General features: G+C 42.2%; 57 protein-coding genes and 1 pseudogene (1 of these 58 running past the window's edge). 48 read left to right on the top strand and 10 right to left on the bottom strand.

Features of this window, described 5'->3' with window-relative positions:
- Both spoIIIAG and H540_RS0101800 read left to right on the top strand, forming a co-directional pair.
- Positions 1 to 13, top strand: partial view of a stage III sporulation protein AG gene (gene spoIIIAG, locus H540_RS0101805; RefSeq protein WP_034670150.1) — the final stretch only. Its footprint begins 632 nt before the window's first position; 13 of the gene's 645 nt are visible here — the last part of the coding sequence; the start codon falls outside the window, past its left edge; the stop codon is at positions 11 to 13.
- A gap of 12 nt (positions 14 to 25) precedes the next feature.
- The gene (locus H540_RS0101800; RefSeq protein ID WP_028399150.1) at positions 26 to 568 is read left to right on the top strand and encodes a SpoIIIAH-like family protein; all 543 of its coding nucleotides are present in this window, start codon (positions 26 to 28) and stop codon (positions 566 to 568) included.
- A 72-nt stretch (positions 569 to 640) separates the two neighbouring features.
- Here H540_RS0101800 and H540_RS0101795 read toward each other — a convergent pair whose 3' ends face one another.
- Entirely contained in the window at positions 641 to 1,729 is a 1,089-nt protein-coding gene (locus tag H540_RS0101795) for a citrate synthase/methylcitrate synthase (RefSeq protein WP_028399149.1), read from the bottom strand.
- A gap of 117 nt (positions 1,730 to 1,846) precedes the next feature.
- Here H540_RS0101795 and H540_RS0101790 point away from each other — a divergent pair, with 117 nt between their 5' ends.
- From H540_RS0101790 to H540_RS0101775, 4 genes are all read left to right on the top strand, one after another.
- Positions 1,847 to 2,728 (top strand): LysR family transcriptional regulator, encoded by an 882-nt coding sequence (locus tag H540_RS0101790; RefSeq protein WP_028399148.1) that lies wholly within the window; start codon positions 1,847 to 1,849, stop codon positions 2,726 to 2,728.
- A gap of 443 nt (positions 2,729 to 3,171) precedes the next feature.
- Positions 3,172 to 3,657, top strand: a complete 486-nt coding sequence (gene accB, locus H540_RS0101785) for an acetyl-CoA carboxylase biotin carboxyl carrier protein (protein WP_028399147.1) — start codon at positions 3,172 to 3,174, stop codon at positions 3,655 to 3,657.
- Positions 3,658 to 3,700: 43 nt separating this feature from the next.
- Positions 3,701 to 5,053, top strand: coding sequence for an acetyl-CoA carboxylase biotin carboxylase subunit (gene accC / locus H540_RS0101780; RefSeq protein ID WP_028399146.1), 1,353 nt, complete (start codon positions 3,701 to 3,703; stop codon positions 5,051 to 5,053).
- A 22-nt stretch (positions 5,054 to 5,075) separates the two neighbouring features.
- Positions 5,076 to 5,468 carry an Asp23/Gls24 family envelope stress response protein gene (locus H540_RS0101775; RefSeq protein ID WP_028399145.1) on the top strand — a complete coding sequence of 131 codons (393 nt, stop codon included), beginning with the start codon at positions 5,076 to 5,078 and terminating at the stop codon, positions 5,466 to 5,468.
- Positions 5,469 to 5,690: 222 nt separating this feature from the next.
- Here H540_RS0101775 and H540_RS0101770 read toward each other — a convergent pair whose 3' ends face one another.
- The gene (locus H540_RS0101770) at positions 5,691 to 6,203 is read right to left on the bottom strand and encodes a GNAT family N-acetyltransferase (RefSeq protein WP_028399144.1); all 513 of its coding nucleotides are present in this window, start codon (positions 6,201 to 6,203) and stop codon (positions 5,691 to 5,693) included.
- A 287-nt stretch (positions 6,204 to 6,490) separates the two neighbouring features.
- Here H540_RS0101770 and nusB point away from each other — a divergent pair, with 287 nt between their 5' ends.
- The 13 genes from nusB to H540_RS0101705 all read left to right on the top strand — a co-directional run bounded on the left by nusB (position 6,491) and on the right by H540_RS0101705 (position 20,829).
- Positions 6,491 to 6,883, top strand: a complete 393-nt coding sequence (gene nusB / locus H540_RS0101765; protein ID WP_028399143.1) for a transcription antitermination factor NusB — start codon at positions 6,491 to 6,493, stop codon at positions 6,881 to 6,883.
- A gap of 21 nt (positions 6,884 to 6,904) precedes the next feature.
- The gene (gene folD / locus H540_RS0101760) at positions 6,905 to 7,753 is read left to right on the top strand and encodes a bifunctional methylenetetrahydrofolate dehydrogenase/methenyltetrahydrofolate cyclohydrolase FolD (RefSeq protein WP_028399142.1); all 849 of its coding nucleotides are present in this window, start codon (positions 6,905 to 6,907) and stop codon (positions 7,751 to 7,753) included.
- 25 nt (positions 7,754 to 7,778) lie between these two features.
- Complete coding sequence (gene xseA / locus H540_RS0101755) at positions 7,779 to 9,152, top strand: exodeoxyribonuclease VII large subunit (RefSeq protein ID WP_028399141.1); 1,374 nt, start codon at positions 7,779 to 7,781, stop codon at positions 9,150 to 9,152.
- The gene (locus H540_RS0101750) at positions 9,127 to 9,360 is read left to right on the top strand and encodes an exodeoxyribonuclease VII small subunit (RefSeq protein WP_028399140.1); all 234 of its coding nucleotides are present in this window, start codon (positions 9,127 to 9,129) and stop codon (positions 9,358 to 9,360) included. Before xseA ends, H540_RS0101750 begins: the two co-directional genes overlap by 26 nt.
- Positions 9,357 to 10,244, top strand: coding sequence for a polyprenyl synthetase family protein (locus H540_RS0101745; protein WP_028399139.1), 888 nt, complete (start codon positions 9,357 to 9,359; stop codon positions 10,242 to 10,244). Before H540_RS0101750 ends, H540_RS0101745 begins: the two co-directional genes overlap by 4 nt.
- Positions 10,245 to 10,531: 287 nt before the next feature.
- Positions 10,532 to 12,424 carry a 1-deoxy-D-xylulose-5-phosphate synthase gene (dxs, locus tag H540_RS0101740; protein WP_028399138.1) on the top strand — a complete coding sequence of 631 codons (1,893 nt, stop codon included), beginning with the start codon at positions 10,532 to 10,534 and terminating at the stop codon, positions 12,422 to 12,424.
- Between the two features lie 3 nt (positions 12,425 to 12,427).
- On the top strand, positions 12,428 to 13,267 hold the full coding sequence (locus tag H540_RS0101735) for a TlyA family RNA methyltransferase (RefSeq protein WP_028399137.1): 840 nt from the start codon (positions 12,428 to 12,430) through the stop codon (positions 13,265 to 13,267).
- 278 nt (positions 13,268 to 13,545) lie between these two features.
- A complete protein-coding gene (gene ahrC / locus H540_RS0101730; RefSeq protein ID WP_028399136.1) occupies positions 13,546 to 13,995 on the top strand; it encodes a transcriptional regulator AhrC/ArgR in 450 nt (149 codons plus the stop codon).
- 190 nt (positions 13,996 to 14,185) lie between these two features.
- Positions 14,186 to 15,925: a DNA repair protein RecN gene (gene recN, locus H540_RS0101725; protein WP_028399135.1), complete on the top strand. Its 1,740-nt coding sequence runs from the start codon at positions 14,186 to 14,188 to the stop codon at positions 15,923 to 15,925.
- A 100-nt stretch (positions 15,926 to 16,025) separates the two neighbouring features.
- Complete coding sequence (spoIVB, locus tag H540_RS0101720; protein WP_155890909.1) at positions 16,026 to 17,327, top strand: SpoIVB peptidase; 1,302 nt, start codon at positions 16,026 to 16,028, stop codon at positions 17,325 to 17,327.
- Between the two features lie 335 nt (positions 17,328 to 17,662).
- Positions 17,663 to 18,454, top strand: a complete 792-nt coding sequence (gene spo0A / locus H540_RS0101715; RefSeq protein WP_028399133.1) for a sporulation transcription factor Spo0A — start codon at positions 17,663 to 17,665, stop codon at positions 18,452 to 18,454.
- A gap of 562 nt (positions 18,455 to 19,016) precedes the next feature.
- On the top strand, positions 19,017 to 20,237 hold the full coding sequence (locus H540_RS31250) for a WXG100 family type VII secretion target (protein ID WP_081414980.1): 1,221 nt from the start codon (positions 19,017 to 19,019) through the stop codon (positions 20,235 to 20,237).
- On the top strand, positions 20,221 to 20,829 hold the full coding sequence (locus H540_RS0101705) for an immunity protein Imm33 domain-containing protein (protein WP_028399132.1): 609 nt from the start codon (positions 20,221 to 20,223) through the stop codon (positions 20,827 to 20,829). The genes H540_RS31250 and H540_RS0101705 overlap by 17 nt, the downstream gene beginning before the upstream one ends.
- Positions 20,830 to 21,194: 365 nt before the next feature.
- Here the strand turns inward: H540_RS0101705 and H540_RS31685 are convergent, their stop codons facing one another.
- The gene (locus H540_RS31685; RefSeq protein ID WP_081414965.1) at positions 21,195 to 21,341 is read right to left on the bottom strand and encodes a YycC family protein; all 147 of its coding nucleotides are present in this window, start codon (positions 21,339 to 21,341) and stop codon (positions 21,195 to 21,197) included.
- A gap of 50 nt (positions 21,342 to 21,391) precedes the next feature.
- Here H540_RS31685 and H540_RS0101695 point away from each other — a divergent pair, with 50 nt between their 5' ends.
- Positions 21,392 to 22,120 (top strand): glycerophosphodiester phosphodiesterase, encoded by a 729-nt coding sequence (locus tag H540_RS0101695; protein WP_028399131.1) that lies wholly within the window; start codon positions 21,392 to 21,394, stop codon positions 22,118 to 22,120.
- Positions 22,121 to 22,310: 190 nt separating this feature from the next.
- Here the strand turns inward: H540_RS0101695 and H540_RS0101690 are convergent, their stop codons facing one another.
- A complete protein-coding gene (locus tag H540_RS0101690; RefSeq protein WP_028399130.1) occupies positions 22,311 to 22,544 on the bottom strand; it encodes a DUF2627 domain-containing protein in 234 nt (77 codons plus the stop codon).
- A 135-nt stretch (positions 22,545 to 22,679) separates the two neighbouring features.
- Here H540_RS0101690 and H540_RS0101685 point away from each other — a divergent pair, with 135 nt between their 5' ends.
- From H540_RS0101685 to H540_RS0101650, 8 genes are all read left to right on the top strand, one after another.
- Positions 22,680 to 24,746, top strand: coding sequence for a sigma 54-interacting transcriptional regulator (locus H540_RS0101685; protein ID WP_028399129.1), 2,067 nt, complete (start codon positions 22,680 to 22,682; stop codon positions 24,744 to 24,746).
- 196 nt (positions 24,747 to 24,942) lie between these two features.
- Positions 24,943 to 25,836: a phosphate butyryltransferase gene (gene yqiS, locus H540_RS0101680; protein ID WP_028399128.1), complete on the top strand. Its 894-nt coding sequence runs from the start codon at positions 24,943 to 24,945 to the stop codon at positions 25,834 to 25,836.
- A gap of 27 nt (positions 25,837 to 25,863) precedes the next feature.
- Positions 25,864 to 26,958 (top strand): branched-chain amino acid dehydrogenase, encoded by a 1,095-nt coding sequence (gene bcd, locus H540_RS0101675; RefSeq protein ID WP_028399127.1) that lies wholly within the window; start codon positions 25,864 to 25,866, stop codon positions 26,956 to 26,958.
- A 62-nt stretch (positions 26,959 to 27,020) separates the two neighbouring features.
- Positions 27,021 to 28,121 (top strand): butyrate kinase, encoded by a 1,101-nt coding sequence (gene buk / locus H540_RS0101670; protein WP_028399126.1) that lies wholly within the window; start codon positions 27,021 to 27,023, stop codon positions 28,119 to 28,121.
- 5 nt (positions 28,122 to 28,126) lie between these two features.
- Positions 28,127 to 29,548, top strand: coding sequence for a dihydrolipoyl dehydrogenase (gene lpdA, locus H540_RS0101665; RefSeq protein WP_028399125.1), 1,422 nt, complete (start codon positions 28,127 to 28,129; stop codon positions 29,546 to 29,548).
- 18 nt (positions 29,549 to 29,566) lie between these two features.
- Positions 29,567 to 30,571 carry a thiamine pyrophosphate-dependent dehydrogenase E1 component subunit alpha gene (locus tag H540_RS0101660; protein WP_028399124.1) on the top strand — a complete coding sequence of 335 codons (1,005 nt, stop codon included), beginning with the start codon at positions 29,567 to 29,569 and terminating at the stop codon, positions 30,569 to 30,571.
- Positions 30,572 to 30,584: 13 nt separating this feature from the next.
- Positions 30,585 to 31,568 carry a 3-methyl-2-oxobutanoate dehydrogenase subunit beta gene (gene bfmBAB, locus H540_RS0101655; protein WP_028399123.1) on the top strand — a complete coding sequence of 328 codons (984 nt, stop codon included), beginning with the start codon at positions 30,585 to 30,587 and terminating at the stop codon, positions 31,566 to 31,568.
- Positions 31,569 to 31,584: 16 nt separating this feature from the next.
- Positions 31,585 to 32,880 carry a dihydrolipoamide acetyltransferase family protein gene (locus H540_RS0101650; protein ID WP_028399122.1) on the top strand — a complete coding sequence of 432 codons (1,296 nt, stop codon included), beginning with the start codon at positions 31,585 to 31,587 and terminating at the stop codon, positions 32,878 to 32,880.
- Positions 32,881 to 33,316: 436 nt separating this feature from the next.
- On the opposite strand, the gene H540_RS28760 is transcribed toward H540_RS0101650, so the two are convergent.
- Positions 33,317 to 33,469, bottom strand: coding sequence for a YflJ family protein (locus tag H540_RS28760; RefSeq protein WP_155890908.1), 153 nt, complete (start codon positions 33,467 to 33,469; stop codon positions 33,317 to 33,319).
- 144 nt (positions 33,470 to 33,613) lie between these two features.
- Here H540_RS28760 and H540_RS0101640 point away from each other — a divergent pair, with 144 nt between their 5' ends.
- From H540_RS0101640 to H540_RS0101575, 12 genes and pseudogenes are all read left to right on the top strand, one after another.
- The gene (locus H540_RS0101640; RefSeq protein WP_028399121.1) at positions 33,614 to 34,309 is read left to right on the top strand and encodes a DUF421 domain-containing protein; all 696 of its coding nucleotides are present in this window, start codon (positions 33,614 to 33,616) and stop codon (positions 34,307 to 34,309) included.
- 81 nt (positions 34,310 to 34,390) lie between these two features.
- Positions 34,391 to 34,852 (top strand): NUDIX hydrolase, encoded by a 462-nt coding sequence (locus H540_RS0101635; protein ID WP_028399120.1) that lies wholly within the window; start codon positions 34,391 to 34,393, stop codon positions 34,850 to 34,852.
- Positions 34,853 to 35,072: 220 nt separating this feature from the next.
- Positions 35,073 to 37,052: a methylmalonyl-CoA mutase subunit beta gene (locus tag H540_RS28755; protein ID WP_051316950.1), complete on the top strand. Its 1,980-nt coding sequence runs from the start codon at positions 35,073 to 35,075 to the stop codon at positions 37,050 to 37,052.
- Positions 37,049 to 39,202 carry a methylmalonyl-CoA mutase gene (gene scpA, locus H540_RS28750; RefSeq protein WP_034670143.1) on the top strand — a complete coding sequence of 718 codons (2,154 nt, stop codon included), beginning with the start codon at positions 37,049 to 37,051 and terminating at the stop codon, positions 39,200 to 39,202. Before H540_RS28755 ends, scpA begins: the two co-directional genes overlap by 4 nt.
- A gap of 3 nt (positions 39,203 to 39,205) precedes the next feature.
- Entirely contained in the window at positions 39,206 to 40,321 is a 1,116-nt protein-coding gene (gene meaB / locus H540_RS0101620) for a methylmalonyl Co-A mutase-associated GTPase MeaB (RefSeq protein WP_028399119.1), read from the top strand.
- 59 nt (positions 40,322 to 40,380) lie between these two features.
- Positions 40,381 to 40,815, top strand: a complete 435-nt coding sequence (locus tag H540_RS0101615) for a BrxA/BrxB family bacilliredoxin (protein WP_028399118.1) — start codon at positions 40,381 to 40,383, stop codon at positions 40,813 to 40,815.
- 121 nt (positions 40,816 to 40,936) lie between these two features.
- Positions 40,937 to 42,253 (top strand): hypothetical protein, encoded by a 1,317-nt coding sequence (locus tag H540_RS34180; RefSeq protein ID WP_051316949.1) that lies wholly within the window; start codon positions 40,937 to 40,939, stop codon positions 42,251 to 42,253.
- A gap of 99 nt (positions 42,254 to 42,352) precedes the next feature.
- Positions 42,353 to 43,075: an RNA polymerase sigma factor SigI gene (gene sigI, locus H540_RS0101595; RefSeq protein WP_028399117.1), complete on the top strand. Its 723-nt coding sequence runs from the start codon at positions 42,353 to 42,355 to the stop codon at positions 43,073 to 43,075.
- A pseudogene (locus tag H540_RS28730) lies at positions 43,068 to 43,952 on the top strand (anti-sigma factor domain-containing protein); the annotation flags it as partial. The gene sigI and the pseudogene H540_RS28730, both read left to right, overlap by 8 nt.
- 455 nt (positions 43,953 to 44,407) lie before the next feature.
- Entirely contained in the window at positions 44,408 to 45,175 is a 768-nt protein-coding gene (locus H540_RS0101585; protein ID WP_028399116.1) for a transporter substrate-binding domain-containing protein, read from the top strand.
- Positions 45,176 to 45,310: 135 nt separating this feature from the next.
- The gene (locus tag H540_RS0101580) at positions 45,311 to 45,970 is read left to right on the top strand and encodes an amino acid ABC transporter permease (RefSeq protein WP_028399115.1); all 660 of its coding nucleotides are present in this window, start codon (positions 45,311 to 45,313) and stop codon (positions 45,968 to 45,970) included.
- A complete protein-coding gene (locus tag H540_RS0101575; RefSeq protein WP_028399114.1) occupies positions 45,963 to 46,685 on the top strand; it encodes an amino acid ABC transporter ATP-binding protein in 723 nt (240 codons plus the stop codon). Before H540_RS0101580 ends, H540_RS0101575 begins: the two co-directional genes overlap by 8 nt.
- Before the next feature lie 54 nt (positions 46,686 to 46,739).
- Here H540_RS0101575 and H540_RS0101570 read toward each other — a convergent pair whose 3' ends face one another.
- On the bottom strand, positions 46,740 to 47,018 hold the full coding sequence (locus tag H540_RS0101570) for a hypothetical protein (protein ID WP_028399113.1): 279 nt from the start codon (positions 47,016 to 47,018) through the stop codon (positions 46,740 to 46,742).
- 216 nt (positions 47,019 to 47,234) lie between these two features.
- On the opposite strand from H540_RS0101570, the gene H540_RS0101565 reads away from it, so the two are divergent.
- From H540_RS0101565 to H540_RS0101550, 3 genes are all read left to right on the top strand, one after another.
- A complete protein-coding gene (locus H540_RS0101565; protein WP_028399112.1) occupies positions 47,235 to 48,203 on the top strand; it encodes an aromatic acid exporter family protein in 969 nt (322 codons plus the stop codon).
- Between the two features lie 14 nt (positions 48,204 to 48,217).
- Positions 48,218 to 48,853, top strand: coding sequence for a L,D-transpeptidase (locus H540_RS28725; RefSeq protein ID WP_081414964.1), 636 nt, complete (start codon positions 48,218 to 48,220; stop codon positions 48,851 to 48,853).
- Positions 48,854 to 49,362: 509 nt separating this feature from the next.
- On the top strand, positions 49,363 to 49,617 hold the full coding sequence (locus H540_RS0101550; protein ID WP_028399111.1) for a hypothetical protein: 255 nt from the start codon (positions 49,363 to 49,365) through the stop codon (positions 49,615 to 49,617).
- Positions 49,618 to 49,857: 240 nt separating this feature from the next.
- Here H540_RS0101550 and prli42 read toward each other — a convergent pair whose 3' ends face one another.
- Positions 49,858 to 49,950: a stressosome-associated protein Prli42 gene (gene prli42 / locus H540_RS32870; RefSeq protein WP_155890907.1), complete on the bottom strand. Its 93-nt coding sequence runs from the start codon at positions 49,948 to 49,950 to the stop codon at positions 49,858 to 49,860.
- 171 nt (positions 49,951 to 50,121) lie between these two features.
- Between prli42 and mce the strand changes: the two genes are divergently transcribed.
- The 3 genes from mce (at position 50,122) to H540_RS0101530 (ending at position 53,313) form a co-directional block, all read left to right on the top strand.
- Positions 50,122 to 50,538 carry a methylmalonyl-CoA epimerase gene (gene mce, locus H540_RS0101540; RefSeq protein ID WP_028399110.1) on the top strand — a complete coding sequence of 139 codons (417 nt, stop codon included), beginning with the start codon at positions 50,122 to 50,124 and terminating at the stop codon, positions 50,536 to 50,538.
- A 3-nt stretch (positions 50,539 to 50,541) separates the two neighbouring features.
- Positions 50,542 to 52,092 (top strand): acyl-CoA carboxylase subunit beta, encoded by a 1,551-nt coding sequence (locus H540_RS0101535; protein WP_028399109.1) that lies wholly within the window; start codon positions 50,542 to 50,544, stop codon positions 52,090 to 52,092.
- A gap of 105 nt (positions 52,093 to 52,197) precedes the next feature.
- The gene (locus H540_RS0101530) at positions 52,198 to 53,313 is read left to right on the top strand and encodes a M20/M25/M40 family metallo-hydrolase (protein ID WP_028399108.1); all 1,116 of its coding nucleotides are present in this window, start codon (positions 52,198 to 52,200) and stop codon (positions 53,311 to 53,313) included.
- Between the two features lie 255 nt (positions 53,314 to 53,568).
- Here the strand turns inward: H540_RS0101530 and ytaF are convergent, their stop codons facing one another.
- Positions 53,569 to 54,267, bottom strand: coding sequence for a sporulation membrane protein YtaF (ytaF, locus tag H540_RS0101520; RefSeq protein ID WP_081414963.1), 699 nt, complete (start codon positions 54,265 to 54,267; stop codon positions 53,569 to 53,571).
- Positions 54,268 to 54,930: 663 nt separating this feature from the next.
- Between ytaF and H540_RS0101515 the strand changes: the two genes are divergently transcribed.
- On the top strand, positions 54,931 to 56,169 hold the full coding sequence (locus H540_RS0101515) for a DNA polymerase IV (RefSeq protein ID WP_028399105.1): 1,239 nt from the start codon (positions 54,931 to 54,933) through the stop codon (positions 56,167 to 56,169).
- Positions 56,170 to 56,176: 7 nt separating this feature from the next.
- Here H540_RS0101515 and H540_RS0101510 read toward each other — a convergent pair whose 3' ends face one another.
- The gene (locus H540_RS0101510; protein WP_028399104.1) at positions 56,177 to 56,419 is read right to left on the bottom strand and encodes a DUF3932 family protein; all 243 of its coding nucleotides are present in this window, start codon (positions 56,417 to 56,419) and stop codon (positions 56,177 to 56,179) included.
- A gap of 145 nt (positions 56,420 to 56,564) precedes the next feature.
- On the opposite strand from H540_RS0101510, the gene rnz reads away from it, so the two are divergent.
- Positions 56,565 to 57,488, top strand: a complete 924-nt coding sequence (rnz, locus tag H540_RS0101505) for a ribonuclease Z (RefSeq protein ID WP_028399103.1) — start codon at positions 56,565 to 56,567, stop codon at positions 57,486 to 57,488.
- Between the two features lie 86 nt (positions 57,489 to 57,574).
- Here the strand turns inward: rnz and H540_RS35090 are convergent.
- Positions 57,575 to 57,671, bottom strand: a 97-nt coding sequence (locus H540_RS35090; RefSeq protein WP_034670141.1) for a transposase, incomplete at its 5' end; no start/stop codon positions are given.

Raw genomic sequence — 57,671 nt, 5'->3', positions numbered from 1 at the left:
TAAAAAGAATTAAGGAGGAACATTCGTGGTGAGAAAACAAACAGTTTGGTTATTAACAATGTTGAGTTTAGTGGTTGTATTATCTGTGTATTACGTAACAACGCCGGACGGACAAAAGTCCAATATGGTGAACAGTCCGATTGAGCAGCTGTCCAAAGAAAAGAGCGCTTCTGAAAAAGAGAGCAAAAAAGCTGGTGAAACAGCCGTTAAAACTTCCGGTGATGAACAATTTGCACAGCTTCGTCTAGAAATGGAAGATAAGCGCAGCCAAGCAAAAGAGCAGCTGCAAGAAGTACTGACATCTGTAAGCGCATCGGCTGAAGAAAAGAGCAAAGCGAAAGATGAGCTTCAGCAAATGGACGATTTATCGGCAAAAGAATCACTTGTTGAAACGCTTATTAAATCCGAAGGCTACAAGGATGCGCTCGTTCGTGCTGATGGAAGCGACGTACGCATCACAGTAAAGGCCGAGAAGCTTTCCACAAAAGAAGCAAATAAAATCATTCAGCTTGTAAAAGGGGAAATCGGGGCGAAGAATGTTGCTGTAAAATTTGACCCTGCAAAATAATAAAAGCCGCCGGAAAACCGGTGGCTTTTTATTATGTTCGAGATAAAGCGGGTTGCCGATTAAATGAGAGGTTCATTTTGTAATTTCGTTCATAAGAGTTCCTATATAACGGGATTCAGGACGAAAGATGGTGTTATCTGCCGCCTGCTCTAAAATATGTGCAGTCCAGCCGACAGTACGGCTCGCCGTAAAGGTCGGCGTAAATAAACTGGTCTCCATATCTAGAGCACGCATAACAGCTGCTGCATAAAACTCTACATTTGTATACAGCTTTCTGCCAGGCTTATATTGGGCAAGCAGCTTAATGGCTGTCGTTTCCACCTCTCCTGCCAATCGCAGCCAATCGTCATTTTTACCGGCGTGCGCTGTAATTTCTCTCAGCGCCTCTGCTCTTGGATCGCTTGTTTTATATACGCGATGACCGAAGCCCATAATGTGTTCGTTTCGTTCTAGCTTTTGACGCAGCCAAACTTCTGCACTGCCTTGCTCATTAATTTCGTTTAACATGTCGATTACGCCTGTCGGGGCTCCGCCGTGTAAGGGACCTTTCATAGCTCCGATCGCTCCTGAAACGGCTGCTGCCATGTCTGATTCCGTGGAAGAGATGACACGCGCTGCGAATGTAGATGCGTTCATACCGTGCTCCATCGTCAAAACCATGTAAGCTTCAAGCGCTCTTGCGTGGGATGCAGCCGGTACAGTGCCTGTTAACATATATAAATAGTTTTCTGCGTGGCGCAGTTCTGCACTTGGCTGCAGTGGAGAAAGCCCCCGTTCTTTTCGGTAGATAGCTGATATGATAACCGGTACAGCCGCTGTCAAGCGGATTGCTTGCTCAATGCTTGGCGTTTGTTCCGCCCCAAGTGCCGAAGCTGCAGTCAAAATTTGATTCATCATATCCATGCCTTTTGGCAGAGCTCTTATCACTTCATACACGTGAAAAGGAAGAATCCTGCCTTGACCGAGCGCTTGTGAAACCGTATGCAGCTCATGTGTACTTGGCAAATGTCCGTACCACAACAAATAAGCAACTTCTTCAAATGTATACTGCAAGGCTAAATCTTTTGCGCCATATCCCCGGTAAACTAAAATTCCGCGTTCTCCATCAATAAAGCTAATGGATGTTTCAGCTGCAATTACTCCCTTTAATCCTTTTTGCATTTTTTCATATTCTCCCTTTGATGAAATTACTTTCATTATATGTAATATAATTGATATAATATATTGAATATTTTTTATGATTTTGATCAATAATTTTAATCAGTTAGGAGGCGTGCAATGGAGCTGAAATGGCTTGAAACTTTCGTAAGCGCAGCCCGAACCGAAAACTTTCGGCAAACCTCGAACGAACTTTATATTTCTCAGCCGACTGTAACGGTTCATATTAAATTGCTAGAAGAGCACTTGGGATGCCGGTTGTTTGATCGAACAGGAAGAAAAGTGAAATTAACAGAAGAAGGAAGGCTGTTTTTATCACATGCAAAAGAGCTGATGCGCGTTCACGAAGCGGGAGTACAAGAGCTGCAGAGCTATATCCAAGGATATAGAAAACGCTTGGATATAGCGGTGTCTCCTCTAATTGCGGCATCTATCATACCATTTCTGTTAGCACGGTATGTCGAAGCCTTTCCTGAAGTGGAAGTGAATGTGCAGGTTTTAGAGTCAAAGGACATAGCTTCAGCAGTATTGAACGATGAGGTGCATATCGGTTTTTCCCGCATGCATGTGAATCATCAAGAATTGGCGTGCACCGTATTGGCTGAGGACAAAGTTATTCTGGTATCTCCCCATGACGGGCGAGACAGTGAATCTGCTCCTCCGCTTGAATTAGAGGATGTATTGCAGCAGTATATTATTTTAACTCATAATCATCCTGAATATTGGGATAATCTATTGGGGCAAGTAAAGCGTCAATACAAGAATGTCCGGACCATGGTTGTGTCTCAAGTGCATGTTACGAAACGTTTTATTGAAGAAGGGTTCGGCATTTCTTTTTTGCCTGAAACAACAGTGAGGCGAGAGCTTCTTGAGGGTAGATTATTAGAAGTGCACTGCAAAGATATCGTGCTGCCGACAGCGCGGACGTATGCTGTTGCAAAGCATCAGCGTTCAGCGGGGAATGCATTTTTGGAGTTTATTTCTCAGTTCAGATTATCGTGACTGTCTGGCATGAAAAAGGGTTTGTTCTTTAAATTGAACAAACCCTTTTGTTTATAATTAAGCTGAGAAATTCTTTCATACCAAACGGTTTTTTTATTCACTTGTATATTACTGCATGAAAACTATAATAATTGGATGTTGAGAGTCTATAAAGAGATTGTTAATAATTTAGGAATAATTTGTAAATAATATACAAATATGTCATCTGATACTGTATGAATGCGCAATATGATAAAATTTCCTATGAAGCGGTCTTGCCAATTTTGCATAACAGTTGATATTATTACTAGGTGATAAGGATAAGCCTAATAAAGGATTATTTGATTGCCAGCTGAATTGCTATTCGTTTATATGAATATAGTGAGGACGCGAAAATAATTGGAATTTTTAAAATTTTTATCGTAAGATGAATATGTAAACAAGTATATGGGAGTGGATCGTATATGTTTAAGATTCAAGAAGTGCGCGAATTGATTAAGCTAATAGACAACTCAAATATTGACGAATTCGAGTATGCAACCGAAGGCGCTACAATCAAGATGAAAAAACAGGCCAATACAGTGGTAACGTATGAAGCAGCGCAGCCGCGCGCAGCGGTACTGGAAGGAAAAGCAGCAGCTGTGGCAGAACCAGTGTCAGCTCCTGCTCCGGTAGAAGCTGTGAAGGAAGCGCCGAAGAAAGCAGAAGATGAAACACTACATAAAATCACATCTCCTATGGTCGGAACTTTCTATGCTTCCCCGTCCCCGGATGCAGCTCCTTATGTAAATGCAGGGGATCGTATCAATGAAAATACAGTCGTCTGTATTGTAGAAGCTATGAAGCTGTTTAATGAGATTGAAGCAGAAGTAAACGGTGAAATAGTAGAAGTATTAGTTAAGGATGGACAGCTTGTAGAGTACGGACAACCGTTATTTCTTGTGCGATAAAATGTTGCCGGATCTATAAAAGCGTAAGAAGGAGTTTTGTCGTATGATAAAAAAAGTATTGATTGCAAACCGTGGCGAAATTGCAGTGCGAATTATTCGGGCCTGCAAGGAAATGAATATTGAAACGGTTGCTATATATTCTGAAGCTGATAAAGAAGCGCTCCATGTGCAGCTTGCAGATGAAGCGTATTGTGTCGGACCCACTTCTTCAAAGGAAAGCTATTTGAACTTGACGAATATTATTAGTGTAGCGAAGCTTACGGGCTGTCACGCTATCCATCCCGGGTACGGGTTTTTAGCAGAGAACGCTGATTTTGCAGAGCTTTGCGAAGAGTGTAATTTAATTTTTATCGGTCCGAGTCCGCAAGCTATTTCCAAAATGGGTACAAAAGACGTGGCGCGTGATACAATGAAGCAAGCAGGGGTTCCTATCGTTCCGGGATCGAAGGGGATTATTAAGAGTACCGAGGAAGCGGTTGAACTCGCAGCGGAAATGGGCTATCCGGTTATTATTAAAGCAACGGCCGGGGGCGGCGGAAAAGGAATTCGTGTGGCCCGCAGCGAGCAGGAGCTTATTAAAGGCATCCAAATTACTCAGCAAGAAGCAAGTACAGCTTTCGGAAACCCGGGCGTATATATTGAAAAATATATCGAGGATTTCCGCCACGTAGAAATTCAAGTGATGGCAGATACACATGGGAATGTCATTCATTTGGGAGAACGTGATTGTACGATTCAGCGCCGTCTGCAAAAGCTGCTCGAAGAAACGCCTTCGCCGGTTCTTGATTCTGAAATTCGTCGGCAAATGGGGGACGCTGCTGTAAAGGCGGCACAAGCAGTAAATTATACAGGAGCAGGCACAGTTGAATTCATTTACGAGCATAAACAGAAAAAGTTCTATTTCATGGAAATGAATACAAGAATTCAAGTAGAGCACCCTGTTACTGAAATGGTAACGGGCGTTGACTTAATTAAAGAGCAAATCCGTGTAGCATCTGGAGAAAAGCTATCGCTTACCCAAGATGAAGTGCAATTTCAAGGCTGGGCAATTGAATGCCGTATCAACGCGGAAAACCCTGCCAAAAACTTTATGCCGTCTCCAGGAAAAGTACAGATGTACTTGCCGCCGGGAGGATACGGCGTGCGTGTAGACTCTGCTGTTTATCCTGGATACTCGATACCGCCGTATTATGATTCTATGGTGGCGAAGCTTATTACGTATGGAAAAACAAGAGACGAAGCTATTGCAAGAATGAAACGGGCATTAAGTGAGTTTGTAGTCGACGGTGTACATACAACAATTCCGTTCCATTTGCAGCTGCTCGATCATCCGGATTTTGTGAAAGGCGAATTCAATACGAAATTTCTTGAACAGCATGAGCTTATAACGCAATAATCAAGACAAGGAGGTTTTGCATATGGCTGAGAATATGCTGGATATGGGACAAGAAACAACACTTGGAAAAGTGGAGATTGCGCCAGAGGTTATTGAGGTTATTGCGGGGATCGCTTCTACAGAGGTAGAAGGTGTAGCTGCAATGCGCGGCAGCTTTGCAACAGGAGTAGTGGAAAAACTCGGTAAGAAAAACCATGGCAAAGGCGTAAAGGTAGAATTAACAAACGAGGGTATTCTTGTTGATGTGTACGTATTAATGTACTTTGGCGTATCAATTCCGACTGTTGCGCAAAAGATTCAAGATAACATTCGTCAGGCACTGCTGACAATGACTGGTCTTGAGCTGAAAGAAATCAATGTACATGTAGTGGGTGTGACGTTTGAGGCGCCAAAAACAGAATTAGAATCCATTTAATAAAAAGGTAAGAATTTATAAACTTCCGCAACAAGTTCCTTTGTTTACAAGCTATGCTGCTCGCAGTATACGACAAACGAATCAATCTGTATGTTTCGTTACAAACATAGGGAGGACAGCTAAAAGTTGCCTGTTACTACACGCAGCAGGCGCACTATGCCCATCTAAAAAAGGACTGAGCACGGGGTTTGCCGTGCTCGGTTTTTCTTATTCCGCGGCAGCTTATTTCTTAAATATGAGAACCATATGGTCTTCATCAATATATTGAGTCTCGTTAATCTTTAAAGATTGTTTTTCTGTGCCGTATGTTCGAAATCCGAATGATTCATACAGCTTTTTAGCTTTATCGTTGTGAGAGCCAACCATAAGATGAATTTGCTCCAACTCTGGAAGCTGCTGCTTAATGGTTTCCAGCAATGCGCTGATTAATTGCTTTCCGATCCCGCCGCCTTGACTGTCAGGATTAACGTACACGCCCCAAATTGTACCTTTATGCCTTATTTTCTCGCCTTTTTCTTGACGAAACCCGGCAATCCCAACGAGCTGCTCATTCATAAATGCACCTAATACAAAATGATTGTTTTCTTCAGGAAAGCTCTCCATTACCTCTCCGATCGGACGGCGGACGAATTCCTCGTAGCTGGCGCTAAACAGCTCGGGGTGCTCTCTAAGACCGTGCAAACGAAGCTCCCAAAAGTCATGTATTTCCTCTTTCGTAAGAATGCAAAACTCCATTTTTCTTCCTCCGCAGTAAGATTATAAACAGTTATAGTATCCAAAAACAAAAGAAGGTGTATGCGTAGTTCTAAAATATATGGAAAATCCGTACATTACCCGTACGGAGTAGATGGTAAGTTAACTTTTTGCGCGTTTTTCTGTAAGAAGAAGTGTATAAAACAAGGAAGTATGGTATTATCATGGTATTGTATAAACCACTATACTTCATACGATAAGCTGTACAACGCCTTATAAATTAGGGTACTATAACAAAACATAAGCATAAAAGTAAAAGGAGAGTTACGATGAAGCGTAGGACGGCTAGAGAAAGAGCGATGCAGGCCCTGTATCAAATGGATATTGCAAGCGAATTAGATCCGAAAACAGCAATAGAAAATACATTAGAGGAGACAGAAGAGAGCAGCGAATTTTTAGAGCTCCTTGTTACAGGCTGTACGGAGCATAAGGAAGAAATCGATCAGCTTATCGGCGCAAATCTCGAAAATTGGAAGCTTGACCGGGTGGGAACAGTGGACCGCAATATTTTGCGTGTGGCAGTATATGAAATGAAGTATATGAATGATATCCCTGACAGTGTGTCTATTAACGAGGCTATTGAAGTTGCAAAGGTATTTGGTGATGAAGAATCCCGTCGTTTTATTAATGGTGTATTATCAAAAGTAAAAGAAACGATATAACATTTATAGGAGGAATTGAACATGACAGCAGAACTTATTAAAGGATTGGAAATCGCAGAGAAAAAACGCAAGCAAATTAAAGAGAAAGTAGAAGAGCTGAAACAGCAAGGGATTACACCTGGGCTGGCTGTAATTTTAGTAGGGAATAATCCTGCATCTCGTTCTTATGTAACCGGAAAGGGAAAGGCAAGTGAGGAAGCTGGTATTTACTTTGAATTGATTGAAATGCCAGAAACTATTACAGAAGAAGAATTGCTCCAGGAAATTGACCGCGTAAATCATGATGAAAAGATTCACGGTCTTCTTGTACAGCTGCCTTTACCGAAGCATATTAATGAGGAAGCTGTAATTGAAAAAATTTCTCCTGAAAAAGATGTAGATGGATTTCATCCGATTAGCATCGGTCGTATGATGATAGGGCAGGATACATTCCTTCCATGTACACCTCATGGCATTATTGAGCTTGTAAAGGAAATGCAAATTGAGATGAGCGGCAAACACGTCGTTGTTATCGGGCGCAGCAACATCGTTGGAAAGCCGGTAGGTCAACTATTTTTAAATGAAAATGCAACGGTTACATATTGTCATTCTAAAACGAATAATCTGAAAGAAGTTGCCAAGCTTGCCGACATTTTAGTTGTAGCTGTGGGAAGACCAAAGTTTGTGACAGCAGACTACGTAAAAGAGGGTGCTGTTGTTATTGACGTTGGAGTAAATCGTTTGGAAACAGGCAAGCTTTGCGGAGATGTAGACTTTGATGACGTACAGCAAACAGCTGGCTATATTACACCTGTTCCAAAAGGGGTAGGTCCGATGACAATCACAATGCTTCTTCACAACACAGTGCTGTCTGCAGAATGTACAAAATAACTTGCATGAAGCAAAGGCGAGAGAGATGGAAAAACAATATTTAACTGTATCGGCACTGACTCGTTATATTAAAGTGAAAATGGACCGAGACCCTCATCTGCAAAATGTTTGGCTTAAGGGGGAAATCTCTAACTTTAAATATCATAGCCGCGGACATATGTATTTTACATTAAAGGACGAGCAAGCAAGAATTTCGGCAGTAATGTTTGCGGGAGCTAATCGGAATATTGCTTTCCGTCCTGAGGATGGAATGAAAGTGCTTGTGAGAGGACAGATCTCCGTATATGAAGCGGGAGGCAGTTATCAAATTTATGTCCAAGAAATGCAAGCGGATGGAGTGGGCAACCTTTATTTGGCGTATGAGCAATTAAAAGCCCGTCTTGAACAGGAAGGCCTTTTTTCACAAGCTTATAAAAAGACAATTCCGCCGTACCCAAGTACAATTGCAGTGATTACTTCTCCAACGGGAGCGGCTGTTCGTGACATCCTTACAACCATCAAGCGCCGCTATCCGACTGCGAATGTCATTGTGTTTCCAGCTCTTGTACAGGGAGAGTTTGCTGCTTCTTCCATTGTGCGTGCCATTCAACAAGCAAATGATATGAAAACGGCCGATGTTCTGATTGTCGGCCGGGGCGGCGGCTCTATTGAAGAATTGTGGGCGTTTAACGAAGAAAGTGTGGCGCGCGCCATCTTTGCGAGTAATGTTCCGGTTATTTCAGCAGTAGGTCATGAAACGGATTTTACTATTGCAGATTTTGTAGCGGACTTACGAGCGCCTACTCCTACTGCAGCTGCTGAATTGGCTGTTCCCAGTATTTTGGAGCTGGAAGAAAAAATAGCACAGCGAACTCTTCGTTTGCAGCGGGTTATGCGAGAAGCGATTCAGGGGAAAAAGGAGCGTTTGCAGGCACTGCAAACTGCATATGCGTTTCGTTATCCAAAACAGCTCTATGTGCAAAAGGAAGAGCAGTTAGATCGATTGCTCGAACAGCTTATGCAAGCAAAAGAGCGGTATATAGAGAGGAAATCGCATCGCGTGGAGCAGCTTGCTTTAAGTGTGCAAAAGCATCATCCTGCTCAAAAGATAGCAAGGGCTAAGGAGATTTCTGTTACACTTCGCAAGCAGCTTGAGAGGGAAATGAAAAATTCACTGCGCCAAAGTGAATATGCTTTTACAAGAGCGGTAGAAAAGCTGGAAGCGCTCAGCCCGCTCCGAATCATGATGCGAGGCTATAGCGTTGCTTATGATAATGAAAAACATATTGTCAAAAGCGTCAAGCAGCTGCAGCCGGGAGATGCAATTGCCGTTCAGTTGCAGGACGGTGTACTGGATTGTAATGTATGGGGAATTGAGGAGCGTGAAATAGGCGATGGAACCGAAAAAGCTAAGCTTTGAAGAGGCGATTGCAGAGCTTGAACAAATTGTGTTAAAGCTCGAGCAAGGAGATGTTCCGCTCGAAGAAGCAATTTCTTATTTTAAACAAGGAATGGAATTATCTAAGCTTTGCGATGATAAGCTCAAGAGCGTAGAAGAACAGATGACGGTCATTTTAAGCGATAATGGAGAACTTCGGCCGTTTCATGTCGGAGGAGAAGAAGCATGATAACATTCAATGCTTTTGCAAAAGAAAGCAAAGCTTTCATTGATGAACGAACAGTTGCGTACGTAAGTCGATTAGAAGCACCGTCTGTTTTAAAAGATGCCATGATATACTCGTTAGAAGCAGGCGGGAAACGGATTCGCCCTCTTTTGCTGTTCGCTACGCTTCATGCGTTCGGCAAAAAGAAGGAACTTGGCGCGCCGGCGGCATGTGCACTGGAAATGATTCATACATATTCCCTTATTCATGATGACTTGCCTTGCATGGATGACGATGACTTGCGAAGAGGGAAACCGACAAATCATAAAGTGTTTGGAGAAGCAATGGCGGTACTCGCTGGAGACGGATTGCTTACGTATGCGTTCCAAGTTATAGCATCAAACGATCACCCTGACGTCACTCCTGCGATGAATTTGCGGCTTATCGCGGAATTGGCTAAGGCTGCCGGTCCGGAGGGGATGGTGGCTGGACAAGTCGCAGACATGGAAGCGGAGGGGAAGATGCTGACGCTTGGGCAGCTTGAATATGTTCATAAAAACAAAACAGGCCGACTGTTAGAGTTTTCTGTACTAGCCGGAGCTATTTTGGCAAACGCTTCTCATGAACAGATTGAAAAGCTGTTGATATTTGCGCAAAACCTTGGTCTTGCTTTTCAAATTCGCGATGATATATTGGATGTGGAAGGAACGGAAGAGGAGATCGGGAAGCCGGTCGGAAGTGATGCAGAAAATAAAAAAAGTACGTATACTACTCTCTTCACGATGGAAGAGGCGAAGCAAATTTTACAAGAAACGGCTGCAAAAGCGAAGGATGCTGCAGCTTCTCTTGGATTGGCAGATGAATATTTGCTGGAAATTTGTGATGTAGTAGCAACTCGCAATAACTAATGGTTTACACTTCTTATACTGTGACGCTGCAATGGACTTTTGTTGAGCAATTTTTCATTTTATGATATAAATGAGACACAAAGGTTTTTCTTCTATAAGTAATCGGTAAAACTATATAGAAATGGTCGCCGTTATCACTTTGTGTTAGCGGCTATTTTTTCATATCGCACTAGATGAGAGCGCTGTATGCGAATCTCGCAAAAGAAGTGCTGTTTTCTTTCTAAAATCTTTTCTATAATAATACAAGTGATATGATCTTGATTATGAAATGAAAGTGAGTGGTCCTTGTGGATCTAACGCAAATTCAAAATCCGAACTTCTTGAAAGACATGTCTATCGAGGAGTTAGTTGAGCTAAGTTCGGATATTCGTCAATTTTTGATTAAAGAGCTCTCTACAACAGGAGGGCATATTGCTCCGAATCTCGGAGTTGTAGAATTAACAATTGCACTGCATAAAGTTTTTAATAGTCCGCAGGATAAATTTTTATGGGATGTAGGTCATCAGTCGTATGTACATAAAATTTTGACGGGGCGTGCAAAGGATTTTGGTACACTGCGCCAGTATAAAGGGTTATGCGGATTTCCGAAGCGCTGCGAAAGTGAGCATGATGTATGGGAAACAGGACATAGTTCTACATCGTTATCAGCAGCAATGGGGATGGCGCTTGCCCGTGACTTGAAGAAAACGAAAGAGTATATTGTTCCAGTTATTGGAGACGGGGCGCTAACAGGCGGTATGGCTTTGGAGGCCCTCAATCATATCGGCCATGAGAAAACAGATTTAACTGTTATTTTGAATGATAATGAAATGTCTATCGCGCCAAATGTCGGAGCGCTTCATAATGTTCTCGGCCGTTTGCGCACAGCTGGAAAGTACCATTGGGTCAAAGATGAGCTTGAGTATCTTCTGAAAAAAATTCCGGCTGTCGGCGGCAAGGTAGCTGCAACTGCAGAAAAACTGAAAGACAGTTTGAAGTATATGCTTGTTTCCGGTGTGTTTTTTGAAGAGCTTGGCTTTACTTATCTAGGACCGGTAGATGGTCATGACTTTAACAGCCTTTTCGAAAATCTTAATTATGCTAAGAAAACAAAAGGGCCTGTCATTGTTCATGTTATTACAAAAAAAGGAAAAGGTTATAAGCCTGCAGAAAGTGATGTAATCGGTACGTGGCACGGAACTGGACCGTATAAAATTGAGTCTGGTAATTTTGTAAAGCCGGCAAGTACACCGCCTGCCTGGAGTAAAGTAGTGAGCGAAACGGTACGTAAGCTTGCAAAAACAGATTCTCGTATTGTGGCCGTTACACCTGCTATGCCAGTCGGCTCCAAGCTTGAAAATTTTGCAAAAGAATTTCCAGATCGTATGTTTGACGTGGGGATTGCTGAGCAGCATGCCACCACAATGGCAGCCGGTCTTGCTACGCAAGGGATGAAGCCGTTTTTAGCGATTTATTCCACGTTCCTGCAGCGTGCATATGATCAAGTGGTGCATGACGTATGCCGCCAAAACCTAAATGTATTTTTCGGCATTGATCGTGCAGGCCTTGTTGGTGCGGATGGAGAAACGCATCAAGGTGTGTTCGATATTGCCTTCTTACGCCACTTGCCTAATCTTGTTATTATGATGCCTAAGGACGAAAATGAAGGACAGCACATGGTTTATACTGCGGTTAAGTATGATGATGGTCCGATTGCGCTTCGTTATCCGCGCGGCAATGGCTTTGGCGTTCCGATGGATCAAGAGCTTAAGAAAATTCCGATTGGAACATGGGAAACGTTACGTGAAGGAACAGATGCAGCAATTTTAACGTTTGGCACAACGATTCCAATGGCGATGGAAGCTGCAGGGATTCTTGAGGAATCGGGTGTTTCTATTAAAGTAGTGAACGCTCGTTTCATCAAACCGATGGATGAGACGTATTTGCATGACTTGCTTGGGAAAAATATGCCGATTATAACGATTGAAGAAGCATGTTTGGCAGGCGGCTTCGGAAGCGGTGTGCTGGAGTTTGCTCATGATAAGGGATATCATCACGCTACAATTGACCGTATGGGCATTCCTGATGTATTTATTGAGCATGGAAGTATAAATAAGCTCCTGGACGAAATCGGTTTAACAACGAAAGAGGTGGTGGAGCGTATACAAGCTTTGCTTCCAACCAAACAAAAAAGGGCGTAGTATATGAGTGTAAAGAAGGAACGAATAGATGTTTTATTAGTTGAGCAAGGGCTTGCAGAAACGAGAGAAAAAGCAAAGCGCGCCATTATGGCCGGGCTTGTGTATGCAAATGAGGAACGTGTTGATAAGCCGGGCGAAAAAATTTCAAGCGATACCCATCTGACAGTAAAAGGGCAAGTGATGCCTTACGTAAGCAGGGGTGGATATAAGCTTGAAAAGGCGCTGAAGGAGTTTCATATTGACCTGAAAGATAAAATCATGCTTGATATTGGTTCATCGACAGGCGGTTTTACAGATTGTGCGCTGCAAAATGGAGCGAAGCTCTCTTATGCGCTGGACGTAGGGTACAATCAATTGGCTTGGAAGCTTCGGCAAGATGAACGAGTTGTCGTAATGGAACGGACAAATTTCCGTTATGTTACACCAGCTGATTTGCAGCAAGGGTTGCCGCAATTTGCAAGTATTGATGTTTCATTCATTTCTTTAAAGCTCATTCTTCCTGTGCTAAAAACAATGCTGCTGCCGGGCAGTGATGTTGCTGCGCTCATTAAACCGCAGTTTGAAGCTGGAAGAGAGCAGGTCGGCAAAAAAGGGATTGTGCGTGATCGAAAGGTACATGCAGCTGTGATTGAAACGATTACAGCATTTGCTCTCCAAGAAGGATATGATGTGCAAAACTTTACGTATTCGCCTATTACAGGCGGAGACGGCAACATTGAGTTTTTGATTCACTTGAGATGGTACGGAGAACGAGAGATCGGGGAAAACCATTCCTTGACCACGCCTGATAGAGTGGTACAAGAAGCGCATGAAGCGCTAAAGCAAGCGGGAAAAGAGGAGTAACAATCGTTACTTCTTTTTTTATCTGCTTTTATATTTGTTACATGTAACAAATGGAAATAGGGAATAAATAGGATTTTTTTGCAAAAAAATACAGGTTTAAAGTTGGATAATTAGGAATTGAACATAAAAAATGAATAAATATAAACAATATAGAAATGAGTATGAAAAATTCAATTGTTCTTGAAAACAAATATGTACAATAAAGCATTTATCGGTTAACATGTAAGAGAGAAGTCAGCCTTGATAAAAATTTTCAAATGTGTGTGAGGTGCAATTGAATGAATAAGGGTCAGCGCCATATTAAGATTCGTGAAATTATTGCAAGCAAAGAAATTGAAACGCAAGATGAGCTAGTTGATATTTTGCGAAATGAAGGGTTTAATGTGACACAAGCAACTGTTTCGCGCGATATTAAAGAGCTTCACTTAGTAAAAGTGCCTCTGCAGGACGGAAGATATAAGTACAGTCTTCCTGCAGACCAACGATTTAATCCTTTGCAGAAGTTAAAGCGCAATTTAGTGGATGCGTTTGTAAAACTTGATATTGCCGGGCATATGATTGTTTTGAAAACGCTGCCAGGAAATGCTAATGCGCTTGGCGCACTAATAGATTATTTAGAATGGAATGAAATTCTTGGTACGATTTGCGGTGACGATACATGTCTTATTATCTGCCGTACACCTGAAGATACAACAGTTATATCTGACCGTTTCTTAAATATGCTGTAATTAGAAAGGTATTTTGTTCATTTTCTTAATTGAGAGGTCTGATGTCCTCTCAATTAAGAAAATAGAAAATGAACAAAGTGCTTTTCTTTTTGTATAAGGGGAAACATTAGAGAGTAAATAACATTTTCCTGTTGCAGATGCTTTCTCTTTTTTTTCAAATATGGTATTGTGTTAACGAGGTGAATGGGCATTGTTATCGGAATTGTCGATCAAAAACTTTGCTATTATAGAAGCATTAAATATTTCATTTGAAAAAGGTCTTACCGTTTTGAGCGGGGAAACAGGAGCTGGAAAGTCTATTATCATTGATGCTATCAGCCTTCTTGTCGGCGGCCGCGGTTCTTCGGAATTTGTGCGCTACGAAACGGATAAGGCTGAAATTGAAGGATTATTTTATTTGGACGATGAAAATCATCAATGCTTAGAAAAATTAAGGGAACTGGACATAGATGCTTCAGACGGCATGATGATTTTAAAGCGTGATATTTCTGCAACAGGCAAAAGTGTGTGCCGCATTAACGGGAAGTTAGTTACGCTAAGCATATTAAAGGAAATCGGAAAAACACTTGTTGATATTCACGGGCAACATGAAACGCAGGACTTGATGAATGAGGAACGTCATTTATTTTTACTTGATTATTTTGATGTGGACAATGTCGTCATGCAGCTTGAGCAATATCAGCAGTATTACTCACAGTATGAGCAGGTCAAGAAAAAGCTGAAATCGTTAACTGAAAATGAACAGCAAATGGCGCATCGCTTGGATTTAATTCAGTTTCAGCTTGAAGAGATTCGCAAAGCTGACTTACAGGCGGATGAAGATCAAGAGCTTATGGAAGAGCGCATTAAAATATCTAATTTTGAAAAGATTTACAAATCACTCAGTGATGCTTACCATTCTCTTGGAGGAGATAATCACGGTTTGGATCATGTACGCAATGCAATGAGCCAAGTGGAAGACATCTCGGATTTAGATGCTTCTTTGAAGGAAGTGCATGACACTATAGCAAATAGCTACTATTTGCTTGAGGAAGTAACATATCAGCTTCGTGAAAAGCTTGATATGATGGAGTATGATCCGAATCGTCTTGATTATATCGAAACAAGATTGAATGAAATTCGTATGCTGAAACGAAAATACGGCAATACTGTTGAAGATATTCTGGTCTATGCAGATAAAATAGAGCAAGAAATTTCCACAATTGAAAACAAAGACGTACATATTGAGCAGACAAAGAAACAGCTTAAGCAGCTTGAGGATAAAGTGCTGAAAGACGCAACTCGTTTAAGCGGCATGAGACAAGAACTGGCGCAGCGCTTAACGGACGCCATTCATCAAGAACTGCAGGAACTGTACATGGCCAAAACGAAGTTTGAGGTTATGATTACAAAAAATGAAGGTTCTATGGAAGACCCGCTTGTTGAGGGTGTCCCGGTGAAGCTTACATCCAGCGGCTATGATCAAGTGGAATTTTATATTTCCACAAATCCTGGAGAACCGTTAAAACCGTTATCAAAAGTAGCGTCGGGCGGTGAATTATCACGTATCATCTTAGCGCTAAAGAGTATTTTCAGCAAGCATCAGGGTGTAACATCTGTTATCTTTGATGAAGTGGATACAGGTGTAAGCGGCCGTGTGGCACAAGCGATTGCTGAAAAAATTCATCGCGTGTCCATCGGTTCACAGGTACTTTGTATTACGCATTTGCCTCAGGTAGCTTCTATGGCGGATACACACTTGTTTATACGGAAGCAAATTGTGAATGACCGTACAATCACATCTGTCGCAATATTAAATGAAGAAGAAAAAGTAACGGAAATTGCCCGCATGATTTCAGGTGTAGAAATTACAGACGTAACGACGCAACATGCACGGGAATTGCTTCAGCAAGCGCATCGAATTAAAGAGACAGCAGCGGCTATCCAATAAAAGGATAGCTTTTTTCTTTCTCCCAGTTATAAACGGCGTGAGACAAGGAGAAATTAAATGGTGAAGCCACTTTGGCTGAATGTGGGTAGGAGCGAGGAGAGTGAAAGGATTGAAGTTTGAGCAAATTCGAAAGCTGTTTGGTGCATTTCTCCTTGTTTCGCTTCTTGTAATAGGGTTTTGTAAACCTGTTCGAGAATTTATTGCAATTCCTGGGCATGTTGTTCTATTTGAAGGACAGCAGTCTCAATTATCATCTATTCCTGTATTTGAAGCAACATCTACAAATCCTTCCATTTTTACGGTGAAAGGTAAAAAAGAGCAAATGTCAGTTGATGCTCACGAAAGCGGTGAGGCAGACATGGTTCTTCAATTGGCTGGGTTTCCTGTTAAAAAAGTAAATGTAAAGGTACTGAAAGATTTCAAAGTGCTTCCTGGGGGACAATCCATTGGAGTAAAGCTCAATGCAAGAGGAGTGCTTGTTGTGGGACATCATCTTATCCAAACAGAAACAGGAAAAGTGTCTCCGGGTGAAATCGCAGGTATTAAAATAGGAGATATGATTACAGAAATTAACGGGAAAGAAATTGAGCGTATGAGCGATGTTGCTCCTTTTATCCAAAATAGCGGTAAAACGGGAGAACCATTGGACATTGTGGTTTTGCGTGATTCTAAATATATTCGTACGAAGCTTACTCCTGTAAAAGACAAAAGTGATCCTTCCTACCGCATCGGGTTGTATATTCGAGATTCAGCTGCCGGTATTGGAACAATGACGTTCGTTCATCCTGATTCGATGAAGTATGGGGCGCTTGGACATGTGATTTCGGATAATGATACGAAAAAGCCGATTCAAGTAGAGGATGGTCAAATTATGCGATCGACTGTTACGTCTATTCAAAGAGGGAGCAATGGCGATCCGGGGGAAAAGCTGGCAAGATTTTCTCCAGATCATGAGGTTATCGGGAATATAACATCGAACAGTCCGTTTGGTATTTTTGGCAAGCTCAATACAGATTTGAGAAACGGTATTATGGACGAAGCTCTTCCGGTTGCACTATCGAATCAAGTCAAAGAGGGGCCGGCAAAAATCTTGACAGTAATTGAAAAGGATAAAGTAGAAGCTTTTGACATTGAAATTATCAGCAGTGTTCCGCAGAAGTTTCCGGCGACAAAGGGAATTGTTGTAAAAATTACAGATAAACGTCTGCTCGAAAAAACAGGAGGTATTGTTCAGGGGATGAGCGGCAGTCCGATTATTCAGGACGGTAAGCTCATTGGAGCTGTCACGCATGTGTTTGTAAATGATCCGACTTCGGGGTACGGCGTTCACATTGAGTGGATGTTAAATGAGGCGGGAATTAATATTTATGAAAATTATGATCATGGAAAAAAGGCAAGCTGACAATCAGCTTGCTTTTTTACGCTGGAGGAAATTGCAGAAATATTTCTCACATGCCTGATTTTGTTGTAAAATAAAAGATAAGTGTTTATTTTGCTTCATTGCGTAAGATAAAATACAAGATGCTGTACCGCTGTTGCAGTAATAGCAAAAACATGACGAACAATTGAGAAAAAAGCCGAAAAAGAGAGAAAACGAAAGAAAATAAGAGGTTTTCATGATTTTTTAGTAAATTAAGTAAGTTTTAAAAGGATATTTCGAACGATTGTCGAAAACTTCATTCATGTAGCTTGTAGTTTCTGTAGGGAGAAACTCATTCGGGTAAGGGAGGAAAGGCTGTGGAGAAGATTAAAGTTTGTCTTGTTGATGACAACAAAGAATTAGTATCCATGCTAGAAGGGTATGTGTCTGCACAAGATGATATGGAAGTGATTGGAGTCGCTTATAACGGACAGGAATGTCTCGATTTGCTGAGGGACAAAAACCCTGATGTGCTTGTTCTCGATATAATCATGCCTCATCTTGATGGACTGGCAATATTGGAAAAGCTGCGCATGATGGATAAGCAAAAGCAACCGAATGTAATTATGCTGACGGCATTCGGCCAAGAAGATGTTACAAAAAAAGCTGTTGATTTAGGAGCGGCTTATTTCGTATTAAAGCCATTTGATATGGAAAATTTAACAAATCAAATCCGCCAAGTAAGCGGAAAATCAAGCGCAGTCGTAAAGCGCCCGCTTTCTGCGTTTCGTTCTGCAAGTACAGATGGAAAACCTAAGAATTTGGATGCAAGCATTACAAGCATTATTCACGAGATCGGCGTTCCTGCTCATATTAAGGGATATATGTACTTGCGTGAAGCAATTTCTATGGTATATAACGATATCGAGCTGCTCGGCTCTATTACAAAAGTGCTCTATCCGGATATTGCTAAAAAATATAACACAACAGCAAGCCGTGTAGAACGCGCAATCCGCCATGCGATTGAAGTGGCATGGAGCCGCGGAAATATTGAGTCTATTTCATCTTTGTTCGGATATACGGTCTCTATGTCTAAAGCGAAACCTACCAACAGCGAATTCATTGCGATGGTCGCCGACAAATTACGCTTAGAGCATAAGGCTTCTTGAAAGGGTTAGGATCAAGGGTTTTGAAACGTTGAGGGTTAACGTAAAGTTGCCGATAAACTTCTTTTCATACCGAAAAACATCGTGAATATTGTGCGATAAGCACCGTCTTTTATTGGTTTGTTAAAAACAAATCAATGAAAGGTGGTGCTTTTTGTTTTGACGGACTTTGAATTGCAGTTAGACAACTTCATGTTGTACTGTTCCAGTAAAAACCTTTCGGTCAAGACGTTAAAGAGTTACGAACAAACAAAGAAACGAAACAAGCAACTTTAGGGAATGAGGAAGGTTTAGAACTTACATGGGAATTACTGAGTCGTCTATTTAAAAGTGCTATGTTAATGACATTTATATATTAATTCATTTATAGTGCTTTCTTTTAAGGGGGCACGTTTTTTAGTTTGTAGAACGAGGGTGATATTCGTGAGGGGTCTATAAATTGTGTATATAGGATAGTTAAAGAAAGGGTGGAAAAGAAGTTGCGAAAACTGGTATAAACATCTCTTTTGACTTAAGTTGGTGTGGTATGATTTTTATATACGAAAATAAGAAAGAAAGGGATGTTATGGTACAAATAAAGGTGACTCCTGAAAGACTAGAACAGGTAGCCAAAACAGTCAGGGATGGAAAACACCAGTTAGAAATGATACATAAAGACCTGTATAGTAAGACTGAATACATAGCCTCTCAATGGACTGGGGTAACAAGTCAAAGGTTTTATCAGATGTTTAATAATTCTAAGCCAAAAATGTTTGCTGTTACTCAAGTATTAGATTCACTTGCAGATAGTCTAATGCACTCAGCTAATAAATTTAGAGAAGCTGATGAACTTGTAGAATCAAATGTAGGTGCAACATGTGGCAAATTACTCGAAAAACCAATGATAGAAAAAATATGGGATGGGCTTTATGATGGTACAGAAGATGGTGTAGGAGACCTAATAGATGGATTCAAATCGTTAGGAGATTGGGAAACTTGGGAAGGCATGGGCAATGCTGTAATGCACCCTATTGACACAATTAGTAGTATGTATAATGTATTATCAGATTCCTTTATTAGAGATGTATGGAATGGTGATGCTGAAAGCAGAACAAGATGGGGAACATATGCTGTAACGCAAATTGGATTGGGCTTGCTTGGAGATAAGGGTATTAGTAAAGTTTCAAAGGTAGCAACAAGTACAAACCTTGTAAAGGGAATGTCAGCAGTAACAGATTCTACTAGGTATAGACAAGCAATTGACGTGTTAAATAATTATGTAGGTGGAACGGGAGAACGATTTGCTTATGCAGGTGTTGGTGGAAATGTTTTAAAGTCTAGCTTTGACGATGTAACCTTCAAAGAAGCTAAGGACTTACTAAATAATTTTGCAGTTTCTAAGGCAGAATATAAAGATTTAAGAAAGAGGTCACCAAATGATAGGATAAGAAAAAGCGTAAATAAAGATGTACCAAAAGTTGACCCTGTATATGGTTATGAAGTTGAAAAACTTGAGGCTGATCACATTGTTCCGATGAAAGTAATAACAGAAATGGACGGCTTTGATATGTTACCAAGGGAACAACAAATAGAAGTGCTTAATCTAGATGTAAACTTTGTAGGGCTTGGAAAACCAACAAATGCCTCTAAGGGTGCAAAAGACTGGAGTACATGGTTGGGACACCCTGGATACGGAGAAGTTCCCGAAAATATAAGATTAGAAATGTTAGAACGTGAAAAAGTAGCTAAAGAAGCTATAAAAAAAGTTATAAAAGAGAGGTTGGAGTTACTTGAAAACGATAGTTAAAAATATAGGTGGTAAAAATATAATAGCTAAAGCAGAAGAACCTTTAAGTCCTCAAGTAGAAAAGTTATTTTATTTACTAACTACAGTAGAAAATAAACTGGTTGATGGATTTTCTATACAAGTTGGTTGGTCTATTTTTATTCTATCCGAACGTGAAGATGGGTATCACATTATTGTCCCAGATTATACAAAAAATCCTTTTAAAGATACTACAGAAGATTTAACAATTGCTTTATGGGTGCAACTGGAACAAGTACATTGTTTACGTCAGTTAAATATTGAAGGTGAAATGATAAAATTTAGCGATAAAATAGTGATTGCAAAAAACGTGTTGCAACTGGATGAGATTTATTTACAAAGGTCTAGTGATTGTGACAAAGACGATTCTGGTTGGTATATCGGTCCCGTTAATGAAGCAGAAGAAACAGGGGAATTGGAAGCAATTTATGCATATGAATTACTAAAAATTAGACCTTCAATTATTCAAGTTTTGGCCCTGCCTTATGAATATTTGGCAGTTTTTGAGAAAGATAACATCAAAGCAATTTTAAATGATAACGATGTTGACATTTGGAATGGAATTACAAACTAAAATTAGTTAAATCCAAACTCTCCGACGGCGGAGGTAACTAAACCATGTTTAACTTTTTGAAAAAACACATTGTATACAGGGCGATAGGTTTGTATGAAAAGCTGAAGGAGTTAAGTATATGAGGGTCTCGGAACGGCAGCTGGACGAACTGCTTATACATTTGAAGAGTACATTGCAAAATAAACCTTATCTAATGAAGCGGTGCGGAGTGTATTGGAAATGTGCGAGGAGGAGAAGCGGGAACAAATCGTTTATCATGTGAAGGACGTATTGCTTTCTGCCGGTTATGGATATGCCTTCTCTGATGACAGAAGATATGCTGCGAGAAGTAGGCATGTTATAAAAAGTCCTGATGTCAGGACTTTTTATTTTTCTTCTTCGCTTTGTTTTTCAAGCTCTACGAGTTTTTGAATGAGTATATGCTGAGGCATATGCATAAGTTGTTCGAGCGGCACGTTCAATGCCTTCGCAAGCTTAACAGCAGTATCAGGCGAAATTTGCAATGGGCGCATAATCAAACCTCCTTTTTCACTAGTATAACATAGAAAGGGAGTGATAAAAGATGACGATTATATTTGGGCATCGAGGAGCAGCCGGAACGTTTCCGGAAAATACAATGGTATCTTTTGCCGCAGCTGCCAGCCTGGGAGCGCAGGGAATTGAATTGGATGTGCAGCTTGCGAAGGACGGAACAATCGTCGTCATTCATGATGAAACAGTGAGTCGTACAACAAATGGAAAAGGTGCGGTGCGAACATATACATACGACGAATTAGCCAAACTTGACGCAAGCTATAAGTTTGGCAAGCAAGTAGGATTTTGTCCGATCCCGATGTTGGAACAAGTGCTCCGCTGGCTTTGTACAAACAGCTTGTTTATTAATATTGAGTTGAAAAATAATAAAGTCCCATATCATGGACTGGAAGAAGAAGTTGTCACGCTTATCCGGAAATATGAGATGGAACAGCGGACGATTCTCTCTTCCTTTAATCACTACAGCATGGCAAAGTGTCATCAAATGGCGCCTGATATTGAAACGGCTTTGTTATATAAAGAAGGGCTGCATAGTCCATGGGCCTATGCGAAAAAGATAGGAGCGAAATCCATCCATCCCAATTATAAATATATTTCGAATGCTATTATTGAACTTACTTTGGCAAATGAGGTAGAGGTTCGGCCCTATACAGTTAATAATGAGGATGTAATGCGTGAGCTCGTGTCTCTAGGTGTATCGGCTATTATTACAGATTATCCAGAAGTTGCGCGGCAGGTTCAAAATATGTACAAATAGAGTTTTAAACATTTCGTGTTTTTTTTAGAAATTGCTTGTATTCTTACCGAAAACATTGTATATATTATATTATAACCAGGTACTAATGTTAGGTTATAATTAATTGAGAAAATAGAAAAAACACCTTATCCTTTTTCAGAAGGGCTAAGGTGCGATTTTTTAACTTTGTGAAATACATAACATTTTATGGTCATTTTCGAAATCTTGCTTGTACTTTATTGCGTTTTCGATCACGGTAAAGAATAAAGCCCCCGAATATGTAGATACCGATCCCGAAGCAGATGACACCAATTCCGAACTGAAGCGGCAAAAACGGAATTGGAGAGATGAGAATTCCGAATACCGTGTCCCGCATGAGCTTGATTCCTACAACAGCCATCACGATGGGGATGAGCGCTAATAACAAAGCGGCATAACGATGCATAACAGTTCTCCCTTTCAAACAAATTCCTATATACAAGAGCATCTTACAATTCTTGTTTATTTGTCAAGCAGGAATTGAATGGGTAAGATAAGGGTATGAAAGATTTTGCACAACTTATGGAAGGGGATTAAGTTTGTGAAGCAAAAGGTATTGATTATAGGAGCGGGCAAAGGCGGGAGTGCGATTCTTCAACTGCTTCATAAATCTGATATAGCAGAAGTGATTGCTGTTGTAGATATTAAGGAAGATGCTCCGGGTATAAAGCTGGCTGCTGGATTTGGCGTTCCGGTTCAAAAGAGTTGGGAGGCAGTTGAGGAAGCGGATGTTATCTTTGATACAACGGATGATCAAAGTTTGTATCAAACTCTCGTGCAAGAACGAGGGAGAAAATCTTTGGTGGTGTCTGGATCGGTTGCAAACATTATTGCTCGGCTTATGCATGAAAAGGATGAGCTTATTGAACAATTAAGGGAGCAAACGTACCAGCGCGATTTAATTTTTAATTCTACGCACGACGGTATGATTGTAGTAGATCCTAGCGGATGCATTGTGCTTTTTAATAACAGTGCAGAAAAAATGATTGGCTATAAAAAAGCGGAAGTTATCGGAAAATATATATTAGAGGTTATTCCAAAAAGTAAGCTGCCTCGTGTACTGCAAACAAAAAGTGTTGAACTGCATCAAGAAGTAGAGCTTGAAAATGGGAAAAAAATTATTTCAACACGCATTCCTGTTATAAGTGATAAAGGGGAGCTGCGGGGGGCTTTTGCAGTTTTTACAGATATAACTGAAATTGTGAATTTGGCGGAAGAAGTTACGAATTTAAAGGAGATTCAGACGCTGTTGGAAGCGATTATTCAATCTTCAGAGGAAGCGATCTCTGTTGTAGATGAACAAGGGCGAGGTCTTCTTATTAATCCGGCCTATACAAAAATGACAGGTCTTTCCGAAGAGGCGGTTATTGGAAAACCGGCTACAGCTGATATTGCCGAGGGTGAAAGCATGCATATGAAGGTGCTGCAAACGCGCCGTCCTGTCCGGGGCATTCAAATGAAAGTCGGGTCGAAGAAAAGAGATGTAGTTGTAAACGTGGCGCCTGTTATTGTAGATGGCATCCTAAAAGGAAGTGTAGGTGTCATTCGTGACGTGTCTGAGATTCAAAAGCTGACTGATGAGTTAAGCCGTGCCCGTCAGATTATCAGAACGTTAGAGGCGAAGTACTCCTTTGAAGATATCATCGGAACTTCAGAAGACATTACTGCGGCTATTGAACAGGCGAAGCTTGGGGCAAATACTCCTGCTACGGTTTTACTGCGGGGAGAATCAGGAACCGGGAAAGAATTATTTGCGCATGCGATCCATAATGAAAGCCATAGAAAGTACAATAAATTCATTCGTGTAAACTGTGCTTCTATTTCTGAGTCACTGCTGGAAAGCGAATTGTTCGGGTATGACGAAGGGGCGTTCTCTGGAGCGAGACGCGGCGGGAAACGCGGTTTTTTCGAAGAAGCGAATAACGGAAGTATTTTTCTTGATGAAATCGGGGAACTGTCTGCGAATACACAGGCGAAATTGCTGCGTGTGCTGCAGGAGAAGGAAATTGTCCGTGTAGGGGGGACGAAGCCCATTCCGATTCACGTGCGCGTCATCGCTGCTACAAACGTTGATTTGGAAAAAGCTATTGCGGAGGGGAAGTTCAGGGAAGACTTGTATTATCGTTTAAATAAAATACCGATTTATATCCCGCCTCTTCGGCAGCGCAAAGAAGATATCCCGTTTATAGCGGAGCGGCTTATTCACAAAATTAATCAGGATTACGGGAGAAATGTAGAGGGCTTAACTAATGGCGCTATCCGTGCTTTGCGAGGATATGATTGGCCAGGCAATGTCAGAGAGCTTGAAAATATTTTAGGCAGAGCTATCATCTTTATGGGCTACAATGAGATGTACATTGATGTTCATCATCTCCCAGCCTTGAGCACATCCATTCCGGCTAAGCAGATACCGGATATAAAGGTGACTCCGACGGAGGAAGGTTCGTTGGAGGATATGGTAACGGAGTTTGAAGGTAAAATGATTACAGAGCATTTGAATCGGTTTGATGGAAACAAAACGAAAACGGCAAAAGCGTTAGGGGTTTCGTTGAGAAATTTATATTATAAGCTTGAAAAATATGATCGTGCAAAAAATGGCGTGCAATAAATTTCACAGTGTGCAAAAAAATGCACAGACTGCGAGATGAGACGGGAAGAGACAGAAAATTCGGCATGTAAGCGCTAAACATTGGTTTTGTAGTCTTTTTGAAGATTTTTTTTAAAGAATAGAGGGAACATAAAATTTGGCACACCTTTTGCAATGTAAGGAACGGGGGCGATGGGAAAGGATTGAGTGACAGAACATGAAATTAGACATGCTTATCGACCGCGCTGCTTTGCAGCCAAAGAAGACGGTTGCTGTAGCGGTAGCAGAAGATCATGAAGTAATGGAAGCAGTTTCAAGGTCAATACAAGCAGGATTAGCGAAGTTTCTTTTATTCGGAAGCGCAGAAAAACTGAGCGATATGCTGAAAGAGTATAACCTGCAAGAGTCAAAAGACATTCAAGTAAGGGCGTCTGGTACACAAGCTGCAGAAATGGCAGTAAAGGCTGTAAGAAGCGGCGAAGCAGACGTGCTGATGAAAGGTAACATCTCGACTTCAGCTATTTTAAAAGAGGTACTTAACAAAGAGTATGGGCTTCGTAAAGGTAAGGTCTTGTCTCACGTAGCTGTATTTGAGGTTCCGAATTATGATCGCTTCATATTCGTCACTGATGTTGCCATGAATATAGCGCCTGATTTGGAACAAAAAGCATCTATACTGCATAACGCAGTGGAAGTAGCGCGCTCAATTGGAGTTGACATGCCAAAAGTAGCCCCGATTGCAGCGGTGGAGGTAGTAAACCCCGCCATGCAAGCTACGATGGATGCGGCGCTCCTTACACAGATGAACCGCCGCGGTCAAATTCAGAACTGCATCGTGGATGGACCGTTAGCTTTAGATAATGCCGTCTCCAAACTTGCTGCAGAGCATAAAGGCATCACAAGTGATGTGGCAGGAGAAGCGGATATTTTACTCGTCCCGAATATTGAAACAGGAAATGTGCTTTATAAGTCGCTCGTCTACTTTGCAAATGCAAAAGTAGGAGCCATTATCGCAGGTGCGAAGGCGCCGATCGTATTGACGTCTCGATCAGATTCAGCTGAGGCGAAGGTATATTCATTAGCATTGGCAGTAGCAACTGCTTCACTATAAAAGGGTAAAACATAAGGGGGATTCACAATGGAAATTTTTAAATATATGGAGAAATATGATTACGAGCAATTGCTATTCTGTCAGGATAAAGCATCAGGATTAAAAGCAATCATTGCGATTCACGATACAACTCTAGGTCCGGCTCTTGGAGGAACGAGAATGTGGTCTTATGCTTCTGAAGAAGCGGCTATCGAAGATGCGCTGCGTCTTGCGCGAGGCATGACTTATAAAAACGCTGCGGCCGGATTGAATTTGGGCGGCGGTAAAACAGTGATTATTGGAGATGCGCGCAAGGATAAAAACGAAGCGATGTTCCGTGCTTTCGGTCGTTACATTCAAGGCTTGAACGGCCGTTATATCACGGCTGAAGATGTCGGTACAACTGTAGACGACATGGATATCATTCATGAAGAAACAGATTACGTAACAGGAATTTCACCTTCCTTCGGTTCTTCAGGCAATCCGTCTCCAGTAACGGCATTCGGTGTATACCGAGGCATGAAAGCTGCTGCAAAAGAAGCGTTCGGGACAGACAGCTTAGAAGGCAAAGTAATTGCTGTGCAAGGTGTAGGAAACGTTGCTTACAACTTATGTAGATATCTGCATGCAGAAGGCGCTCAGCTGATTGTAACGGATATTCATAAAGAATCTGTACAACGCGCAGTAGAAGAGTTTGGTGCGAAAGCTGTAGATCCGCAAGATATTTACGGCGTAGAGTGCGATATTTACGCACCGTGTGCACTAGGAGCTACAATTAATGATGAAACAATTACACAAATTAAGGCAAAGGTTATTGCTGGTGCAGCGAACAACCAATTAAAAGAAACTCGCCACGGTGATATGATTCATGAAATGGGTATCGTATATGCTCCGGATTATGTAATCAATGCCGGCGGTGTAATTAACGTAGCAGACGAGTTATATGGTTATAACAGAGAACGCGCTCTTAAAAAGGTAGAAGGCGTCTATGATAATATCACAAAGGTTATTGAAATTTCTAAGCGTGACGGCATTCCCACATATTTAGCAGCTGACCGTCTTGCAGAAGAGCGTATCGAACGCATGAAAAATTCTAGAAGCACATTCTTACAAAACGGCCATCATATTTTAAGCCGCCGTTAATGACCAAGAAGATGGAAGTTGTAAGCTTCCATCTTCCTGTAAGTTTATGGAGGGAAAAAACATTGTCCAGTTTTCGAATTCTTGTAATTAATCCGGGAAGTACGTCTACAAAGATAGGTGTATTTGATAACGAACGACCGATTTTTGAAGAAACGATTCGTCATGATGAAGAAGAAATCGCAAAATATAAACGAATTATCGACCAATATGAATTTCGCAAACAAATGATCTTGGAGGTACTGCACTCGCACGGCATTAACATCTCTAAGCTGAGCGCGGTTTGCGGACGAGGCGGACTGCTTCGCCCGATTGAAGGCGGTACATATGCCGTTAACGAACCTATGCTTTCGGATTTAAGAAACGGCTATAACGGTCACCATGCATCTAACCTTGGCGGCATTCTTGCTCATGAAATTGCAACGGGCTTAAATATTCCTGCTTTTATAGTAGATCCTGTTGTAGTAGATGAGATGGATGACATTGCGCGAGTGAGCGGAGTGGCAGGCATAGAGCGAAAAAGCATTTTTCATGCGCTGAACCAAAAGGCAGTAGCTCGAAATGTATCGAAGGAACTAGGAAAAAAATACGAGGAGCTTAACTTAATCGTAACTCACATGGGCGGCGGAATTACAGTAGGTGTTCATAAATGCGGGAAAGTCATCGATGTGAACAACGGTCTGCATGGAGACGGCCCATTCAGCCCTGAACGTGCAGGAACAGTGCCTGCAGGTCAGCTTGTGGAAATGTGTTTTTCAGGCGAGTATTATCGTGATGAGATGATGAAAAAGCTCGTTGGTCAAGGCGGATTAGTTGGATTACTCGGTACAAATGATGCAAGAAAAGTAGAGCAAATGATTGAAGAGGGCGATGAAACAGCTAAGCTAATCTATGGTGCCATGGCATATCAAATTGCAAAAGAAATAGGCGCAGCAAGCGCCGTGCTGCACGGAAAAGCAGATGCTATTATCTTAACTGGCGGTCTTGCCTACAGCAAGATGCTCGTGGAGGAAATAAGAGAACGTGTCGATTGGATTGCAGATGTAATTGTACATCCTGGAGAAAATGAACTGCAGGCTTTGACTGAAGGTGCGCTTCGCGTTCTTCGTGAAGAAGAAGAAGCGAAGGAATATATGGTGCGGGAAAAAGAAATGCTGAGGAGTTGAAGTAAATGGCGACAGAATATGATTTAGTCATTATCGGCGGCGGAACAGGCGGATATGTAGCTGCTATCCGCGCGTCACAACTGGGCTTGAAAACAGCTCTTGTAGAAAGTGGCAAGCTTGGTGGAACGTGCTTGCATGCTGGCTGTATTCCAAGCAAGGCATTACTGCGTAGCGCTGAAGTTTATGCTACAACAAAGAAAAGTGCAGAGTATGGCGTTATCACAAGCGGTATAGAGTTAGACTTCACGAAGGTGCAAGAACGCAAAGAAAAAATCGTAAACCAGCTTCATAAAGGTGTGCAGCATTTGATGCAGCAAGGGAAAATCGATGTATATGAAGGTTATGGCCGCATTCTTGGTCCGTCTATTTTCTCTCCGATGCCTGGAACTGTTTCTGTTGAAATGAATAACGGCGAAGAGAATGAAATGCTGATTCCGAAAAATGTATTAATCGCGACAGGATCACGTCCAAAACCCTTACCGGGTCTTGAGATGGACGGAGAGTATATATTGTCTTCGGATCATGCATTGCGAATGGAGCAGCTGCCTGAGTCTATCATTATTGTCGGTGGCGGTGTAATTGGTATTGAATGGGCTTCTATGCTGTCTGATTTCGGCGTGAACGTGACAGTGGTAGAATACGCAAATCACGTGCTTCCTTTAGAAGATCAAGATATCTCTAAAGAGATGCAGCGTCTGCTAAAGAAAAAAGGCGTTCAAGTTGTCACAGGCGCAAAAGTTCTGTCTGAAACGCTCGTAAAAGATAATGGTGTTTCCATCAAAGCGGAGCATAATGGCGAGCAAAAAGAGTTTAAAGCTGAAAAAATGCTTGTATCCGTGGGACGTCAAGCAAATATCGAAAACATCGGTTTAGAAAATACGGATATTGTTATTGAAAACGGCTATATCAAAACAAACGAGTACTATCAAACGAAAGAGTCTCATATTTATGCAATTGGTGATGTAATCGGCGGCTTGCAGCTTGCGCACGTTGCATCTCATGAGGGTATAACAGCAGTGGAGCATATCGTGGGGCAAAAGCCGACACCGCTTGATGCGTCACTTATTTCCAAATGTGTATACAGCAATCCGGAGGTTGCTTCTGTAGGATACACAGAACAGGAAGCGAAGGAAAAAGGCTTTAAAGTGAAAATAGGAAAATTCTCATTCCGTGCAATCGGAAAAGCGCTTGTATACGGCGAATCCGACGGCTTTGTAAAGCTTGTTGTAGATGAAGAAACAGATGATTTGCTCGGCGTTCATATGATTGGACCTCACGTAACGGATATGATTTCAGAAGCAGGTCTTGCACGAGTATTGGATGCGACGCCTTGGGAAATTGCAAAAACGATTCACCCGCATCCTTCATTATCAGAAGCAATCGGCGAAGCTGCGCTGGCAGTGGATGGAAAAGCATTGCATTCTTAATTTCGGGAGGGTATTTATATGGCTGAAAATATAAAAGCAAAACGCCATGATGAGCTTGGATTAAGCGATGAGAAAGTGTTGGAAATGTATCGTACGATGCTGCTTGCACGTAAAATTGACGAACGTATGTGGTTATTGAATCGCGCCGGAAAAATTCCGTTCGTTATTTCCTGCCAGGGGCAAGAAGCGGCGCAGGTTGGCGCATCCTTCGCGTTAGATCGTGAAAAGGATTATGTACTTCCATATTATCGCGATATGGGTGTTGTATTAACGTTCGGTATGACTGCAAAAGACTTAATGCTTTCCGCATTTGCTAAAGCGGAGGATCCAAACTCCGGCGGACGTCAAATGCCTGGACACTTCGGGCAAAAGAAAAATCGCATCGTAACAGGTTCATCTCCAGTTACAACGCAAGTGCCTCATGCAGTAGGCATTGCGCTTGCCGGCCGTATGGACGGTCAAGACCTTGTAACGTTTGTAACATTCGGAGAAGGCTCATCCAACCAAGGTGACTTCCATGAAGGGGCAAACTTTGCCGGCGTTCATAAGTTGCCTGTTATTTTCATGTGTGAAAACAACAAATATGCGATTTCCGTGCCGATTGAAAAGCAATTGGCGTGCAAAAATGTATCTGACCGTGCAATCGGCTATGGTATGCCTGGTTATACAGTGGACGGAAATGATCCGTTAGAAGTATATAAAGTGGTAAAAGAAGCTGTGGAGCGCGGACGCCGCGGTGAAGGACCAACATTGATCGAAACTATTTCCTACCGTTTAACGGCTCACTCTAGCGATGATGATGATCGTGCATACCGTTCTCGTGAAGAAGTGGAAGAAGCGAAGAAAAAGGATCCGGTTTATACGTTCGGCTTATATTTAAAAGAAACTGGCTTGCTGACTGATGAGCTGGAAAAGCAAATCACGGATGATATTATGCAGATCGTAAACGAAGCTACGGATTATGCAGAAAAAGCTCCATATGCTGAGCCGGAATCTGCATTAAAGCACGTATACGCGGAATAAGGGGGAAGTATCTATGGCTGTAATGTCTTATATCGACGCTATTACACTAGCAATGCGCGAGGAAATGGAACGCGATAAGCGCGTATTCGTACTTGGGGAAGATGTTGGACTCAAGGGCGGCGTATTTAAAGCGACACAAGGTTTATACGATCGATTTGGCGAAGACCGTGTAATGGACACACCTCTTGCAGAATCTGCGATTGCGGGTGTAGCGATCGGTGCAGCAATGTACGGCATGCGTCCGATTGCCGAAATGCAGTTTGCCGACTTTATTATGCCGGCTGTAAACCAAATTGTTTCAGAAGCAGCGAAAATTCGCTACCGCTCCAACAACGATTGGAGCTGTCCGTTAACAATTCGTGCCCCGTTTGGCGGCGGTGTTCACGGCGCATTATATCACTCTCAATCAGTTGAAGCTTTATTTGCGAATCAGCCCGGATTGAAAATTGTTATTCCTTCTACACCTTATGATGCAAAGGGGTTATTAAAGGCTGCGATTCGCGATGACGATCCAGTATTATTCTTTGAGCATAAGCGTGCGTACCGTCTGATTAAAGGCGAGGTGCCTGAAGATGATTACGTATTGCCGATCGGAAAAGCAGATGTGAAGCGTGAAGGAGACGATATCACAGTTATCACATACGGTCTTTGTGTGCATTTTGCCCTGCAAGCTGCAGAAAAGCTGGCGCAGGATGGAATTTCTGCACACGTTTTAGATTTACGTACAATCTATCCGCTTGATAAAGAAGCGATTATTGAAGCTGCTTCTAAGACAGGTAAGGTTCTTCTTATTACAGAGGATAATAAAGAAGGTAGCGTAATAGGCGAAGTAGCAGCAATTATTGCCGAGAATTGTTTATTTGATTTAGATGCTCCGATTGCGCGCCTTGCAGGACCGGATGTGCCGGCAATGCCTTATGCACCGACAATGGAGAAATTCTTCATGGTGAACCCGGATAAGGTTGAAAAAGCGATGCGCGAATTGGCAGAATTCTAATCAGGGAGGGATCATGATGGCTGTAGAAAAAATTACAATGCCTCAGCTCGGCGAGAGCGTAACAGAGGGTACAATCAACAAGTGGCTCGTATCTGTAGGAGACCATGTCAATAAGTACGATCCGCTTGCAGAGGTTATGACAGATAAAGTGAATGCAGAAATTCCTTCTTCTTTTTCTGGTGTCGTGAAAGAACTGATTGCAAATGAAGGCGACACGCTGGCAGTAGGCGAAGTAATTTGTCTTGTGCAATTAGAAGGAGCGGAAAAAGAAGCAGCTGCGACTGCAGTGGAAGAAAAAACAGAAACGGTAACAGCGGCTGCTCCGGAACAAAATAACACAAGCAAAGCGCGTTATTCTCCTGCAGTATTAAAGCTTGCCGGCGAGCATAATATTGACTTAAATCAAGTGCAGGGAACAGGAATGAATGGCCGGATTACCCGAAAAGATCTTCTCAAAATGATTGAATCCGGCAACATTCCGGTAAGTGCGAAACCAGAAGGAAAAGCAGCTGCAGTCGTCATGGAGGCGCCAAAAGTTGAACATCAGCCAAAGGAAGAAGTGCAGCCTAAACTTGAAGCAGCGAAGCCGGTTTCTGTTCCGACTGCACCTGGAGATATCGAAATTCCAGTATCCGGCGTACGCAAAGCTATTGCAGCGAACATGCTTCGCAGCAAGCATGAAGCGCCGCATGCATGGATGATGGTGGAAGTGGACGTTACAAATCTTGTTGCGTATCGCGGCAGTTTAAAAGATGAGTTCAAAAAGCGTGAAGGCTTCAACTTAACGTTCTTTGCATTCTTCGTAAAAGCGATAGCGCAAGCACTGAAGGAATTCCCGCAAATCAACTCTATGTGGGCGGGCGATAAAATCATTCAGAAGAAAGATATTAACCTGTCCATCGCTGTAGCGACAGAAACAGAGCTATTTGTACCTGTAATCAAGCATGCGGATGAGAAGTCCATCAAAGGCATCGCTCGTGAAATTTCCGATCTTGCACATAAAGTAAGAACGAAATCTCTAAAAGGGGAAGATATGCAAGGCGGAACATTTACGGTGAATAACACTGGTTCATTCGGTTCTGTCCAGTCTATGGGCATTATCAACTACCCGCAGGCTGCAATTCTGCAAGTCGAATCTATCGTGAAGCGTCCGGTTGTGATGGACAACGGCATGTTCGGCGTTCGCGATATGGTGAATTTGTGCTTGTCTCTTGACCACCGTGTGCTAGACGGTCTCATTTGCGGCAAGTTCTTGGCACGTGTGAAGGAAATTTTAGAAAACATATCAAAAGAAAATACGTCTGTATATTAAGAAAAAAGCTCACCTCGTCAGGTGAGCTTTTTTTTGAAACACCAGAAATTATAAAATCCTGCGGCAGTGCTTTCAATTCTTTTCCTTCATTTGAATCCCACGATGCTCACAGTATACAGTACATAAAATAACAAACCTGCATGCTTATATACAAGTGAATAAAAAACCGTCTTTTTATAGTGGGGAGAGATCATCCGGCGATGTGCAGAAGCGGTCAAACCTTTGGAGTGGTTCATACAAAGGTAAACCAGAGAGAAGAAGCATACAATACTCCCTTTTGGTTGTACATAGCACATGGAAATGTCGAATTTATAATTCCCCCATATATAGAATCCCTAGGTAAGGGCGTGAGGATCTGACCGTTACTATACGCGGCGGATTCGCTATCCCCACCTAAAAAGGATAAGCACGGTTTCCCCGTACTTCTTCTTTCTTATTACTGATTCTTTTGCTTTCCTTCCACATGAATGCGATACAAGTTCGCCAACACATACGTTCTGTACGATTCCAGCTTTTTTTGTTCGTATTTAGAAATGCCGACAGATTTTAATTGCTGAATGTACCATCCTTTAGAATAGATATGAGCCAAGGCGACAGCCCTCCCAAAAATTACTTTTATTACTTTATATATTGTGAGTGCGCACAACGAAGAACAAATTCTTTTGTGCATAGAAATAAAAGAAGAATATACGTGTAAGCAAATGGAACAAAATATAAAAAAAGGAGGGCCTGTATGCATTTGTTTTCTCCTGCAATACATTTAACAATTGCAGAATGGGCGGTTCGATCAGTGGTTGCGTATATATTTTTGCTTGTTGTAGCAAAGCTGATGGGGCAGCGCTCAATTTCACAACTGCGTTTTGTTGATGTAGTATTGGTACTCCTTCTTGAAGGTAATCTGTCCAATCCATTGACAGACGAACGGTTAGACTTGACAGGTGCCATGGTATCAACATTTGTTCTTGTATCTCTGCATACTTGCAGTTCTTTTTTAGGCTTGAAGTATGAATGGTGGAGAAGCTTTTTGGAGCCTCCTCCGCTTTTACTCATTCGAAACGGAGAAATTCAGGTTAAAAACTTGAGGCGTGCACGTATCACTATTGATTATTTGCTGTCTGAATTAAGACTGCAAAAGATTGAAGCGATTGAAAAAGTGGGGATTGCTTTATGGGAGCCGGGTGGACATATCTCTGCTTTCATGAAGCAGGAATATGAACCTGTTGCGAGAAAAGATGTTAATCTAGAAACAGAGCCTCTTTGTATGCCTCTTATTGTCATTAAAGAAGGAAAGATACGAAAAGAAGCGCTGGCATCTTTAGGGAAAAACGAGGAATGGCTTCGAGGAGAACTAGGGGGAACAAAGCTTGCAGATATTTTGTTGGCAACTGCAGACAGCAATGGAGCAGTCCGCCTTATTTTCAAAAGATAGCTTTTGTTTGTCACTTTTGCTGTTCTTATTGGCATAAGCTAGAGAGACAAAGCTGAAACTGAAACGGAAGGACTTGTTACGATGGGATACGTAGAAGAATTGAGAAAGCTGGTTGGTCACAGGCCCCTCATTCTTGTTGGCTCAGTCGTCCTTGTATTGGACAAGGAGGAGCAGGTTCTGTTGCAGCAACGCAAAGAGCCGCACGGTAAATGGGGATTGCTTGGGGGATTGATGGAGCTTGGCGAGTCTCCGGAAGATACAGCACTGCGCGAGGTTTGGGAGGAAGCGGCGATACGCGTATGCGATTTGCAGCTCATCGATGTATTCTCTGGAAAAAATCATTTTGTAAAGCTCGCAAATGGTGATGAATTTCAAACTGTCACCATCGCATACTACACGAATAAATATGAGGGAGCCATGCAAGTAAACAGAGAAGAGGCGCTGGACTTAAAATTCTTTCCGATAGACGCGCTGCCCGAATATATCGTCGGTTCGCATAAAAAGATGATTGAAATGTACATGAAAATGCGAGATACGAAGTAGAAGGCGTCAGAAGAAACTATTATAATAAAAAGCGGAAATGCAAAGCGGCGTGGAAGGTGACAAAAAAGTCTGAGAGGTTATTCTCTCAGACTTTTTTGTTTATAGCACAACTTGGAATTTGCCCTTTGCGGGATAAAGCGTTTTATAATACACTTAATATGTACGATGATTTTGAAAATTTAATATTGTTATAATTTATAGACGTCAAGGGGGGCTACAGATGGAGAAAGAGACGTTTCACGAATTTGAAGGGGCATCATATGAAGAGTGGAAACGATTGGCGGAAAAAGCGTTAAAGGGGAAGGCGTTTGACAGCCTGTTAAAGGAAACGTATGAAACTATTATGTTGAAGCCTTTATACACAAAAGAAGATGCTTATACAATGAAAGAGGCAGCTGCACTGCTTCCTGAAGCGTCAGACGGAATTGCACAGGAAATTTCAGCGCACAGCCCTCATGAAGCAAATCGTACTTTATTGCAGGCAATAGAACATGGTCAAGCTGTGGTTCATATTTTAGCAGATTGTGCCACGTTGCATGGGAGTGATTCGGATGAAAGTGAAGAAGCTCTTCAAAGCGGGATCCCACTCTGCAGTAAAGAAGATATTGAAAGCGCTTTTAACGAAATAGATCTTTCAAAACATCCGGTTCTGCTATATACCGGGTATGTGTCTTCGCCGCTTTTGGCGATGATTCTTTCTTACGGAAAAGAAAAAGGCTTCGCATTTAAGAGCATGCGAGGAACAATCGGCGCCGATCCTCTTGGATATTTAGCGGAGAATGGCGTTCTTCCTATTAAGTTAGAAGAGTGCTACGAAGCGATGAGCAAAACGATTTTGTGGAGCAAACTGCATGCGCCGAAGGTAAAGACCGTTTTTGTCCGTACAGATGCATATCATAATGCTGGTGCAAATGCAGTGCAGGAAATGGCGGCTGCGCTTGCGACGGCAGTAGAGTATATGCGGGAAGGCATGAAGCGAGGGCTAGAGGTAGATGCAATCGCACGCCAGTTCACCTTCAGCTTCTCTGCAGGAACACATTTATTTACAGAGATAGCTAAGCTTCGGGCTATCCGCGTTCTATGGAAAAAGGCAGCTGAGAGCTTTGGCGTGACGGACGGAAAGACATATATTCATGTGCGTACGTCTAAGCGTACAAAAACGCAGTATGACCCGTATGTGAATTTGCTTCGTGCTACAACAGAAGCGTTCTCAGCTATTACAGGAGGCGCGGATACGCTTCATGTAAGTACATATGATGAAGCTTTCGGTGTATCTCGTGAAAGCAGTGAGCGCTGGGCTCGAAACATTCAGCATATTTTGCGCGGTGAATCGCATTTGGCGAAAGTGCTGGACCCGGCAAGAGGCTCTTATTATGTAGAGGCTTTAACGAAGGAGCTTGCAGAGCAGGCATGGAGCTTATTCCGCCGGATTGAAGAAAAGGGCGGCATGAGCGTTGTGCTGAAACAAGGCTGGTTTCAGGAAGAAATCGCAAAAGTAGCGGCAAAACGTTTAGAAAATGTATCTTCTCTCGGGCAAAAGATTGTCGGAATAAATGTATATGTGAATAAAGCGGAGAGAAAAGCGTCGCAAAACAATAAGCAAAACGAGATGCAGCAACGTGTCGCATATATCAAACAGTATAAAGAACAACGCAATCCTTCCTTGCAGTATCCTGTGGAAAAAGCATTTGAGATGAATGAAATGATTCTTGCTTTCACTAAAGGCGCGACAATCGGAGAAATTACATCAGCATGGAAAGGCGAAGGCGAGAAGGTGCCAGCTCTTCAGCCGATGAGAGATGCAGAACCGTTTGAAGCGTTGAGAGAAGCTTCGGAAACATACGAGCGGTTAAAGGGAACTCTCCCGCAAGCGACCATTGTACAAATCGGCGAGGAGCAGAAGACGCCTCCTTATCTTGTGCCAGTTCTTGAAGGATGCGGCTTTGCAGTCAAAATAATCCGTGCAGCGTCTGGTAAAGAAATAGCTGCAGCTGATGCTAACATCCTTTTTGCATATGGAAGCGAAGAAGATTTGCAAGCTGCGAAGTTTACTGCAAAGAAGGTAGTGATTGTCAGCAAGCATGGAGAAAAATTTGAAAAACAAATGCTTGAAGCAGGTGTTACTGGCTTTATTGATAAGCCGAGCGCCTTGTTCTCATTCTTGCTTGAACTTCACAACGAGTTGGAGGTGATTGTATGAAAACGCCGGATTTTACAAAAATAGAGTTTTCTTCGTTGTTTGAAAATGCAGCGTGGACAGAGAAGGAAGCGTCCACGGCATATATATCAAACGAAAAAATTGAAGTGAAAACTGTGTATAAGGAAGAAGATATAGCCCATTTAGACTATTTGAATTTCAGGCCCGGCATGGCTCCGTATCACCGCGGACCGTATGCGCTGATGTATACGAACCGTCCTTGGACTGTCCGTCAGTACGCCGGATTTTCTACAGCGGAAGAAAGCAATGCCTTTTATAAGAGAAACTTGGCGGCGGGACAAAAAGGATTATCGGTGGCGTTTGACCTTGCTACCCATCGTGGCTATGATTCCAGTCACCCGCGCGTTGTCGGGGATGTTGGAAAAGCTGGCGTAGCCATCGACTCTATTTTGGATATGAAAGTATTATTCGATGGCATCCCTCTTGATCAAATGTCTGTATCAATGACGATGAATGGCGCAGTTCTTCCAATTATGGCATTTTACATCGTGACGGCAGAAGAGCAGGGCGTCAAACTGGAGCAGCTTACGGGAACAATCCAAAATGATATTTTAAAAGAATATATGGTACGGAACACGTACATTTACCCTCCTGAAACATCTATGAAGATTATTTCTGACATCTTTGCGTATACCTCTAAAAACATGCCGAAATTCAACAGTATCAGCATTTCAGGATATCATTTGCAGGAAGCGGGCGCACCGGCTGACTTGGAGCTGGCGTATACTTTGCTGAACGGGATTGAATACGTACGCACGGGAATGAAAGCGGGGCTTGATGTGGATTTGTTTGCTCCTCGTTTATCTTTCTTCTGGGCCATCGGCATGAACTATTTTATGGAAGTGGCAAAAATGCGGGCGGGCCGATTGCTATGGGCGAAGCTGATGAAGCAATTCGATCCGAAAAGCGAAAAGTCCCTTGCGCTTCGCACACACTCGCAAACATCCGGCTGGAGCTTGACCGAGCAAGATCCATTTAACAACGTAGCTCGTACATGCGTAGAAGCATTAGCAGCAGCACTCGGTCATACGCAATCGCTTCATACGAATGCGCTGGATGAAGCCATTGCTCTGCCGACGGATTTCTCGGCCCGTATCGCAAGGAACACGCAGCTCTATTTACAAGAAGAAACAGACATTTGCTCTGTCATTGATCCATGGGGCGGCTCTTATTATGTAGAATCGCTGACAGCCGAACTTGTCAAACGTGCATGGGAGCACATCGAAGAAATTGAAGATTTAGGTGGCATGACGAAAGCGATTGAAAAAGGTATTCCGAAGCTGCGCATTGAAGAGGCTGCGGCAAGAAGACAAGCTCATATTGACTCTGGCAAGGAGCCGATTATCGGCGTGAACAAATACCGTCTTGCACATGAAGATCCGCTTGAAATTTTAGATATCGACAATACGGCTGTATTGAAAAAGCAGCTTGCACGATTAGAGGAATTGAAGCGTACGAGAGATGAAAGAAGAGTGCAAGATACGCTCGAAGCCATCACAAAAGCGACAGAAACGGGCAAAGGAAACTTGCTGGAGCTGGCAGTTGAAGCCGCGCGTGCCCGTGCTACACTTGGCGAAATTTCCGATGCGATTGAGAAAGTAGCTGGTCGCCATAAAGCTGTAATTCAATCTGTAAGCGGCGTGTATCGTTCGGAATATGAAAATCAAATGGAAATCGAGCGTGTGCGCGAAAAGATTGATGCCTTTGCGCAAGAAGAAGGACGTCGTCCGCGTATTCTCATCGTAAAGCTTGGACAAGATGGTCATGACCGCGGCGCGAAAGTAGTCGCAACAGCATATGCCGATCTTGGATTTGATGTAGATATCGGACCGCTTTTCCAAACGCCTGAAGAAGCCGCGCGCCAAGCGGTGGAGAATGATGTGCATTGCATCGGCATGAGCTCATTGGCAGGTGGACATAAAACATTGCTGCCCCAGCTTGTGGAAGAGCTGCGCATGCTTGGCCGCGAAGATATCGTTGTCATTGTAGGAGGCGTTATTCCGGTACAGGATTACGAGTTTTTATACGAAAACGGTGCAGCTGCTATTTTTGGACCGGGTACGGTAATCCCTCAGGCTGCTGAAAAGATTTTGGAAGAAATTCAGATTCGCCTGGACGAGGAAGTGGAGTAAGCTATGTGTGACGAAATGAAGCGGCCGGAATGGGTTCCTTCGGAAGAGGAGCAGTCAGATGCATTTACTTCTATGGTAATAAAAGGAGTAACGCAGCCTTCTCCCCCGAAGAGCCCGGTACGTAAACGAAGCGTTTCAATCGATGAATTGACAGAGGGCGTAAGAAGCGATAACAGAACTCTTCTGGCGCAAGCCATTACGCTTGTAGAAAGCAGCGCCTCCAAGCATCGGGAAAAGGCGCAGCCGCTTATCGGACAGCTTCTTCCATACACCGGTAACTCCATTCGCATCGGTATCACCGGGGTGCCCGGAGCAGGGAAAAGCACCTTTATTGAAGCGTTTGGGACGATGCTTTGCGAAAAAGGCCATAAGGTTGCAGTGCTTGCGGTAGATCCGAGCAGTACGTTAACGCGAGGAAGTATTCTCGGTGATAAAACGAGAATGGAGCAACTCATACATCAGCCTAATGCGTTTGTGCGTCCATCACCATCCGGAGGCGCTCTTGGCGGCGTCAACCGTCGGACACGGGAAACAATGCTGTTATGTGAAGCGGCAGGCTATGATGTGATTATAGTAGAAACAGTCGGTGTCGGACAAAGCGAAGGAATGGTCCGCGATATGGTGGATTTCTTCCTGCTGCTCACGCTGACTGGAGCGGGGGATGAGCTGCAGGGCATGAAACGGGGCATTTTGGAGCTGACGGACAGCATATTAATTAATAAGGCTGACGGCGACAATAAGATTCGCGCCTTGCAAACGGCCTCGTTGTACACGCAAATGTCTCATTTGTTCCAGCCGGTAACGGAAGGGTGGACTGTTCGTATTAATGCTTGCTCTGCTCTTCATAAGGAAGGGCTGGAGGAATTTTGGGAAATTGTTCAAAATTTTGAAGAGAGCACAAAGGCTTCAGGCGTGTTTGAAAGAAGACGAAGCAAACAGAAGCGCAATTGGCTTTACTCCTCCATAAGGGAGCAATTGGAACAGTGCTTTTTCTCCAATCCGCTCATGAAAGAGCTGCTTCCCTTATATGAGCAGGAAATTATGGAAGGCAGGCAAACCGTTACGAAAGCAGTGGCGCAGCTTATGGAGCACTATTTGAACGGAAAAGAGTCGTTATAGTTGGTAATCCTCCCTCTGAATTGATAAGATAAACATAAAAGTCCTTAAGGAGGAAGATGATGGTCAACTTTAATTTTTTTATGAACGATGTCGTGCGTCAAGCACGTGAAGAAATCGTAGCGGCCGGCTATGCAGAATTAAAAACGTCTGAAGAGGTCGAAGGAGCATTTAAACGTCCGGGCGTGACATTGGTAATGGTAAATTCCGTGTGCGGCTGTGCAGGGGGAATAGCTCGTCCTGCCGCTGCACACGCAGTTCACTATGATAAGCGCCCAGATCATCTTGTAACTGTATTTGCAGGTCAAGATAAAGAAGCGACGCAGCATGCACGCGAATACTTTGAAGGCTATCCGCCGTCTTCTCCGTCCTTTGCCATTTTAAAAGACGGCAAAATCGCAACGATGGTGGAGCGCCATGAGATTGAAGGCCATTCGCCTATGCAGGTTGTAGAGAAGCTGCAGGGATACTTCGAACAATATTGCGAAGAGGTGTAAAAAGCTGACGAAAAGTCAGCTTTTTATTTTTTTTTTTAATAAAAAATTTTCTTCGACCCCCCTAAAATCTTTTCCTCCTCCGAATATGTATAGTGACGAAAGCAAATGGGGGAAAAGTGATATGAAACAATTTTTATTAAAAGGAACTATGACAACTATGCTGGCATGCAGTCCGTTTTTGGTGGGAACGGCTGCTTACGCGAGCGACAACACAAGCACGGAAAAAACAACAGAGACAGAAAAACCAGCTTTAGTACAGGGCGATTTCTTTTATTTCGCGAAGACGATGCTGGAAGATATCCGTTTGGCTCTTGCGACGAATGACTTGGCGAAAGCGAAGTTATTATCCGAACAAGCAACGGAACGAATCGCTGAAGCGCGTGTGTTAATCCAAGAGGGGAAAGACGATTTCACACAAGATACATTGAAAAAAGCAGCGGAGAACTTAGAAAAAGCAGATGAGCTTTCAGGAGAAGTGAAAGAAGAAAAAGATACAAAAACACTTGCTGAAAGTAAAGAGACAGATAAGTTGAAAGTCGCTGACGAAGAGAAAACAGAAAAAACTGCTGATGCAGAGAAAGCAGAAACAGAAAAAACTGCTGATGTAGAGAAAGTAAAAACAGAAAAAACTGCCGATGCAGAGAAAACAGAAACAGAAAAAACTGCTGATGCAGAGAAAGCAAAAACAGAAAAAACTGCCGATGCAGAGAAAACAGAAACAGAAAAAACTGCTGATGCAGAGAAAACAGAAACAGAAAAAACTGCTGATGCAGAGAAAGCAAAAACAGAAAAAACTGCCGATGCAGAGAAAACAGAAACAGAAAAAACTGCTGATGCAGAGAAAGCAAAAACAGAAAAGCCTGCTGACACAGAAAAAACAGAAGCGGCAAAAGTAAAAGTGCACATTGGACACAATATCGAAGCATTGGCAAAAGTGCTTGATAAAGTGAAAAATCCGAAAGCAAAAGCAGCGATTGCAAAAAATATAGAGAAGAGTTTCGCGAAAATTGCAGCTAAAATAGAAAAAGCACAAGAAAAGCAACAGCTTGTTATCGTAGGGGAAAGCAAACAAGCGGATCAAAATACAGAAGTAATTCCTGAAACACCGGTGGATACAGGCCAAGTGACACAGCCAGCGCAACCGGCACAACCGGCGCAACCGGCACAACCAGCGCAACCAGCGCAACCAGCACAACCAGCGCAGCCAGCACAAAAACCTGATGTTTCTCATGAGAATCATGGACAATCTGGGCAACAGGGACAATCTGGGCAACAGGGACAATCTGGGCAACAGGGACAATCTGGGCAACAAGGACAGTCTGGACAACATGGACAGTCTGGACAACATGAACAAAAAGAAAAGAAAGACCATCAAGATAACGATAAAAAAGACGGTCATAAAAAGAACGAAGACAAGAACGAAGACAAGAACGAATAGTACCAAGACAAGCACTGAGGCCCTGTGGTATAATGGTCACTTCTTAGAGAGAAGTGACCATTCTGCTATTTGTAGCAGAGGGGAGGAGGGGGATTACTTGTGTTAAGTTTGTTGATGAAAGTCATAAAAAAATCGGCAATAGAAGATGTAGTAGCCAACATACAAGAACATACAGAAGATAAGGAAGCTTTTATCGCACAGTATCAGCCTTTTATTCGAAAATCGATTTCGTCTGTCTGCCGCCGATATATTACGGAGCAGGATGATGAGTACAGCATTGGACTGTTTGCGTTTCACCAAGCAATTGAACAGTATTCATATAAAAAGGGAAAATCCTTTCTTTCGTTTGCTGAGCTTCTTATAAAAAGAGATGTAATTGACTATATCCGTAAAGAGTCCCGACATAACCTCGTCTTTTTAAAAGAAGACCAGCAAGAGGAAACGCTGGAAATGCAGGCATCGCTTACGGAATATATGAAAGAGATGGAAAACAGCAACCGCAGGGAGGAAATTCTTCATTTTCAAAGCGTACTGGCCGAGTTTAAAATATCGTTTGCAGAACTTGCAAAGGAATCCCCAAAGCATCGGGATACGCGTGAGCACTTAATTGAAATTGCAAAGATTATTATAAAAGAAGAGAAAATGATAGAAGAGCTGTTCCGAAAGAAAAAGCTGCCCCTCAAACAAATTGAACAGCATGTGAGAGCAAGCCGAAAAACGCTGGAGCGGCATAGAAAATACATCATTGCGATGTGCATTATTTTCATAAATAATTATACATACATTCTGGAGTATATAAGAGGGGGGATGAACGGTGAATAAAGGGATTGTGATGGATATACAAAAGCGCAGCATAGTCGTTCTGACACCGGACGGAGAATTTATCACTTGTAAAAGAAAACCGCACTCTTATATGATTGGGCAGGAAGTATCTTTTAACAAACAAGAACAAAGAGCGGCGCGTTTCTCGTTGCCGTCTTTATTAAAGCCTGCATCGCTGCTCGTCGCTTGTTTTTTATGTGTCTTTCTGTTTTTATATAATAAATCAGAAGAAAAAGCGCTTGCTTATGTTTCTATTGATATTAATCCGAGCTTGGAGGCAAGCGTGACAAAGGATCTTCGCGTGACGGAATTACGAGCTTGCAATGAGGATGGAAAGCGCATTTTAAAAGAAATGAAGCAGTGGAAAAATCAGCCGTTGCGGGACGTAGTTCGAGCTGTTGTAAAGCAAAGCGAAGAGGACGGATATTTAACAGATGAGAAACAAGTCATGTTAACATCTGTTGCAAAGGAAAAGACATTAGAGCCGCAGCTTGAGCAGACCATGCAAGGATTAAAGAACGAATATGATACAAAACATATTACAGTCGTATATGTGGAAAGCACTATGGAAATGCGAGAAAATGCCCGAAGAGCAGGGGTCAGCACAGGTGTTTATATAAAGCGGGAGAAAGAGAAGAAGCAACAACCTGTTACTGAACAGCCTGCACCTACACCTACACCTGCACCTGCACCTACACCTGCACCTGGGCAAGTGGAACAGCCCCCGCAGGTAAATTCGCAGCCGGATCTACCTCCGAATTCCTCTCCTCCTGTAGAGGAAGAAAGGCATGAGAAGAAAGAACAAAAAGAAAACCCGGTACAGCAGCCCCCGCAGTCAGAAAGAAATAATGGACATCAGGAAGAGAACAAAGATAAAGACCATAAAAAAGAAGATAAAGACCATGAAAAAGAAGACAAACACGTCCCTCCTTCCAAGCAGGAGGAAAAAGAAAAGAAAAAGTCATAGTACATTTAAAAAGCATAGGGTGTTGTACACCCTATGCTTTTTATGTATATTAAAATGATTTTAATATATAAAATGTATATAGATGTATAAAAATTAGTTTAAGGGATATGTTGGAATAAAATATTTTTGTATAATATTATAATATATCTTAGTAAAACGATGGGTATGAGTGAGGATAAGGAGATATATTTGAAATCCCTAAGCGAATGAAATAAAAATTCACCAAAAATAATATTGCATAAATATAAAAATGTGTTAAAATACATTTTGTAGAATAAAAATAAATAAAAATTTCCTTGCTTATGCAATATGTTTTTTGGATAATAGTAAGTAAATTCAGAGAATTATAAATAGGGGGAAGTAAGATGAAAAAGGTATTATCCATTCTTTTAGCAAGCTTGCTTGTAATCGGGGTGCTTGGCGCTTGTGCGAAAAAAGAAGACGGAGGCAAAAAGAAGGTTCTTACGATGGGAACTTCCGCGGACTATAAGCCTTATGAATACGTTGATTCCGCAAAAAGCGATCAGATTATCGGATTTGATGTTGATGTTGCAAAGTATATCGGTAAAGAACTAGGCTATGAGATCAAAATTACAGATATGGATTTTAACGGTTTGCTGACAGCGATGGAAGCAAAAAAAGTTGATTTTGTTATGGCTGGTATGACGCCGACTGAAAAACGCAAGAAAAACGCAGATTTCACAGATATTTACTTCGTAGCGAAAAACCTTGTTATTTCCAAAAACGGAGCAATTCAAAAGGTTGAAGATTTAAAAGGAAAAACTGTGGGTGTACAAACAGGATCTATTCAAGAAGGAAAAGCGAAGGATATGCAAAAAACAACAGACTTTAAGATTACAGACCGCAGCCGTATTCCTGAACTGTTTGAAGAATTAAAAGCAGGACGCGTAGATGCAATTATTGTTGAAGATACAGTTGCAAAAGGATATTTAACAAAGCTTACTGAGCTAAAAAGCATTGAGATTCCAGAAGCTGCTGAAGAAGCCGGATCTGCAATTGCGTTCCCGAAAGGAAGCAAAGAAACAGCAGAATTCAACAAAGTAATCAAGAAGATGAAAGAAAATGGCGAAATGGAAAAGCTTACTAAAAAATGGTTTGGTGGAGAGCAATAAGAACGATTTATACAGGAATCTCTTGGCGATGTTCAGGAGATTCCTTATTGACTTTATTGACGGTTCGCGAAACAGAAATTTGATACAACCCATAGAAATTTTACTTTTATTTAGCAGGAAAGGAATGGCGCAAAGATGAATCTCGATTTTTCACAAATCGTCCCATCAATACCGTATATATTAAAAGGGCTGCAGGTAACGCTTCAAATTGTTGCCGTATCAGCGCTGTTAGGTTTTACTTTAGGTACGTTGCTTGCATTACTTAAAATTGCAAGAGTCAGAGCGTTAGGCTGGCTGGCGGATGCATATACATCCGTTTTTCGCGGTACACCGCTTGTGCTGCAGCTGATGATTATTTATTATGGTTTTCCGCAAATTACAGGGTATGATATTACAGCCTTTTTAGCCGCTGTTTTGGCGTTCGGCTTGAACTCAGGCGCGTATATGTCCGAGATTATCCGCGCTGGCATTCAAGCTGTAGATAAAGGACAAACGGAAGCTGCGATGGCGCTTGGTATTCCTTATCGCAAAATGATGATGAACATTATTTTGCCGCAGGCACTGAAAAACATTTTACCTGCGTTGATGAATGAATTCATTGCACTTACAAAGGAATCTGCTGTTGTAACAGTTATCGGTGCGGCAGATTTGATGCGCCGAGCTTATATTGTCGGCGGCCAAACCTACGCTTATTTTGAGCCGCTTCTATTCGTGGGCGCCATCTATTATATTTTAGTCATTTTATTAACGCTTCTTGGAAAAGCAATTGAAAGGAGAATGAAAAAAGGTGATTAAGATTGAAGGGCTGCGTAAATCATTTGGAGAATTAGAAGTGTTAAAGAACATTACGACAACGATCGGGCAGGGACAAGTTGTCGCGATTATCGGTCCTTCAGGTTCAGGGAAATCTACATTTTTACGCTGTATGAACTTGCTGGAACAGCCAACTGCAGGTCGCATTTGGGTACATGATAAAGAGATAACAGACGCTAAAACAAATATTATGAAAGTCCGTCAAAACGTGGGGATGGTGTTTCAACATTTTCATCTGTTCCCGCATATGACCGTTTTAGAAAACTTAACATATGCGCCGATTACGGTAAAAGGTGTGTCGAAGCAAGAGGCGGAACGGAAAGCGAAGGAGCTTTTAAGAAAAGTCGGTTTGCTTGAAAAAGCGACTGAGTTTCCAAGCCGTCTTTCAGGCGGACAGAAGCAGCGTGTAGCCATTGCGCGGGCGCTTGCTATGGAACCTGATGTTATGCTGTTTGACGAGCCTACATCTGCCCTAGATCCAGAAATGGTAAAAGAAGTATTAGAGGTGATGAAGTCTCTTGCTCATACTGGGATGACAATGGCAATTGTAACGCATGAAATGGGCTTTGCCCGAGAAGTGGCGGACCGCGTGATGTTCTTGGACGGCGGACAGCTTATCGAGGATGCGCCGCCAAGCGAGTTTTTTACAGCTCCGAAAAGTGCGCGTGCACAAGAGTTTTTGCAAAAAATGCTATAATTGGTGAGAGAGATGGCTGATTTCGGTCATCTCTTTTCGTCTATTGAAAGTGCCTCACACAATCATATGAAGGTACACCCACAGCCATACAGTACTGGATGTCCAGCACAAAGAGAATAACATGAGAGCGAAAGCGTATCGCAAGTGTTTAAAATACGCGCGGGCAACAAAAAATGAAAACATCAAATACATGAAAAAACCAAAGCTTTTCAAAAATGGTTCATGAGGAAAAGCGATGGCAAAATGTAAATGTAAGAATATAAAAAGTGCTTTATATAGCCCGTACACGATAGAAATGCCTCCATAAAATAATGCGAACATTTGAAGCTTCATGCAACTGCCTCCTTTTTCGATGTAAATAGAAAGCTTGTCTATTAAGCAGTGAGTTAATAATATATATGAGACGGCAAAGCATAAAAGCACCTCCAAGACTAGTCATTGGAAGGTTTTTTCTGCGATGCACAGAGCAGCTTGTTTGATTGAGTATGCTTATTTATTCACATATTGGCCTATTTTAGATTAAAATAAACTACAGGAAGGAGGATCATTATGTTTAGAATTGGATATCGCACCGTGAAAACTGCCGTTGGAGCAGCTTCAGCCATCTTTATTGCACAATTGCTTCATCTGCAATTTTACAGTTCGGCTGGCATTCTCGTCATTTTATGCGTGCAAAACACGAAACGAAAGTCGCTGCAAGCATCTATACAGCGTTTTTTCGCCTGTATACTGGCGATGTTTTTTTCTTTTGTCATCTTTGACAGCATCGGCTATAATGCATTGGCTATAGGTATCCTGCTTCTTTTGTATATACCGACAGCCGTTATGCTGCGCATGCCGGAGGCGATTGTAACAAGCTCTGTTATTGTTATGCATTTATACTCTTTAAAATCCATTACATGGAGTATTATCGGCAATGAAGTGGCCATTTTAACGATAGGAATCAGCATCGCGCTTCTCGTCAATGTATATATGCCGAGTGTCGAAAAGGATTTAAAAGCATTTCAGGAGCAGATTGAAAGCCGGTTTAAAACGATTTTAACGGAGATGGCTGTGTATTTGCGCAACCGGGAAAGCGATTGGGACGGCAAAGAGCTGATTGAAACATCTGAGATTTTAAAAAGGGCAAAAGAGCTCTCATTTAAAAAGCTGGAAAACCAATTCATGAGAGAAGACGACTATTACTATCGTTATTTTGAGATGCGGATACGGCAGTTTGAGATACTGGAGCGCATTATGCCTATTGTGGCATCGTTATCATGGGCATATGAACAAGCAGAAATGATCGCATGCTTTATTGAAAACGTCGGAAATGCGATTCGACCGGAAAGTACAGGCCTGATTTCGCTTCGGCAGCTTCATGAAATGCGCAAGCAATTCCGCGACATGCCGCTGCCGGAGACTCGTGAAGAATTCGAGACGAGAGCGATGCTGCTGCAGCTTGTTAATGAAATGGAGCAATATCTACTCATTAAAAGCGAGTTTAAGGGGAAATATACGGATACAGACTTCGCATAGGAAAGAGGGCTTACATGTCGTATATTTTGTCTATATTATTAATTTTCTCTATATCTCCCATATGGCCGATCGGTGATAACCCGCGAGCGGGAGACCCATACATAATTGTCAATAAACAAACGAATCGACTTGCTTATATTGATGATGGAATGATTCAAAAAGTCTATCCAGTTGGAACGGGAAAAACAAACGATTTAACGCCTGAAGGTGAATTTGATGTCGTAATGAAAGTGAAAAATCCGTACTATATCAAAAAGAAAATTCCGGGCGGTTCGCCGAAAAATCCGCTCGGTTCGCGCTGGATCGGATTTAATGCAAATGGAACGGAAGGAAACAAATATGGTATTCACGGAACGAACGATCCGAGTTCCATCGGGAAATATGTATCTCAAGGGTGCATTCGCATGTATCCAAAGGACGTAGAGGCTTTGTATGAGCGTGTCCCAATTGGAGCAAAGGTATGGATTGTAAAATCGAACAAATCGTTTGAGCAGCTGGCGAAAGAAAAAGGAGCCATTTCGAGGGGAAAAGAGCCGACAACGGCTCTTTTTGATATGTCTAACTCCGCCGGCTCCATTTTTCTGGTTATCTATCGGTTTGATTTTGAACAACAACACGATACGAACGGGGATATTCTCTTGTCGATATAAAAATGCCTGCTGCGATAAAAAACGCGCCAAGAAAGAAATTCTAATGAAGCTTTTCTCCGAGAAGGAAAAATCCGAGGGCGCTTCCTGCAATGGGCTGCATAAAAAAGAAAGGCGAGCCCGCAGTTAAGGATAAATAGACAGGTCCGCGCCACTTCATATAAATTACTCCTTTATTCTATATTATAAGAATAGACGAAAAATTTAAAATATTTAATTCTATGTAAATTATATTAATGTATTTGCAGCTGTATTGATTGTGAGCGGCAGACGTGTATTAATGAATATATATAAATGCAACTAAAAAAATCGACAAAAAAATGTTTCTTTTAGGTGGGAGAGAGCATCCGACTAAGCGTAGAAGCGGTCAAACCCTTTTCGTGGCCCATGCAGGGAGAGAGAGGGAGCGAGCGCAGTTTCCTTTTTGTTCTACGTGGCAAACGATAGATATGTCGGAATAACAAAGTGGACTTATATAGATATCATTATGTAAGAAAGAGGAGTCTGTCAGCGTGATGCGGAATTTGTCTGAAGCTACGAGGGAAGCGCTGTATTTTTACATTCAGCTTCTGCTTGGCATATGTGCTGTGATTGCTTTTTGGCTGGCGATGTTTCGAGTGTTTCCTATATCTATCGGAGTTTTTATGATTGTTTTCATCGATTGCATGTACAGCTGCAAAGCTTGGAGAAGGAAACAATACTGGACCGCAGCTGTTATTTTTTTGATTGGCTTGGGATTTGGAATTATTGGTATATGGAGTATATGAACCGCCCCCACTTACCGTTACACTACACCACATGCTTGAAGTGGGGGATTCTCGCCTAATTTATGATAAAAGGACCGCTTACGGCGGTCCTTTTTAATTAGATGCGAAAGTATAAATTGGGGGGATTATGTCCAGCTCCATCGGCATGATATTTAAGAATCTCCGCCGATGCATTGGAAAAAAGTGCCTTTGAGGGCGAAGGTTCTTAGGTTCTGTACCTCGAAGGTTCCGCTTTTCTAATTACCAAAACATGCTTATACCTGCAAGAAGAGTCGTGATCAGCATGGAAAACAGCATTACATAGACAACGATTTTTTGTGATTTTTTATTCATGACGTACCTCCTCATGCCTTTATGCTTTCATTGTAACGAGAAAGAAAAGAGAGGACAAGGGACAAATTTCGATAGAATATTTATGGAATAGAAGGAAGATTTAAAATAAACAGAGAATATAGAGAATATATGTCTACTTTTGCAATTCATGTACAACAAGGGGTGAATGCCATGATTAAGAAAATCGATCATATTGGAATTGCAGTTCGTTCTTTAGAGGAAGTGCTTCCGTTTTACACGAATGTTTTGCAGCTGGAGCTTCTAGGGGTGGAAGAAGTAGCATCGCAAAAGGTAAAGGTTGCGTTTTTAAAGCTGGGAGAAAGCAAGCTGGAACTGTTGGAACCGCTTTCATCGGAAAGTCCGGTCGCGCAATTTATTGAAAAGCGCGGGGAAGGCATTCATCATGTCGCACTGGGGGTAAGCTCCATTGAAGACCGTATTCAAGAGATGCAGGAAAGAGGTGTGCGCATGATTGACGAGTCATCTCGGCTTGGCGCCGCGGGGGCACACATCGCATTCATGCATCCGAAATCCGCACACGGCGTGCTGTATGAGCTTTGTGAGAAAAAGTTAGGAGCAGAGGTGTAGACGATGGTAGACATTTATGAAAAAATCAATGAACTATATGATAAACGCCGTGAAATAGAGCTTGGGGGCGGCGATGATAAAATTGAAAAACAGCATCAAAAAGGAAAGCTAACGGCCCGTGAGCGTATTGAGCTTCTCCTGGATCAAGGAACATTTGCAGAATTAAATCCATTCATGGAGCATCGCTGTACCGATTTTGGCTTAGGAGATAAAACAGGTCCTGGAGACGGGGTTGTTACAGGCTATGGGAAAATAAACGGACGCTCTGTGTATGTATTCTCACAGGATTTCACTGTATTTGGCGGAGCGTTGGGCGAAATGCATGCCAAAAAAATTGCAAACGTGATGGATTTGGCAGCAAGAAACGGGGCGCCGATTATCGGATTGAACGATTCCGGCGGCGCGCGTATCCAAGAGGGCGTGCTTTCTCTGGACGGATATGGGCATATCTTCTATCGAAATGCCATTTATTCCGGCGTTGTTCCGCAAATTTCCGTTATTATGGGACCTTGTGCCGGCGGAGCAGTGTACTCTCCCGCCATTACGGATTTTGTCATTATGGTAGAAAAAACGAGTCAAATGTTCATTACCGGACCAAAAGTAATTGAAACCGTAACGGGAGAAAATATTTCCGCGGAAAACTTAGGCGGAGCAAAGGTTCATAACTCTGTTAGCGGAAATGCGCATTTTGCGGCAAAGGACGAAGAAAACGCTCTTGATATTGTTCGTATGCTGCTTAGCTATTTGCCGCAAAACTGCGAAGAAAAGCCGCTTATGTACGGAACGCCTGACGAAGATGATTACCGTCCTGATTTAACAGATGTCATTCCGTTTGATGCGGTGCGCCCGTACGATGTGCGTCACGTCATTGATCAAATCGCAGATGAGGGATCTTTCTTTGAAATTCAAAAGAATTTCGCTAAAAATATCGTTATCGGATTTGCAAGAATGAAGGGAGAGGTAGTCGGTCTCGTATGCAACCAGCCGAAGGTAATGGCAGGAAGCCTCGATATTGATTCCTCTGACAAAGCAGCTCGTTTCATTCGTCTTTGCGATTCTTTCAATATACCGATTGTAACATTTGAAGATGTAACAGGATTTTTCCCGGGTGTTAAGCAAGAGCACGGCGGCATCATCCGCCACGGGGCAAAAATTTTATATGCTTATTCAGAAGCAACGGTGCCTAAGATTACGGTTATCCTGCGCAAAGCGTACGGCGGTGCCTACGTAGCTTTAAATAGTAAAGCGATTGGAGCGGATGTTGTGTTTTCCTGGCCGAATGCAGAAATTGCTGTGATGGGACCGCAGGGAGCCGTTAATATCATTTTTGCAAAAGAAATTGAAAAGAGCAGCGATCCGGAAGCGACGCGTGCACAATTGATTGAAGAATATCGCGAAAAGTTTGCCAATCCTTATGTTGCGGCCAGACACGGTATTGTCGATGATGTAATCGATCCTCGTGAAACAAGGATTAAGCTCATTCAAGCGTTGGATATGCTTCGCACAAAGAAAGAAGATCGTCCGAAGAAAAAGCATGGAAATATTCCGTTGTAAAACAGAGTGAACGCCATTGTTGCGGCGTTCGCTTCTTGCTGTTTCGTAACTTTTGCGACATTCTGATATAATAAAGATGGTACGTAATGATTAGGAGGCATTCTCATGATTAATCAAGAACGTTTAGTAAACGAATTTTTGGAGCTTGTGCAAGTTGATTCCGAAACGAAGTACGAAGCAGAAATTTGCAAAGTATTGAAAGAAAAATTTTCTGCGCTTGGCGTAGAAGTGTTTGAAGATGATACAACAGCAGAAACAGGTCACGGCGCGGGCAACTTAGTGTGCACACTGCCTGCAACAAAAGAAGCGGATGTTATTTATTTTACATCTCATATGGACACAGTTGTACCGGGAAAAGGCATTAAACCGTCCATTCAAGATGGTTATATCGTAACTGACGGTACAACAATTTTAGGCGCGGATGACAAAGCTGGCCTTGCTTCTATGCTTGAAGCGATTCGCGTGCTGAAAGAAAATAATATTCCACACGGTAAAGTGGAATTCATCATTACGGTAGGAGAAGAATCGGGACTTGTCGGCGCCAAAGCGCTGGATCGCTCATTAATCACGGCAGAGTACGGCTATGCATTGGACAGTGACGGCAAAGTGGGAGACATCATCGTGGCGGCTCCTACACAAGCGAAAATCAAAACAATTATCCGCGGAAAAACGGCTCATGCGGGTGTAGCGCCTGAAAAAGGTGTATCTGCTATTACAATTGCGGCAAAAGCGATCGCGAAAATGCCGCTTGGCCGCATTGATGAAGAAACGACTGCCAATATCGGCCGTTTTGAAGGCGGCACGCAAACGAATATCGTGTGCGACCATGTGGCTATTTTAGCGGAAGCGCGTTCTTTAGTAGAAGAAAAAATGCAAGCGCAAGTGCAAAAGATGAAGGAAGCATTTGAGTCTACTGCAGAGGAAATGGGCGGACATGCTGAAGTAGAGGTAGAAGTAATGTATCCGGGCTTTAAATTTGCAGACGGTGACTATGTAGTAGAAGTGGCAAAACGCGCAATCGCAAACATCGGCCGTACAGCATCTCTTCACCAAAGCGGCGGCGGAAGCGATGCGAACGTAATTGCCGGCCATGACATCCCGACTGTAAACCTTGCAGTGGGATATGAAGAAATTCATACGACAAATGAAAAAATGCCAATTGAAGAATTAGTGAAAACAGCAGAGCTTGTTGTTGCGATTATTGAAGAAGTGGCGAAGTAATTAGGGAGGGATGACCGATGCGGTCATCCCTTTTATTTCAAAAATCAATCGCGCTTTCTTTGGAATTAACTGCATGATACAAGTACATCCATTGGCCTTTTACATTGATTACCCGAAGTGTTTTGTTCATCAGAAAGATAAATATGTTATTGTTATTTTGCTTCAAACATATATTTCCGATACGGTTTTCGTATAGATAAGATGATTCCCATTAATATCATATTTGAAAATAATCTTAGCTAATGTTTATTCTACTTAGATCAAATTGTGTAGAGCAATTAGTAATAATATGATTCCGCTTAGAGCGGTGCTAAATTGTCCTACTGTCAATGATCCGATTCTTACATTTGCAACTTTGTTTCCTAAAACAACACCTAACCAAATGGCAAAGAAACTGAATACAGCTGCTGATAACGATATGGCAAATGGAGATATTCCTATTAGTCCTGCGCCTAATCCATTCGTAAGAGCGTTCATAGATACTGCAATACCAAGAACAATGGCTTCAAAAAAACTGATATCCCCTGAGTGATCGAGATCAGCTTTTTCAGGAGAACTTAAATATCCAGTAATAGCACTTGAAGCAGTTTCATCCTCACTAAGCTTTTTTGGACTCATTTGCTGTTGCTTTTTTCTTGGAATCGTCAGTAGAACAATCCTTAGACCAATTACAAACAAGAATAATGCACCAATGACATTAGATAACGTACCTGGAAAGACTTTTGAAATGTATTGCCCAGACAAGATGCCTACTTCACTAAAAATAAAAGCAATGATTGAAATGATGAAGTTAGCTAAAAAACCTACACGAATACCGCGAATACCATACGATATTCCTACTCCGAAGTTGTCGATACTAGATGATAAAGCGAGCAATAAAACAGTAATCCAAGCTGTTATATTCATAGTTGTTACGTCCTCCTTTATTGCTGCTGCGTTCACACGAATAATCATTCGATGAGTAGACAGCCTATTATTATCCCTAAGAATGATTGTTTGAGATCAATATAGGAAATACACTTAAAAAAGTGAAATTAAACTATATACAAGTGAATAAAAAACCGTTGATAGTGGGTAGAGATCATCCGGCGACGTGCAGAAGTGGTCAAACCTTTGGAGTGGTTCATACAAGGGTAAACCAGAGAGACGAAGCATGCAACACTCCCTTTTCGTTGCACATAGCACATGGAAATGTCGAAATTATCATTCACTCATATATATTTTTTTACTTAACGCAAAATTTATATAATAATATGATGTTTTACCCAAATATTAACTTGTATCACTTTATTTTTTTCATACAAGAAAATATGTGAGGAATCCATACATAAATTTAGAGGATAAAGATGGGAACTTTGCACATCCAGAATTACGATTTCTAGATGGACTGAACAAATTTCAAATTCAATAATTTATAATACTTTTATGTAAATCGTTGCTATGGATAATGGACTATTACATGTATAAAGGCTAAGGTAAGTTTTCCTAAAAGAAAAGATTGTCTGAAAGGGCTAGTACATAACGCTGCCTTTTCGGACAGCTTCCTTTTGTTTGCGTTGATTCTTGCAAATCGGCACTATATAATGGGAATATATGTTCGTTTCGTGAGGTGAAGCAATGGATACAAGAAATATGTACCCAAAAAAAGGCCGGGTTATTTTACATGTAGATATGAACAGCTTTTATGCTTCTGTTGAAGCCGCGCACGATCCTTCTTTGAAGGGAAAGCCATTAGCGATTGCAGGAAACGAGAAAGAGCGAAAAGGCATTATTATTACCTGCAGCTACGAAGCGCGGGCGCTTGGCATTCATACGACGATGCCGCTTTGGGAAGCGAAGCGTCTTTGTCCCGATCTCATTATTAAACAACCGAATTTCGAGCTGTACCGAAACGCTTCTTTTACGTTGTTTCAGCTGCTTTCTCAGTTTACGGAGATCATTCAGCCCGTTTCAATCGATGAAGGATATTTAGATATTACGGATTGCCATGAACTAGGGTCACCGCTTATGATTGCCGAGACGATTCGAAGGGAAGTTCTGCAGCAGTTGCAGCTGCCGTGCAGCATCGGCATCGCTCCGAATAAATTTTTGGCAAAGATGGCTTCCGATATGAAAAAACCGCTTGGCATTACTGTTCTTCGCAAGCGGGATGTACCGTATGTTCTTTGGAATCAGCCCGTACAGACGATGCATGGCATCGGCACAAAAACAGCAGAAAAATTAAACAGCATTGGAATTGTCACGATAGGAGATTTGGCGCGAGCAGAAGAAGGAAGTCTGCGTGAACTGCTTGGGATAAACGGTCCTGTTTTAAAGCAAAAAGCGAACGGTATAGACGAACGTCACGTTGATCCGCAGCGCATACTCGAATTTAAAACAATCGGCAACTCGAGAACGCTTCCTGAAGACACGATAGAAGAAGCTATTGTGTTTGAAGTGCTGGAACGACTTGCGGAAATGGTAAGCAGTCGCTTGAAAAAGCGCAAACTCATTACATATAACGTACAGCTCACGGTAAAATATTATAATCGCAGACTCATGACCCGCAGCAAGCAGCTTAATCATCCGGTTGAGAGCGAACGCGATATTTTCTCCGCTGTGTGCAGACTTTGGAAAACGCACTGGGACGGCGATCCTGTGAGATTGCTTGGCATAACAGCAAATGATTTAGCGGATAAAGAGAATGAAGGAAAGCAATTGGATTTATTTTCTTTTGAAGAGGATGCAAAGGAAGAGCCGCTTTTGAAGGTGATGGAAGAGCTCCGGATGAAGTTTGGAGAACATGCGATTCAAAAGGGGTATAAGCAGCTGCAGGAGCAGTCGTTTCAAGAGATGTTGCAGCAAAAGTATTCCTGACTCCCCATCACTGGGGAGCAGTATATATGATAATTTCGCTTACGTGAGATGAGCATATCCGTTCTGCGTAGTATGAAAGAGCAGAAAAAAAGTAGTTCGGCAGTTCATGTGCGTGAGATATTGCATATTCATTAATCAGTTCTTTAAATGTGCTCCAGTCTACAAGAGTAGGCGCATCAGCTATAAACAGCGTAATCCACTGGTCAAACGGTGAATGAAGCGCTGTTTTTAGACGAAATAATTCCTGCATACATCAATCCCCCTCATAGTACTATACATTGTACGACAGAATATCGAGAAAAGTCACTTCCATTCTTTGAACAAAAAGTAGCATTTGCCAATTTCGAAAAGATTCCGTAAGATTAATCTTAGAAATGATGAAAGAGGTTAAGGAAATGGAATTTGTGTTTTTAGGAACTGGAGCGGGCGTTCCTTCTAAAGGAAGGAATGTATCCGCGATTGCGCTGCAGCTCTTGGAGGAAAGAGGAGCGACTTGGTTGTTTGACTGCGGAGAAGCAACGCAGCATCAAATTTTATATACGCCGGTTCGGCCGCGCCGCATTGAGAAAATATTCATCACGCATTTGCACGGCGATCATATTTTCGGTTTGCCGGGCTTGTTGGGAAGCCGTTCCTTCCAGGGAGGCGAAACGCCGTTAACTGTGTACGGACCGAAGGGGATTCGCGAGTTTATTGAGGTAACGATGGCTGTAAGTACAACTCATTTGAAATACTTGATTCATATTGTAGAAATTACAGAAGAAGGGGTTATCTTTGAGGATGAGCAATTTTCTGTAGAAGCGGCCCGTCTGTCTCACGGTATTGAATGCTTTGGCTATCGTATTGTTGAGAAGGATATTCCCGGTCCTCTCCTTGTGGAAAAGCTTCTGGCGCTTGGCGTAAAACCAGGTCCGGCGTTTAAAGAGTTAAAAAATGGACATGCCGTTACGCTAGAGGATGGGACTGTTTTGGAAGGAAAAGATTTTGTCGGTTCGCCGCAAAAGGGACGCATCCTTACTATATTAGGAGATACTCGTTACTGCGAGACGAGCATTCGTTTAGCCAAGGATGCTGATGTTCTTGTCCATGAGGCTACTTTTTCAGCTGAAGAAGGAGAGCAGGCTTATGCCTACTATCATTCCACCACGCAGCAAGCAGCCGAAGTAGCGCGTCTTGCAGATGCAAAGCGTCTCATTCTTACGCATATTAGCTCGCGTTATCAAGGAGAGGATTGTGCGGTTTTATTGCAAGAAGCGAAGCAAACGTTTCTTAATACAGAACTGGCTGAGGATTTAAAGCACTTTACCATTTCCAGATAAAAAAGACGATGCGCCTGCATCGTCTTTTTTATTTGTGGGCGTAAAACTACGATACCTTTAGGTTCGTGGATGTAAGCCCGCGGTTTTTATCCTTGTTCTTGCATGTATGTTTGAATCGTTTCTTTGCTGACATTTCCAATGGAACAAGCGAAATATCCGTCACTCCAAAAGGTTCGTTCCTTC

The organism is Ectobacillus panaciterrae DSM 19096 (genome assembly GCF_000430785.1).
GTDB lineage: Bacteria > Bacillota > Bacilli > Bacillales > Bacillaceae_G > Ectobacillus > Ectobacillus panaciterrae.
The sequence above is the reverse complement of the archived record's forward strand: the minus strand, read 5'-3'. Positions and strand labels throughout refer to the sequence as shown.

Excerpts from the sequence above, each read along its gene's own strand:
- H540_RS0101795 (WP_028399149.1), bottom strand. The coding sequence starts at position 1,729 with ATGCAAAAAGGATTAAAGGGAGTAATTGCAGCTGAAACATCCATTAGC.
- H540_RS0101790 (WP_028399148.1), top strand. The coding sequence starts at position 1,847 with ATGGAGCTGAAATGGCTTGAAACTTTCGTAAGCGCAGCCCGAACCGAA.
- accB (WP_028399147.1), top strand. The coding sequence starts at position 3,172 with ATGTTTAAGATTCAAGAAGTGCGCGAATTGATTAAGCTAATAGACAAC.
- accC (WP_028399146.1), top strand. The coding sequence starts at position 3,701 with ATGATAAAAAAAGTATTGATTGCAAACCGTGGCGAAATTGCAGTGCGA.
- H540_RS0101775 (WP_028399145.1), top strand. The coding sequence starts at position 5,076 with ATGGCTGAGAATATGCTGGATATGGGACAAGAAACAACACTTGGAAAA.
- H540_RS0101770 (WP_028399144.1), bottom strand. The coding sequence starts at position 6,203 with ATGGAGTTTTGCATTCTTACGAAAGAGGAAATACATGACTTTTGGGAG.
- nusB (WP_028399143.1), top strand. The coding sequence starts at position 6,491 with ATGAAGCGTAGGACGGCTAGAGAAAGAGCGATGCAGGCCCTGTATCAA.
- folD (WP_028399142.1), top strand. The coding sequence starts at position 6,905 with ATGACAGCAGAACTTATTAAAGGATTGGAAATCGCAGAGAAAAAACGC.
- xseA (WP_028399141.1), top strand. The coding sequence starts at position 7,779 with ATGGAAAAACAATATTTAACTGTATCGGCACTGACTCGTTATATTAAA.
- H540_RS0101750 (WP_028399140.1), top strand. The coding sequence starts at position 9,127 with ATGGAACCGAAAAAGCTAAGCTTTGAAGAGGCGATTGCAGAGCTTGAA.
- H540_RS0101745 (WP_028399139.1), top strand. The coding sequence starts at position 9,357 with ATGATAACATTCAATGCTTTTGCAAAAGAAAGCAAAGCTTTCATTGAT.
- H540_RS0101735 (WP_028399137.1), top strand. The coding sequence starts at position 12,428 with ATGAGTGTAAAGAAGGAACGAATAGATGTTTTATTAGTTGAGCAAGGG.
- ahrC (WP_028399136.1), top strand. The coding sequence starts at position 13,546 with ATGAATAAGGGTCAGCGCCATATTAAGATTCGTGAAATTATTGCAAGC.
- H540_RS31250 (WP_081414980.1), top strand. The coding sequence starts at position 19,017 with ATGGTACAAATAAAGGTGACTCCTGAAAGACTAGAACAGGTAGCCAAA.
- H540_RS31685 (WP_081414965.1), bottom strand. The coding sequence starts at position 21,341 with ATGCGCCCATTGCAAATTTCGCCTGATACTGCTGTTAAGCTTGCGAAG.
- H540_RS0101695 (WP_028399131.1), top strand. The coding sequence starts at position 21,392 with ATGACGATTATATTTGGGCATCGAGGAGCAGCCGGAACGTTTCCGGAA.
- H540_RS0101690 (WP_028399130.1), bottom strand. The coding sequence starts at position 22,544 with ATGCATCGTTATGCCGCTTTGTTATTAGCGCTCATCCCCATCGTGATG.
- yqiS (WP_028399128.1), top strand. The coding sequence starts at position 24,943 with ATGAAATTAGACATGCTTATCGACCGCGCTGCTTTGCAGCCAAAGAAG.
- bcd (WP_028399127.1), top strand. The coding sequence starts at position 25,864 with ATGGAAATTTTTAAATATATGGAGAAATATGATTACGAGCAATTGCTA.
- lpdA (WP_028399125.1), top strand. The coding sequence starts at position 28,127 with ATGGCGACAGAATATGATTTAGTCATTATCGGCGGCGGAACAGGCGGA.
- H540_RS0101660 (WP_028399124.1), top strand. The coding sequence starts at position 29,567 with ATGGCTGAAAATATAAAAGCAAAACGCCATGATGAGCTTGGATTAAGC.
- bfmBAB (WP_028399123.1), top strand. The coding sequence starts at position 30,585 with ATGGCTGTAATGTCTTATATCGACGCTATTACACTAGCAATGCGCGAG.
- H540_RS0101650 (WP_028399122.1), top strand. The coding sequence starts at position 31,585 with ATGGCTGTAGAAAAAATTACAATGCCTCAGCTCGGCGAGAGCGTAACA.
- H540_RS0101640 (WP_028399121.1), top strand. The coding sequence starts at position 33,614 with ATGCATTTGTTTTCTCCTGCAATACATTTAACAATTGCAGAATGGGCG.
- H540_RS0101635 (WP_028399120.1), top strand. The coding sequence starts at position 34,391 with ATGGGATACGTAGAAGAATTGAGAAAGCTGGTTGGTCACAGGCCCCTC.
- H540_RS28755 (WP_051316950.1), top strand. The coding sequence starts at position 35,073 with ATGGAGAAAGAGACGTTTCACGAATTTGAAGGGGCATCATATGAAGAG.
- scpA (WP_034670143.1), top strand. The coding sequence starts at position 37,049 with ATGAAAACGCCGGATTTTACAAAAATAGAGTTTTCTTCGTTGTTTGAA.
- meaB (WP_028399119.1), top strand. The coding sequence starts at position 39,206 with ATGTGTGACGAAATGAAGCGGCCGGAATGGGTTCCTTCGGAAGAGGAG.
- H540_RS0101615 (WP_028399118.1), top strand. The coding sequence starts at position 40,381 with ATGGTCAACTTTAATTTTTTTATGAACGATGTCGTGCGTCAAGCACGT.
- H540_RS34180 (WP_051316949.1), top strand. The coding sequence starts at position 40,937 with ATGAAACAATTTTTATTAAAAGGAACTATGACAACTATGCTGGCATGC.
- H540_RS0101585 (WP_028399116.1), top strand. The coding sequence starts at position 44,408 with ATGAAAAAGGTATTATCCATTCTTTTAGCAAGCTTGCTTGTAATCGGG.
- H540_RS0101580 (WP_028399115.1), top strand. The coding sequence starts at position 45,311 with ATGAATCTCGATTTTTCACAAATCGTCCCATCAATACCGTATATATTA.
- H540_RS0101570 (WP_028399113.1), bottom strand. The coding sequence starts at position 47,018 with ATGAAGCTTCAAATGTTCGCATTATTTTATGGAGGCATTTCTATCGTG.
- H540_RS0101565 (WP_028399112.1), top strand. The coding sequence starts at position 47,235 with ATGTTTAGAATTGGATATCGCACCGTGAAAACTGCCGTTGGAGCAGCT.
- H540_RS28725 (WP_081414964.1), top strand. The coding sequence starts at position 48,218 with ATGTCGTATATTTTGTCTATATTATTAATTTTCTCTATATCTCCCATA.
- prli42 (WP_155890907.1), bottom strand. The coding sequence starts at position 49,950 with ATGAATAAAAAATCACAAAAAATCGTTGTCTATGTAATGCTGTTTTCC.
- mce (WP_028399110.1), top strand. The coding sequence starts at position 50,122 with ATGATTAAGAAAATCGATCATATTGGAATTGCAGTTCGTTCTTTAGAG.
- H540_RS0101535 (WP_028399109.1), top strand. The coding sequence starts at position 50,542 with ATGGTAGACATTTATGAAAAAATCAATGAACTATATGATAAACGCCGT.
- H540_RS0101530 (WP_028399108.1), top strand. The coding sequence starts at position 52,198 with ATGATTAATCAAGAACGTTTAGTAAACGAATTTTTGGAGCTTGTGCAA.
- ytaF (WP_081414963.1), bottom strand. The coding sequence starts at position 54,267 with ATGATTATTCGTGTGAACGCAGCAGCAATAAAGGAGGACGTAACAACT.
- H540_RS0101515 (WP_028399105.1), top strand. The coding sequence starts at position 54,931 with ATGGATACAAGAAATATGTACCCAAAAAAAGGCCGGGTTATTTTACAT.
- H540_RS0101510 (WP_028399104.1), bottom strand. The coding sequence starts at position 56,419 with ATGCAGGAATTATTTCGTCTAAAAACAGCGCTTCATTCACCGTTTGAC.
- rnz (WP_028399103.1), top strand. The coding sequence starts at position 56,565 with ATGGAATTTGTGTTTTTAGGAACTGGAGCGGGCGTTCCTTCTAAAGGA.